General features: G+C 70.1%; 55 protein-coding genes, 2 tRNA genes and 1 riboswitch (2 of these 58 cut by a window edge). Of the genes, 31 read left to right on the forward strand and 26 right to left on the reverse strand.

Annotation, left to right across the window (positions count from 1 at the left end; genetic code table 11):
* Window positions 1-615, forward strand: partial view of an Fpg/Nei family DNA glycosylase gene (locus ACTWNK_RS02600; protein WP_474301877.1) — the 3' portion only. 261 nt of this gene lie to the left of the window's left edge; the window shows 615 of its 876 coding nt (coding positions 262-876); its start codon lies beyond the left edge, outside the window; its stop codon occupies window positions 613-615.
* Window positions 616-619: 4 nt separating this feature from the next.
* Here ACTWNK_RS02600 and ACTWNK_RS02605 read toward each other — a convergent pair whose 3' ends face one another.
* Together ACTWNK_RS02605 and ACTWNK_RS02610 are read right to left on the reverse strand one after the other, a co-directional pair.
* A complete protein-coding gene (locus ACTWNK_RS02605; protein ID WP_474301878.1) occupies window positions 620-952 on the reverse strand; it encodes a rhodanese-like domain-containing protein in 333 nt (110 codons plus the stop codon).
* Entirely contained in the window at window positions 930-2,132 is a 1,203-nt protein-coding gene (locus tag ACTWNK_RS02610; RefSeq protein ID WP_474301879.1) for an aminotransferase-like domain-containing protein, read from the reverse strand. Before ACTWNK_RS02610 ends, ACTWNK_RS02605 begins: the two co-directional genes overlap by 23 nt.
* A gap of 88 nt (window positions 2,133-2,220) precedes the next feature.
* Window positions 2,221-2,333, forward strand: a riboswitch (TPP riboswitch).
* Between ACTWNK_RS02610 and ACTWNK_RS02615 the strand changes: the two genes are divergently transcribed.
* Window positions 2,324-3,670: a purine-cytosine permease family protein gene (locus ACTWNK_RS02615; protein WP_474301880.1), complete on the forward strand. Its 1,347-nt coding sequence runs from the start codon at window positions 2,324-2,326 to the stop codon at window positions 3,668-3,670. (Overlaps the previous riboswitch by 10 nt.)
* 67 nt (window positions 3,671-3,737) lie before the next feature.
* On the opposite strand, the gene ACTWNK_RS02620 is transcribed toward ACTWNK_RS02615, so the two are convergent.
* Window positions 3,738-4,310, reverse strand: a complete 573-nt coding sequence (locus tag ACTWNK_RS02620) for a methylated-DNA--[protein]-cysteine S-methyltransferase (RefSeq protein WP_474301881.1) — start codon at window positions 4,308-4,310, stop codon at window positions 3,738-3,740.
* Between the two features lie 92 nt (window positions 4,311-4,402).
* Here ACTWNK_RS02620 and ACTWNK_RS02625 point away from each other — a divergent pair, with 92 nt between their 5' ends.
* Together ACTWNK_RS02625 and ACTWNK_RS02630 are read left to right on the forward strand one after the other, a co-directional pair.
* Window positions 4,403-6,283, forward strand: a complete 1,881-nt coding sequence (locus ACTWNK_RS02625) for a PAS domain S-box protein (protein WP_474301882.1) — start codon at window positions 4,403-4,405, stop codon at window positions 6,281-6,283.
* Between the two features lie 141 nt (window positions 6,284-6,424).
* Window positions 6,425-6,856: an ATP-binding protein gene (locus ACTWNK_RS02630; protein WP_474301883.1), complete on the forward strand. Its 432-nt coding sequence runs from the start codon at window positions 6,425-6,427 to the stop codon at window positions 6,854-6,856.
* On the opposite strand, the gene ACTWNK_RS02635 is transcribed toward ACTWNK_RS02630, so the two are convergent.
* The 3 genes from ACTWNK_RS02635 to ACTWNK_RS02645 form a co-directional block, all read right to left on the reverse strand.
* Window positions 6,832-7,461, reverse strand: a complete 630-nt coding sequence (locus ACTWNK_RS02635) for a YidC/Oxa1 family membrane protein insertase (protein ID WP_474301884.1) — start codon at window positions 7,459-7,461, stop codon at window positions 6,832-6,834. The genes ACTWNK_RS02630 and ACTWNK_RS02635 overlap by 25 nt on opposite strands.
* Before the next feature lie 61 nt (window positions 7,462-7,522).
* Complete coding sequence (locus ACTWNK_RS02640; RefSeq protein WP_474301885.1) at window positions 7,523-7,744, reverse strand: DUF6412 domain-containing protein; 222 nt, start codon at window positions 7,742-7,744, stop codon at window positions 7,523-7,525.
* Window positions 7,745-7,748: 4 nt separating this feature from the next.
* Window positions 7,749-8,042 (reverse strand): hypothetical protein, encoded by a 294-nt coding sequence (locus ACTWNK_RS02645; protein WP_474301886.1) that lies wholly within the window; start codon window positions 8,040-8,042, stop codon window positions 7,749-7,751.
* On the opposite strand from ACTWNK_RS02645, the gene ACTWNK_RS02650 reads away from it, so the two are divergent.
* Together ACTWNK_RS02650 and ACTWNK_RS02655 are read left to right on the forward strand one after the other, a co-directional pair.
* Window positions 8,035-8,724, forward strand: coding sequence for a response regulator transcription factor (locus tag ACTWNK_RS02650; RefSeq protein WP_474301887.1), 690 nt, complete (start codon window positions 8,035-8,037; stop codon window positions 8,722-8,724). The two genes, ACTWNK_RS02645 and ACTWNK_RS02650, sit on opposite strands and share 8 nt — an antisense overlap.
* Window positions 8,721-9,842, forward strand: coding sequence for a sensor histidine kinase (locus tag ACTWNK_RS02655; protein ID WP_474301888.1), 1,122 nt, complete (start codon window positions 8,721-8,723; stop codon window positions 9,840-9,842). The genes ACTWNK_RS02650 and ACTWNK_RS02655 overlap by 4 nt, the downstream gene beginning before the upstream one ends.
* Window positions 9,843-9,857: 15 nt before the next feature.
* Here ACTWNK_RS02655 and ACTWNK_RS02660 read toward each other — a convergent pair whose 3' ends face one another.
* The gene (locus ACTWNK_RS02660; RefSeq protein WP_474301889.1) at window positions 9,858-10,340 is read right to left on the reverse strand and encodes a hypothetical protein; all 483 of its coding nucleotides are present in this window, start codon (window positions 10,338-10,340) and stop codon (window positions 9,858-9,860) included.
* A 211-nt stretch (window positions 10,341-10,551) separates the two neighbouring features.
* Here ACTWNK_RS02660 and ACTWNK_RS02665 point away from each other — a divergent pair, with 211 nt between their 5' ends.
* Window positions 10,552-10,896, forward strand: a complete 345-nt coding sequence (locus tag ACTWNK_RS02665) for an STAS domain-containing protein (protein WP_474301890.1) — start codon at window positions 10,552-10,554, stop codon at window positions 10,894-10,896.
* Window positions 10,889-11,611: a glycosyltransferase gene (locus ACTWNK_RS02670; protein ID WP_474301891.1), complete on the forward strand. Its 723-nt coding sequence runs from the start codon at window positions 10,889-10,891 to the stop codon at window positions 11,609-11,611. Before ACTWNK_RS02665 ends, ACTWNK_RS02670 begins: the two co-directional genes overlap by 8 nt.
* Window positions 11,612-11,617: 6 nt before the next feature.
* Here ACTWNK_RS02670 and ACTWNK_RS02675 read toward each other — a convergent pair whose 3' ends face one another.
* The 3 genes from ACTWNK_RS02675 to ACTWNK_RS02685 are packed head-to-tail and all read right to left on the reverse strand — an operon-like array spanning window position 11,618 to window position 16,201.
* Window positions 11,618-14,782, reverse strand: a complete 3,165-nt coding sequence (locus ACTWNK_RS02675) for a S8 family serine peptidase (RefSeq protein ID WP_474301892.1) — start codon at window positions 14,780-14,782, stop codon at window positions 11,618-11,620.
* Window positions 14,779-15,636, reverse strand: a complete 858-nt coding sequence (locus ACTWNK_RS02680; RefSeq protein ID WP_474301893.1) for a CU044_5270 family protein — start codon at window positions 15,634-15,636, stop codon at window positions 14,779-14,781. Before ACTWNK_RS02680 ends, ACTWNK_RS02675 begins: the two co-directional genes overlap by 4 nt.
* Window positions 15,629-16,201, reverse strand: coding sequence for an RNA polymerase sigma factor (locus tag ACTWNK_RS02685; RefSeq protein ID WP_474301894.1), 573 nt, complete (start codon window positions 16,199-16,201; stop codon window positions 15,629-15,631). The genes ACTWNK_RS02680 and ACTWNK_RS02685 overlap by 8 nt, the downstream gene beginning before the upstream one ends.
* 125 nt (window positions 16,202-16,326) lie before the next feature.
* Here ACTWNK_RS02685 and mptB point away from each other — a divergent pair, with 125 nt between their 5' ends.
* A complete protein-coding gene (gene mptB, locus ACTWNK_RS02690) occupies window positions 16,327-17,778 on the forward strand; it encodes a polyprenol phosphomannose-dependent alpha 1,6 mannosyltransferase MptB (protein WP_474301895.1) in 1,452 nt (483 codons plus the stop codon).
* Here the strand turns inward: mptB and ACTWNK_RS02695 are convergent.
* Window positions 17,660-19,873: a hypothetical protein gene (locus ACTWNK_RS02695; protein ID WP_474301896.1), complete on the reverse strand. Its 2,214-nt coding sequence runs from the start codon at window positions 19,871-19,873 to the stop codon at window positions 17,660-17,662. The two genes, mptB and ACTWNK_RS02695, sit on opposite strands and share 119 nt — an antisense overlap.
* A gap of 89 nt (window positions 19,874-19,962) precedes the next feature.
* Between ACTWNK_RS02695 and ACTWNK_RS02700 the strand changes: the two genes are divergently transcribed.
* From ACTWNK_RS02700 to serS, 4 genes are all read left to right on the forward strand, one after another.
* Window positions 19,963-21,201, forward strand: a complete 1,239-nt coding sequence (locus ACTWNK_RS02700; protein WP_474301897.1) for a glycosyltransferase 87 family protein — start codon at window positions 19,963-19,965, stop codon at window positions 21,199-21,201.
* 34 nt (window positions 21,202-21,235) lie between these two features.
* Entirely contained in the window at window positions 21,236-21,640 is a 405-nt protein-coding gene (locus ACTWNK_RS02705; RefSeq protein ID WP_474301898.1) for a DUF4446 family protein, read from the forward strand.
* Between the two features lie 78 nt (window positions 21,641-21,718).
* Window positions 21,719-22,639 carry a prephenate dehydratase gene (pheA, locus tag ACTWNK_RS02710; protein WP_474301899.1) on the forward strand — a complete coding sequence of 307 codons (921 nt, stop codon included), beginning with the start codon at window positions 21,719-21,721 and terminating at the stop codon, window positions 22,637-22,639.
* Window positions 22,640-22,725: 86 nt separating this feature from the next.
* Window positions 22,726-23,991 (forward strand): serine--tRNA ligase, encoded by a 1,266-nt coding sequence (gene serS / locus ACTWNK_RS02715; protein ID WP_474301900.1) that lies wholly within the window; start codon window positions 22,726-22,728, stop codon window positions 23,989-23,991.
* Window positions 23,992-24,397: 406 nt separating this feature from the next.
* Here the strand turns inward: serS and ACTWNK_RS02720 are convergent, their stop codons facing one another.
* Window positions 24,398-24,601 (reverse strand): cold-shock protein, encoded by a 204-nt coding sequence (locus ACTWNK_RS02720; protein ID WP_474301901.1) that lies wholly within the window; start codon window positions 24,599-24,601, stop codon window positions 24,398-24,400.
* 222 nt (window positions 24,602-24,823) lie between these two features.
* Between ACTWNK_RS02720 and ACTWNK_RS02725 the strand changes: the two genes are divergently transcribed.
* On the forward strand, window positions 24,824-25,666 hold the full coding sequence (locus ACTWNK_RS02725) for an HAD family hydrolase (protein WP_474301902.1): 843 nt from the start codon (window positions 24,824-24,826) through the stop codon (window positions 25,664-25,666).
* Between the two features lie 13 nt (window positions 25,667-25,679).
* On the opposite strand, the gene ACTWNK_RS02730 is transcribed toward ACTWNK_RS02725, so the two are convergent.
* Together ACTWNK_RS02730 and ACTWNK_RS02735 are read right to left on the reverse strand one after the other, a co-directional pair.
* Complete coding sequence (locus ACTWNK_RS02730; RefSeq protein WP_474301903.1) at window positions 25,680-26,186, reverse strand: bacterial proteasome activator family protein; 507 nt, start codon at window positions 26,184-26,186, stop codon at window positions 25,680-25,682.
* Window positions 26,187-26,191: 5 nt separating this feature from the next.
* Window positions 26,192-27,148, reverse strand: a complete 957-nt coding sequence (locus ACTWNK_RS02735) for an NAD(P)H-quinone oxidoreductase (protein ID WP_474301904.1) — start codon at window positions 27,146-27,148, stop codon at window positions 26,192-26,194.
* A 115-nt stretch (window positions 27,149-27,263) separates the two neighbouring features.
* Between ACTWNK_RS02735 and ACTWNK_RS02740 the strand changes: the two genes are divergently transcribed.
* Window positions 27,264-29,024 (forward strand): MinD/ParA family ATP-binding protein, encoded by a 1,761-nt coding sequence (locus ACTWNK_RS02740; protein ID WP_474301905.1) that lies wholly within the window; start codon window positions 27,264-27,266, stop codon window positions 29,022-29,024.
* A gap of 64 nt (window positions 29,025-29,088) precedes the next feature.
* Here the strand turns inward: ACTWNK_RS02740 and ACTWNK_RS02745 are convergent.
* Window positions 29,089-29,178, reverse strand: a tRNA-Ser gene (locus ACTWNK_RS02745).
* Between the two features lie 81 nt (window positions 29,179-29,259).
* Here ACTWNK_RS02745 and ACTWNK_RS02750 point away from each other — a divergent pair.
* Complete coding sequence (locus ACTWNK_RS02750) at window positions 29,260-29,625, forward strand: STAS domain-containing protein (RefSeq protein ID WP_474301906.1); 366 nt, start codon at window positions 29,260-29,262, stop codon at window positions 29,623-29,625.
* Between the two features lie 148 nt (window positions 29,626-29,773).
* The gene (locus ACTWNK_RS02755; RefSeq protein WP_474301907.1) at window positions 29,774-30,967 is read left to right on the forward strand and encodes a BtrH N-terminal domain-containing protein; all 1,194 of its coding nucleotides are present in this window, start codon (window positions 29,774-29,776) and stop codon (window positions 30,965-30,967) included.
* Here the strand turns inward: ACTWNK_RS02755 and ACTWNK_RS02760 are convergent.
* A complete protein-coding gene (locus ACTWNK_RS02760) occupies window positions 30,912-31,796 on the reverse strand; it encodes an NUDIX hydrolase (RefSeq protein ID WP_474301908.1) in 885 nt (294 codons plus the stop codon). The genes ACTWNK_RS02755 and ACTWNK_RS02760 overlap by 56 nt on opposite strands.
* 34 nt (window positions 31,797-31,830) lie before the next feature.
* Window positions 31,831-32,556, reverse strand: coding sequence for a M15 family metallopeptidase (locus ACTWNK_RS02765; protein WP_474301909.1), 726 nt, complete (start codon window positions 32,554-32,556; stop codon window positions 31,831-31,833).
* Between the two features lie 124 nt (window positions 32,557-32,680).
* Here ACTWNK_RS02765 and ACTWNK_RS02770 point away from each other — a divergent pair, with 124 nt between their 5' ends.
* The 5 genes from ACTWNK_RS02770 (at window position 32,681) to ACTWNK_RS02790 (ending at window position 38,308) form a co-directional block, all read left to right on the forward strand.
* Entirely contained in the window at window positions 32,681-33,283 is a 603-nt protein-coding gene (locus ACTWNK_RS02770) for a lysoplasmalogenase (protein WP_474301910.1), read from the forward strand.
* Between the two features lie 394 nt (window positions 33,284-33,677).
* Window positions 33,678-35,285, forward strand: coding sequence for an RICIN domain-containing protein (locus tag ACTWNK_RS02775; protein WP_474301911.1), 1,608 nt, complete (start codon window positions 33,678-33,680; stop codon window positions 35,283-35,285).
* 114 nt (window positions 35,286-35,399) lie between these two features.
* Window positions 35,400-36,500: a sensor histidine kinase gene (locus ACTWNK_RS02780; RefSeq protein WP_474301912.1), complete on the forward strand. Its 1,101-nt coding sequence runs from the start codon at window positions 35,400-35,402 to the stop codon at window positions 36,498-36,500.
* Window positions 36,488-37,132, forward strand: coding sequence for a response regulator (locus ACTWNK_RS02785; RefSeq protein WP_474301913.1), 645 nt, complete (start codon window positions 36,488-36,490; stop codon window positions 37,130-37,132). Before ACTWNK_RS02780 ends, ACTWNK_RS02785 begins: the two co-directional genes overlap by 13 nt.
* Window positions 37,133-37,264: 132 nt before the next feature.
* Window positions 37,265-38,308 (forward strand): serine hydrolase domain-containing protein, encoded by a 1,044-nt coding sequence (locus ACTWNK_RS02790; RefSeq protein ID WP_474301914.1) that lies wholly within the window; start codon window positions 37,265-37,267, stop codon window positions 38,306-38,308.
* 16 nt (window positions 38,309-38,324) lie between these two features.
* Here ACTWNK_RS02790 and ACTWNK_RS02795 read toward each other — a convergent pair whose 3' ends face one another.
* On the reverse strand, window positions 38,325-39,668 hold the full coding sequence (locus tag ACTWNK_RS02795) for an IS4 family transposase (RefSeq protein ID WP_474301915.1): 1,344 nt from the start codon (window positions 39,666-39,668) through the stop codon (window positions 38,325-38,327).
* Window positions 39,669-39,842: 174 nt separating this feature from the next.
* The gene (locus ACTWNK_RS02800; RefSeq protein WP_474301916.1) at window positions 39,843-40,145 is read right to left on the reverse strand and encodes a hypothetical protein; all 303 of its coding nucleotides are present in this window, start codon (window positions 40,143-40,145) and stop codon (window positions 39,843-39,845) included.
* 199 nt (window positions 40,146-40,344) lie between these two features.
* Between ACTWNK_RS02800 and ACTWNK_RS02805 the strand changes: the two genes are divergently transcribed.
* Entirely contained in the window at window positions 40,345-41,205 is an 861-nt protein-coding gene (locus ACTWNK_RS02805; protein WP_474301917.1) for a choice-of-anchor K domain-containing protein, read from the forward strand.
* A 66-nt stretch (window positions 41,206-41,271) separates the two neighbouring features.
* On the opposite strand, the gene ACTWNK_RS02810 is transcribed toward ACTWNK_RS02805, so the two are convergent.
* Both ACTWNK_RS02810 and ACTWNK_RS02815 read right to left on the reverse strand, forming a co-directional pair.
* Window positions 41,272-41,541, reverse strand: coding sequence for a hypothetical protein (locus ACTWNK_RS02810; protein WP_474301918.1), 270 nt, complete (start codon window positions 41,539-41,541; stop codon window positions 41,272-41,274).
* A gap of 63 nt (window positions 41,542-41,604) precedes the next feature.
* A complete protein-coding gene (locus ACTWNK_RS02815) occupies window positions 41,605-42,591 on the reverse strand; it encodes a BtrH N-terminal domain-containing protein (RefSeq protein ID WP_474301919.1) in 987 nt (328 codons plus the stop codon).
* A gap of 114 nt (window positions 42,592-42,705) precedes the next feature.
* Here ACTWNK_RS02815 and ACTWNK_RS02820 point away from each other — a divergent pair, with 114 nt between their 5' ends.
* The 3 genes from ACTWNK_RS02820 to ACTWNK_RS02830 all read left to right on the forward strand — a co-directional run bounded on the left by ACTWNK_RS02820 (window position 42,706) and on the right by ACTWNK_RS02830 (window position 44,555).
* A complete protein-coding gene (locus ACTWNK_RS02820) occupies window positions 42,706-43,671 on the forward strand; it encodes a protein phosphatase 2C domain-containing protein (RefSeq protein WP_474301920.1) in 966 nt (321 codons plus the stop codon).
* Between the two features lie 250 nt (window positions 43,672-43,921).
* Window positions 43,922-44,251 carry a type II toxin-antitoxin system RelE/ParE family toxin gene (locus ACTWNK_RS02825; protein WP_474301921.1) on the forward strand — a complete coding sequence of 110 codons (330 nt, stop codon included), beginning with the start codon at window positions 43,922-43,924 and terminating at the stop codon, window positions 44,249-44,251.
* A 4-nt stretch (window positions 44,252-44,255) separates the two neighbouring features.
* Window positions 44,256-44,555, forward strand: a complete 300-nt coding sequence (locus ACTWNK_RS02830) for a helix-turn-helix domain-containing protein (protein ID WP_474301922.1) — start codon at window positions 44,256-44,258, stop codon at window positions 44,553-44,555.
* A 306-nt stretch (window positions 44,556-44,861) separates the two neighbouring features.
* Here ACTWNK_RS02830 and ACTWNK_RS02835 read toward each other — a convergent pair.
* Both ACTWNK_RS02835 and ACTWNK_RS02840 read right to left on the reverse strand, forming a co-directional pair.
* A tRNA-Ser gene (locus ACTWNK_RS02835) sits at window positions 44,862-44,950 on the reverse strand.
* A 180-nt stretch (window positions 44,951-45,130) separates the two neighbouring features.
* On the reverse strand, window positions 45,131-45,691 hold the full coding sequence (locus ACTWNK_RS02840; protein WP_474301923.1) for a YceI family protein: 561 nt from the start codon (window positions 45,689-45,691) through the stop codon (window positions 45,131-45,133).
* A 170-nt stretch (window positions 45,692-45,861) separates the two neighbouring features.
* Here ACTWNK_RS02840 and ACTWNK_RS02845 point away from each other — a divergent pair, with 170 nt between their 5' ends.
* Entirely contained in the window at window positions 45,862-46,365 is a 504-nt protein-coding gene (locus ACTWNK_RS02845) for a MarR family winged helix-turn-helix transcriptional regulator (protein WP_474301924.1), read from the forward strand.
* A gap of 12 nt (window positions 46,366-46,377) precedes the next feature.
* On the opposite strand, the gene ACTWNK_RS02850 is transcribed toward ACTWNK_RS02845, so the two are convergent.
* Window positions 46,378-46,947, reverse strand: a complete 570-nt coding sequence (locus ACTWNK_RS02850; protein ID WP_474301925.1) for a SigE family RNA polymerase sigma factor — start codon at window positions 46,945-46,947, stop codon at window positions 46,378-46,380.
* A gap of 219 nt (window positions 46,948-47,166) precedes the next feature.
* Between ACTWNK_RS02850 and ACTWNK_RS02855 the strand changes: the two genes are divergently transcribed.
* On the forward strand, window positions 47,167-48,141 hold the full coding sequence (locus tag ACTWNK_RS02855; protein WP_474301926.1) for a hypothetical protein: 975 nt from the start codon (window positions 47,167-47,169) through the stop codon (window positions 48,139-48,141).
* 30 nt (window positions 48,142-48,171) lie between these two features.
* Window positions 48,172-49,392, forward strand: a complete 1,221-nt coding sequence (locus ACTWNK_RS02860; RefSeq protein ID WP_474301927.1) for a MauE/DoxX family redox-associated membrane protein — start codon at window positions 48,172-48,174, stop codon at window positions 49,390-49,392.
* Window positions 49,393-49,490: 98 nt separating this feature from the next.
* Here ACTWNK_RS02860 and ACTWNK_RS02865 read toward each other — a convergent pair whose 3' ends face one another.
* Window positions 49,491-50,663 carry an AAA family ATPase gene (locus tag ACTWNK_RS02865; RefSeq protein ID WP_474301928.1) on the reverse strand — a complete coding sequence of 391 codons (1,173 nt, stop codon included), beginning with the start codon at window positions 50,661-50,663 and terminating at the stop codon, window positions 49,491-49,493.
* A gap of 580 nt (window positions 50,664-51,243) precedes the next feature.
* Here ACTWNK_RS02865 and ACTWNK_RS02870 point away from each other — a divergent pair.
* Both ACTWNK_RS02870 and ACTWNK_RS02875 read left to right on the forward strand, forming a co-directional pair.
* Complete coding sequence (locus ACTWNK_RS02870) at window positions 51,244-52,272, forward strand: phosphotriesterase family protein (protein ID WP_474301929.1); 1,029 nt, start codon at window positions 51,244-51,246, stop codon at window positions 52,270-52,272.
* Window positions 52,269-53,339: a phosphotriesterase family protein gene (locus ACTWNK_RS02875; protein WP_474301930.1), complete on the forward strand. Its 1,071-nt coding sequence runs from the start codon at window positions 52,269-52,271 to the stop codon at window positions 53,337-53,339. Before ACTWNK_RS02870 ends, ACTWNK_RS02875 begins: the two co-directional genes overlap by 4 nt.
* Window positions 53,340-53,413: 74 nt before the next feature.
* Here ACTWNK_RS02875 and ACTWNK_RS02880 read toward each other — a convergent pair whose 3' ends face one another.
* Window positions 53,414-54,538: the 3' portion of an MDR family MFS transporter gene (locus ACTWNK_RS02880; protein WP_474301931.1), read on the reverse strand. 333 nt of this gene lie beyond the right edge of the window; 1,125 of the gene's 1,458 nt are visible here — the last part of the coding sequence; its start codon lies off the right edge, out of view — the gene reads right to left on this strand; its stop codon occupies window positions 53,414-53,416.

Below are 54,538 nucleotides of genomic sequence, written 5' to 3' on the forward strand. Positions count from 1 at the left end.
AAGCCGGTGCGTCCGGGCAAGGGGCCGCTCGCGGTGCGCGTCAGGCTGTCGGGCGACGACGGGCGCGAGCCGGGGTTCGAGCTGACCGAGGCGGGCACGCAGAAGCGCCTGGCGGTCTACGTCACGAAGAACCCGGCCGAGATACCGGGCATCGCGGCACTCGGGCCGGACCCGCTCGCTCCCGACTTCACCGTCGACACGCTGAAGGCCATCGTGGGCGGCAACCGCACCCAGATCAAGGGCCTGCTGCGCGACCAGAAGATCATCGCGGGCATCGGCAACGCCTACTCGGACGAGGTGCTGCACGCCGCCCGCATGTCGCCCTTCAAGATCGCCGCAAGCCTGACGGACGAGCAGGTCGCCGATCTGTACGAGGCCATGGTGACGACCCTGCGCGACGCCGTCGAGCGGGCCAGGGGGGTCGCGGCCAAGGACCTCAAGACCGAGAAGAAGTCGGGCCTGCGCGTGCACAACAGGGCGGGCCTGCCCTGCGACGTGTGCGGCGACACGATCCGCGAGGTGTCGTTCGCCGACTCCTCGCTTCAGTACTGCCCGACGTGTCAGACCGGCGGCAAGCCCCTGGCCGACCGCCGGATGTCGAAGCTGCTCAAATGACGGCTCAGGCGACGTAGGGGTCCTGGCCGCCCTCGCTGACCATGGGCTTCTGCGCCCACGCCCACGCCTGCATGCCGCCCTCGACATTGATCGCGTCGCGGCCGATGTGGTTGAGCCACGCGGCGGCCTGGGCCGAACGCCCTCCGGCCCTGCAGATCACGTAGACGGGCTGGTCGGCGGGCACGCCGTCGACCTCGGCCTGGAGCCGGCCGAGCGGGATGTGCACTGCCTTGGGCGCGTGGCCCGCCTGCCACTCGTCGGGCTCGCGGACATCCAGCAGAAAACCGTCTTCCGGCACGTCGCGGGCTGAGACCTCAGGAACCGTCATGCGATCCATTCTCCCAGATCACCTCACCGAGGCGCCGCATTCCTTCGCCGATCTCCGCGGGCGTGTACGTCGTGTACGAGAGGCGGAGGGTCGCGGCGTCGGGTTCGGCGATGTAGAAGGCCGGTCCCGGCACGAAGGCGACGTCGCGCGTGAGGGCCTTCGGCAGCAGGTCGACGGTGTCGTGGCCGTGCGGCAGCCGTACCCAGACGAACATGCCGCCGTCCGGGGTGTTCCACGTGGTGCCCGGCGGGGTGGCGGCGGGCAGTGCGGACAGCATGGCGTCGCGGCGCTCGCGGTAGCCGGTGCGGATGCGCTCCAGGTGCGCGTCGAGGTCGTTGGCCGCGAGGAACTCCACGGCAGCGGCCTGGTTGATCGTCGAGGTGTGCAGGTCGGCGGCCTGCTTGACCAGCACGAGCGAGCCGAGCACACCCTGCGGGGCGCGCGCCCAGCCCAGCCTGAGCCCGGGCGCCAGCACCTTGGAGAAGCTGCCGAGGTAGATCACCCGATCGGCCGATGCGGCCTGCGCGGCCAGAGGGGGCTGCGGCTCACCGGAGAAGCGCAGTTCGCCGTACGGGTCGTCCTCGACGATCCAGAAGTCGTGCTCGGCGGCCAGCGCGGCGACGGCGGCCCTGCGGGCGGGCGAGAGCGTGCCTCCGGTGGGGTTGGCGAACGTCGGCACCAGGTACAGCAGCGCGGGCCGCTCCCTGCGCACCGCCTCTTCGAGCGCCTCGGGGTCGATGCCGTCCGCGTCGCCCCTGACCGGCACCACCCTGGCTCCGGCCAGCTGGAAGCACTGCAGGGCGGCGAGGTAGGTGGGCTCCTCGACCAGCACGACCGAGCCGGGGTCGATCAGCGCGGTGGCCACCAGGTTCAGCGCCTGCTGCGACCCCGCCGTCACGAGCACCTCCGACGCCGCCGTCCGCAGCCCCTTGCGGGTCAGCCGCCCGGCGATGAGGGCCCGCAGGGCGGGGTCGCCCTCGGTCGGCGAGTACTGCAGCGCGCGCTGGGCCGCGGGACCGGTGAGCACCCTGTCGTATGCGGCGTTGAGCCCGTCGGTGTCGAAGAACTCAGGGGCGGGCAGGCCTCCGGCGAACGAGATCACACCGGGCCGTGCGGTCAGGGCGAGCAGGTCGCGCACGATGGAGCTGGACACACCGGCCAGTCGGGAGGCAAGAGCAAGGTCGGGCATACGATCACAGTACCGCCCAAAGTTGGGGCACTTTCTGACCCCGGCGTCTTGTCAGAATGCCGCGAGATGACATACTTCGGGCGAAAATTAAAGAACCCGCGGGAGCTTGGGGCAACCAGGCTGAGAGGGCGTCTACCGCTGGCGCCGACCGCATGAACCTGTCCGGGTAATGCCGGCGTAGGGAGCGCGTGATGACGCCTGTCGTCGATGATCTCAAGCATGCCGAAGCCCCGCTGACCCTCGACGAGGCGGCGCCCAAGACGCTGGGCGCGCTCGACCAGGGGGCCTTCTGGGCCAATCTCGGCGTCAGCCTGCTCGGCTTCTCCATGGCGTTGTACCTCATCGACCCGCTGGGCTCGGGCAACGGCCTCACCGTGCCAGCCGCGATCACCGCGACCGTCGTCGGCAGCCTGATCGGCACCGCGATGGTCGGCCTGGCCGCGGTGATCGGCGCGCGGACCGGTCAGCCAGCGATGGTGCTGCTCAGAGGGCTGTTCGGGGCCAGGCTCTCGGCCGTCCCCTCGGTGCTCAACGTCGTGCAGATGGTCGGCTGGGGCGCCTTCGAGCTCTGGGTGATCTCGATGGGCGCCCAGGCGATCTTCCCGGGCGTGGTGCCGTACGCGGTGTGGGTGGTGCTGGCGGGGGTGCTGACCACGGCGCTCACGTTGTACCCGCTGGGGGCGATCAGGCTGATCAGGCGGGTGGTGACGGCGGGGGTGATCGTCGCGACCGTGTGGTTCGCCGTGGTCTTCGTCGGGCAGGCGCCGCCGCAGACCGGCGGGTCGTGGGAGGCCTTCATCCCGGCCGTCGACCTGGTGATCGCCCTGTCGATCTCGTGGGTGCCGGTCGCCGCCGACTTCGCCAGGCACTCGCGCACCGGCAGGGGCGCGTTCGCCGGAGTGGTCGGCGGGTACACGATCGCGCAGGTCGCCTGTCTGGCACTCGGGGTCTACGCGGTGGCCATCGCCGGGCCCGCGGCCGTCGCGGCCGACGCGACCGCGGTGTTCGCGCCGTTCGTTGCCGCTCCGCTGGGCGCGCTCTTCTTCGGCGTCCTCGTGCTGCGTGAGACCGACCAGTCGTTCGCCAACGTGTACTCGACCGCGATGTCGCTGCAGAACCTCATGCCGAAGGTGGACCGCCGGGTGTTCTCGGTGGCGATCGGCGTGGTGACGGTGCTGGTGGCGCTCGTGGTCGACGTGAAGTCCTACGGCGCGTTCCTGGGGATCATCGGCGCGGTGTTCGTGCCCATGCTCGGGGCGCTCGTCGTCGACTACTTCCTGCTGGGCGGGGGCGTCCGGTGGAACACCGCGTACGACGCGCCCTCGCGCTGGCTCATGGTGGTGCCGTGGGCGCTCGGCTTCGTCACGTGGTGGATGCTGGCCGCGCCGTCCGAGATCGGCTGGTGGGCCGCGATCTGGAAGGGCGCGCGCTCGGCGATCGGCTTCACGCCCGCTCCGTGGATGAGTGCGGCGCTCGGCGCGTTCGTGGTCTCCGCCCTGGTCACCCTGGCCGTCGGGGGCCTCGCCCGCCGCAGGTGAGGCCCGCCGCTTGTACTTGTACGGCAGGCGCGTGGCTTTGGGGGGCGCGCGCCTGCCGTACGAGAGGTCAGCGGGTGGGCAGGTTGGCGCCTTCGAGGCGGAGCAGGCTCTGCTTGGCCACGGGGCCGCCCGCGTAACCGCCGAGCGCGCCGTCGCGCTGGACGACCCGGTGACAGGCGACGATCACGCACACGGGATTGGCGCCGACCGCGTTGCCGACGGCGCGCAGGGCCTGCGGTCTGCCGATGCGCTCGGCCAGATCGGCGTAGGTGGTGGTGCCGCCGTAGGGCACGGCCGAGGTCATCTGCAGCACGGTACGCGCGAACGGCGTGGCGAGCTGCAGGTCGACCGGCGTGGTGAAGGCACGCAGACGGCCCTCGAAGTAGGCGTCGAGCTCACGGCGTACCGGGTCGAGCCTGCGCGCGTCTGGCCCGATCGAGCGACCGACCCTGGCCGAGACGCGCTCGAACACGGTGTGCTCGTCCTCGAAGCTGCACGCGACCACACCCCGCGCGGTGACGGCCAGAACGAGGGCGCCGATGGGACTTTCGGCGGTGCCGAACGCAATATCCGGCGGCCCCTCGCCCCGATATGTCGGAGAGGTAACCCGCAGCAGGGCATCGAGGTCGCCAGCCGACATAACCTCACCCTTTTCGCGTACAGGAGCCTATGCCTGCAGCGTATCGGACGGATCGCCCCCCGTACCTGCCACGCCACAGGCACTATGGAGACGTGGGTGACGACAGGGCCGGCAGTGACGCCCTCGCCGACGACGGCATCGCCGATGCCGTCCTGGCGAGTTCCCCCAATGCCGTCGTCGTCCTCGACCGCGACCAGACCGTCCTGGTGTGGAACCGCGCGGCCGAGCGCCTGTTCGGGTGGAGCGCCGCCGAGATGGTCGGGCGCAGGGCGCCGATCGTGCCCAGCGAGCTGACCGCCGAGCACAACGCCGTGCTGGAGCGCGTGCGCACCGGTGGCCTGGTCACCCTGCGCACCAAGCGCTTCCGCCGTGACGGCACGCTGCTCGACGTGCGCGCCGACACCAGTGCGCTGGTGCAGGGCGTGTCGGTGACCGGGTTCATCAGCGTCTACCACCTCACCAAGGACGACCAGACCGCCAAGGACCGCGGCGCGCGCCGGGCCAGGCTCGTGCGCAGGCTCACCGACGTGGTCGGCGACATCAACGCCGAGCTCGAACTCCCCTCGGTCCTCGACCGGATCGCGGCCAGCCTCACCGAGCTGACCGGCGCCGACGCGGGCGGCTTCGCGGTCATCGACGGCGAGCGGCTCAAGCTCGTCGCCTCGCACCGGCTGCCCGAGTCGTTGCGAGGGGCGAGCGCCGACCTGCGTTCCAGCCTGGTCGGCAAGCTGCTGCGCACGGGCAAGACCGTCATGTTGGAGTCCGGCGGGCTCGGCGACCTGATCTGGGCCGAGCTGCCCGGCCTGCACACGATCGCACTCGGCCTGACCTCGGTCGGCGGCAGGCCGTACGGCGCGCTCTATGCGCTCTTCGCCCAGGGCAAACCCGGGCATGTCGAGCTGGAGCTGCTGGAGTTGCTGGCCGGGCACGCGGGCATCGCCGCGGGCAACGCCCTGGCCTACCAGGACGCCCTTCGCCAGCGGGCGCACGAGCGTGCCGTGTTCGACGCCAGCGCCGACGGCATCGCCGTGCTCGACAGCGGCGGCAGGGTCATCCAGTGGAACCCGGCGGCGGGCGAGCTCACCGGTTTCTCCATCGAGCAGGTGCTGGGCAGGCGCATGCCGTTCCCGCTGCCGAGGCCGGGCGAGAAGCTCACCCTCCAGCTGGAGACCGGCCGCTGGCTCGACGTGCTGTGCGCGCGGATCGTGGAGACGGGCGAGACGGTGGTCGACTTCCGCGACGTCACCAGGGCCAAGGAGCTCGAAGAGGCCAAGGACCTGTTCCTGGCTACGACGAGTCACGAGTTACGCACCCCGATCACCGTCGTGCGAGGCTTCGCCAGCACGCTCGACGCCCGCTGGGACAAGCTGAGCGACGGTGAGCGCCGCTCGGCCGTGCACACGATCGCCGAGCGGGCGAGGGCGCTGGGTCAGCTCATGGACCATCTGTTACTCGGGGCCAGAGCGGGCGCCGACGAGTTGGCGGTGCGCGCCGAGGCCTTCGATTTCGGGGCGCGGATCAGGGCCGCGACCCTTGGATTTCCGGACTTATCTGACAAACATCGGGTCGAAGTGGTCATACCCGAAACCCTGCCCCTCGTCAGAGGCGACGCCCTGGCCACGGACATCGTGCTCGGCCAGCTTCTGGAGAACGCTTTCAAGTATTCGCCCGACGGCGGACTGATCGCCGTCGAGGCCTGGGAGGAACACGACGGAGTCGTCGTGGTGGTCGACGACGAAGGGGTGGGCATCGCCCCCGCCGACCGCGATCGGGTCTTCGAGAGATTTGTGCAGGTGGACAGTGGTGACAGACGCAGATTCGGTGGCGTCGGCCTCGGCCTCTACATCGTCAGAAGCCTCGCCAGGGCCCAGGGCGGCGATGTCAGCGCCCATCCCAGGCCTGGCGGAGGCACCCGGATGAGGCTCATACTGCGACGAGCTTCCACTATCGAATACGACACACCGGTGTGGTAACGAGGAGGTCACGGATGCGCTGAACTATCGTCCAATGTGCACAAGCTGTGATCGAGGGGCGGTTTCTGCGACCGGGGAACGGGGCATTTCGGTCGTACTGGGGTGTGTCCCTCAGGGGGATTCGGGAGCGGGGAGGTGAGCGTGTCGAGTGTCGTGATGCTGCCGTACGCACCGTCGAGTGTCGCCATCGCACGCCAGCGCCTCAGCACTGACCTGGAGCAATGCGGGGTGTTCGCCACTGCCATCGACGATGCCGTCCTGGTGGTCAGCGAGCTGTTGAGCAACGCGTTGAGACACGCTCATCCGTTGCCGTCGGGCCAGATCAGAGTGGGGTGGATCTGGAGCGACGACCATGTCGAGGTGGCGGTGAGTGACGGAGGCGCGGCGACGGAGCCGCGCGCCGGACGCCCGACGCTGTCCTCGCTCGGTGGTCGCGGTCTCGGCATCGTCGAGTTCGTCGCCGATAGCTGGGGAGTCCGGCACGAGGGGGAGATGACGACCGTGTGGGCCGTCCTCTCCGCCCCGCATCGAGTGGCCAACGGCCAGGTTCACGCGCTGAGAGAGGCTGGATAGAGCACACGCCGCTCGGCGGCCGTCCAGGCCGTCGAGACGAGCAGGTACACACCCGCCGCCAGCGGCATGACCGCGGCGGCCAGGAGCGTGCCGTACGGCAGGAGCCTGAGCAGCTTCGGCTGGGCCGGCATCCGCCGTGAGGTGTACCAGGCGACGAGTGCGATCAGCGCGAACAGCACGGCGAACACCACGAGCGACCCCACACCACCGGCGACCAGACCGGCGGGCGCGCTGAGCACGGCGGCCAGGTTGTGCCCGAGCGGAGCGCCGAACAGCGTGTGCCCGACGAGCGCCGTCGGGTGGGTGGCCACATGGAACAGCACCCAGAAGAACGGCAACTGGGCCAGCGAGGCCAGGATCCCGGCGAACGGGCTGGTGCCCTCGCCCGCGTAGAGCGCGGTGAGCTCCGTGCTCAGGCGCTGCGGATCGCTCTTGTGCTTCTCCCGCAACGCGGTCATCCGAGGCAGCAGCGCGGTCCTGACCCGCGCCGCCCGCGCGGCCTTGACGCTCAACGGCAACAGCAGCAGCCGTACGGCCAGCGTGAACACGACGATCGCGAGTGCGAACGAGTCGAATGGATTGAGCGCGACAATGGCGTCGATCATGCGAAAAAGACCCCTTCAGGGCATGGGACAACACGAAGGGGCTACCGGTGAGCAGCCCCGCTTATCGGAAAGCGGGGCGAAGCGACGGCGCTCTGGGCCGTGGGCGTCCGGCGGCGCCGGGGTCGCGCTGCCGCAGGAACGCCGTGCGCAGGGAGTAGGCCCTGCGCGAGACGGGCACGCCGGAAGGCTGGACGGTCGTGCTGTGACTCGCCCAGGCCAGAAGCACGAAGACGAACCCGATCATGGTCATCACCAGGAACGGGTCCGCCAGTGCGGTGATCATCTCGCTACTTGGCCGACGAGGACGACGTCTTGCCGACCAGGGTGACGGCCACGAAGACCACGACGGCGATGACGCCGAGGATCAGGGCGAACTTCAGAATGCCGAAGACCAGCGGAATGATAAAAGCAAACAAGACATATAGCGCCAAAGCGGCGCCAGCGACCATCATCACAATACGACCCATGGGCCCAAGGTACGTCGTGCGCGTATCCCGCGCGAGATTTCTTACGATGCCGTGACCGATGACCGCCGTCCCGCGATCGGCCGCGCGCTCGCCGTACGGTGGGCTGGTGAGCACCAGGATCCTGGTCGTCGAGGACGATCCCACCGTGGCCGAGGTCGTCGCGCGCTACCTGGAACGTGACGGGCACCAGGTGGAATGCGTCGGCGACGGGGCCGAGGCGCTGCGCAGGGCGCTGGCCGATCCGCCCGACCTCATGGTGCTCGACCTGATGCTGCCCAAGCTCGACGGCCTCGAGGTGTGCCGGAAACTACGCGAACGCCGGCCGGTGCCTGTGATCATGCTCACCGCGCTCGGCGAGGAGATCGACAGGGTCGTCGGCCTGGAGACCGGCGCCGACGACTACGTGACCAAGCCGTTCAGCCCCCGCGAGTTGGCCCTGCGCGTGCAGTCGGTCCTGCGCAGGGCGCGCGGCGCCTCGGTCACCGGCGGCACCGGCATCCTGCGCGACGCCGACCTCGTCCTCGACGTCGGAGCACACGAGGTACGGCTCGGCGGCGTCGAACTGCTGCTCACCGCGCGCGAGTTCGACCTGCTGGCCTACCTCATGCGCAATCCGCGCCAGGCCTTCAGTCGCACCGCGCTGCTCGAACAGGTGTGGGGCTGGTCGTTCGGCGACTCCTCGACGGTGACCGTGCACGTCAGAAGGCTGCGCGAGAAGGTCGAGCCCGATCCCACGACGCCGCGCAGGATCGTCACCGTGTGGGGCGTCGGCTATCGCTATGAGCCGCTGCCGTGACGCTGCTGCGGATCGTCGCGGTCACGGCCGGGCTCGGCGTGCTGGTCGCCGTGGCCGGTCTGGCCGTCATGCGCATGCTGCGCGAGCGGTCGATCGGCGTCATGCTGGCCGTCGTCGCGGTGGTCGCCGTGCTGGCCACCCTGGCGGGCGTCGTCGCGATCACCCTGCGCATGCTCATCGAGGGAGGCGCGCGCGACCTCGTGCTCAGCGTCGTGGCCGTGGGCGGGCTCGTCGGGCTCGGCGTGGCGTTCGTCCTGGCCCGCAGGGTGGTGGCGGCGAGCAGGCGGCTGGTCGACGCGGTGCGGGCCGTGCCTCCGACGGGTGAGTTCACCGCGCCCAAGGGGCTGCCCGCCGAGCTCCAGACGATCGCGGGCACGCTGGAGGAGGCCTACGAGGGCCTGCGCCTGGGGCAGGAGCGCGAACGCGCCCTCGAAGGGTCCAGGCGCGAACTGGTGGCCTGGGTGAGCCACGACCTGCGCACGCCGCTGGCCGGGATGCGGGCGATGGCCGAGGCCCTTGAGGACGGCGTCGCGGCCGACCCCGAGACGGTGGCGAGGTACCACACCCAGATCCGCGTCGAGGTCGAACGGCTCTCCGGCATGGTCGACGACCTGTTCGAGCTCTCCCGCATCCACGCGGGCGCCCTGCGCCTGAGCATGGCCAGGATCGGCCTGGCCGACCTCGTCGCCGACACCATGGCCCTGGCCGAGCCGCTGGCCAGGGCCCGAGGTGTGGGCCTGGCCGCCGACGTCGAGCCCGTGCCGGTCGAGGGTGACGGCAACGCCCTGGCCAGGGCGCTGCGCAACCTCGTCGTCAATGCCATCAGGCACACGCCCACGGGCGGCGACGTCGTCGTGCGGGCATCGGCCGAAGGCGAGAGCGCCTGCCTGTCGGTGGCCGACGGCTGCGGCGGCATCCCGGGCGAGGACCTGCCCAGGGTCTTCGACGTGGCCTTCCGCGGCGAGTCGGCCCGTACCCCGCAGGGCGACGGCGGCGCCGGGCTCGGCCTGGCGATCGCCAAGGGCATCGTCGAGGCGCACCAGGGCGCCATCGCGGTGGCCAACGAGGGGGCGGGCTGCCGCTTCGAGATCAGACTGCGCCGCGCCCAGCCGGGCTGAGCGGCCTGCCTGGGGTCAGCCCGGGTGATGTGCGGCCTGGGCCCACGGACGGTCGGTCGGAGGGTCGCTCGACTCGATGTGCGTCACCTGGGCGATCTCGGTGACCTCGACCGTGGTCTCGCGGTGGGCATGGCCGAACGACTCGGCCATCGCCCTCGACGTCGGGCACGGCCAGCGCCACATGCAGCTGCGGCAGCGCTGGATCGGATGGGCGGCGTCCGAGCTGATGCCGCCCGCGTCGCGCGGTTGGTGCAGGTCGAGCAGGCGCAGGCCGAGCTCGCTGAACGCCAGCAGGTCGTCTCGCGCCCCTGCCAGGAAGTCGAGGTCGGCCACGGCCAGGCGGGTGCGCACGGGGACGTAACCCTCGTGGTTGACGAGCCCGCGCAGCCGTCCCGCCTCCTCGCGCCAGGACGCGGCCTTCTCGGTGCGGGCTTGGACGGCCTCCAGACGCTCGCGCAGACGGCGGCGCTGGGGATCTTCAGGTTGGTCTCTGGTCATTGGTCACCATGGCCCGTGTCTCGCAAGTCCCAACATGGAGGTGGACGCGAAGGACCCCCGGGCCGCCCCCTCTCCGGCTGTGCCGGTGTCACAGTGTCAAGCTTCGCGTACTCACGGTTTCCGTGGAGCCCAAACGGGGGACAAAAACCTGACGGCCCTCTATCGGCGTGACAACGTGACCGGAGGCGCTCTCGGCGCTAGCCTGCCCTCTGTGGAGCTTAAGGTCTCGACTCGATCACATGCCGGGCACGCCCTCGTGGCCGTCGCCGGCGAAATCGACCTCTACACGGCGCCCCGTCTGCAAGCCGAGTTCACCCGGTTGCTGCAGGACGGGCCGAGCCGTGTGGTCATCGACATGTCCGGTGTGGACTTCTGCGACTCGACCGGCATGAACGTGCTGCTGTCGGCGCTCAAGCGGCTCAAGGAACGCGGTGGCGCCCTTGAGGTCGCCTCGCCGCGCCCGGCCGTGCGCAAGATCCTTCAGGTCACCGGTCTCGACTCGGTCTTCACCGTGCACGAGGCCGTGCCAGAGGAGCTCCTCGCCGCCGATGTCTGACACCGCGGTCATCATCCCGGCCAAGGACGAGGCCGACCGGATCGGCGCGACCGTGACGGCCGCCCTGGCGCTGCCCGGCGTCGACCTCGTCGTGGTCGTCGACGACGGCTCCGTCGACCAGACCGGCAGGGTCGCGAGAGCCGCGGGCGCCCGGGTCGTACGGCACAGCCGCAACCGGGGCAAGGCCGCGGCCATGGAGAGCGGCGCCGAGGCCGTCCGTCTGCTGCAGGAGACGGCGAACCTGCTGTTCCTCGACGCCGATCTCGGCCAGACGGCCGCCGCGGCGCTCCCGCTCGTGGAGCCGGTGCGCGCCGGGGCGGCCGACATGACGATCGCGGTGTTCGCGACCAGGGTGAAGCTCGGCGGTCACGGCATCGTCGTCCGCGTCGCGCGCGACGGCATCCGCCGCTGCACCGGCTTCGAGGCCACTCAGCCGCTCAACGGCCAGCGATGCCTGACCCGCGCCGCCTTCGAGGCCGCACGCCCCCTCGCACACGGGTTCGGCGTGGAGACCGCCCTCACGATCGACCTGCTGCGCAAGGGCTTCAGGGTGCGCGAGGTCGAGGTCGAGATGGCGCACCGGGCCACGGGCACCGACTGGCACGCCCAACTCCACCGTGCCAAGCAGTTGCGCGACGTCGGGCTCGCCCTGGCCGCCCGCGACCCTCTCGTGCGCGACAACCTGGCCAAGCTGAAGGGCGGCCGCCGGGCCTGAGGCGTTTCAGCCGACCGCATAGGCGCGCATGACCGTCTGCGTCACGGCGCCGCCCGCCGTGTCGGTCACCGTCGCCCGCAGCGAGACGAACCCGGGCGTGAGCGGGTTGACCACCAAGGCGCTCCACCCGGCCCCGGTGCGCACGACCGGCACGCGCCTCCAGTGGCCGCCGTCGTCGCCCGACGCCTCCACCGCGATCGACGCCACCGCGACCTGCGCCGAACCGCCGTTGAACTCGACGCTCACCGGCACCCGAATGCCGGCGCCCGGCCTGCCCCGGTTGGCGGCGTCGAGCCCTTCGGGCCGGTAGCGCACCGCCGCCAGCGGCAACGGCCGCTCCCCGGTCGTGCGCGCCGAGCTGAACGTCCACACCGACCGCACCTCGCCCGACAGCGCGGGCTCCTCGCCCTGGCGTCGCATCAAGGCGCTCAGCGTGTAGGTCGTACGCGCGGCAGGCAGGACGGCGTCGAGGCGGCACAGCTCGGGCTCGTAGCCCGAACACCCCGCGAGGTCGGCCTCGGCCAGCACCCGCCCTCCGGCGGCCAGCGTCACCCTGCCCGCGGCGCCCTCGTCCCACCCGGTTCGCCCCGCCCCCGCGTCGGCGAACAGGCCCGTGGGCGAGAAGGCGAACGCGTCACCCGTACGCGATCCGGCCCGCCTGGCGAACGACGGCCCGGTGACGGCGGCGTTCCACACCTCCTGGACATGGCCGCGCGCCACCGCGTCACCGTCGTCGGCGAGCACGGCCGAGCCGATCCTCAGCCCGCTCGCGTACCTCACCCCGGGCGTCCGGTAGTGCACCAGCCGACCGGGCAGCGCGATCTCACCCACCAGATCCGACAGGTACGGCCGGGCCTCGCCCATCAGCGGAGCCGCGACCGGCGTGCCCCTCCCGGCGGCCCCCGACGCCAGGTAGGTGGAGGTGACCTTCGCCATGGCCTTGGTCCTGACGTGCTGGGCGGGGTCGTCGGGAAGCCCCCCGGTGCGCCGATCCAGCAGGCTGTAGACGTACGGGCTCGGCGAGACGTCCTTGTGGACGAGCGTGGTCGCCAGCTCGTACGTCATGCCGGGCACCCGGGCGGGCACGACGAAGAAGTCGGTGCCGACCACACCGGTCGACGACACGCGGAAGTCCAGGACGCCGTGTGTCACGACATAGGCGTAGGAGTCGGCGAGCACGGCGCTCGGCTCGTCCACCGAGACCGTGGCCGCCCGGCCCGCACGCGCGTCCAGGGTCAGCCGCCGGTCGCCGTCGATCCTCAGATCGGCCGCGGTGATCGTCGTGGTGAACCTGCCCTGGAGGCTTTCGAGCGTCTCGGCGAACAGGGTCCAGTCGCCCTTCGGTACTCTGACCTTGGCCTGCATGCCCCAGAAGGGCAGCAGGTGCGACTGTCCCGTCCTGGCGTCGTAGAGCTGGCCGAAGACGTCGTCCGTCGGCCTGCCCTGCCGGTCGAGCGCGTCGACCGTGACGGTGTAGGACTCGGGCTCGACATACGCCCCGGCCAGGGTCCTGATCAGCGTGTCGCCCGACCTGGCGCTCACCACGCCCGGGTACTCGCCCGGCGCCCTGCCCCTCACGTCGACGGTGACGGCGATCGAGGCCTCGCCGTGCGCGGGCACCACGACCCGATCGGGCGACACGGCAAGCACCTCGCCCTCGGCCTTCACCTCAAGCGTGACGGGCGCGTCGCCGTCGTTGGCGTAGGTGATCTCCTCGGTGACCGGCCGCGCGCCCGAGGCGTCCCAGGCGACGGCCGTCCACACCGTGTCCTGCAAGGCCGTGACCCGCTGCCGCAGCGCCCGCGTCAGGTCCACGAGCCCGGCGCCCTGCTGGTACGGCGTGGCGCCGGCCGCAGGGGCCGCGGAGCCGATCAGCGCGGCCTTGATCCGGGCGCCGGTCCAGTCCGGGTGGCGCTGGGCCAGGATCGCCGCCGCGCCCGTCACGTGCGGCGCCGCCATCGAGGTGCCGCTCATGGCCACGTGGGAGCCGTCGGCCGTGCCCGCAGCCGCCGCGGCCACGATGCCGACGCCTGGCGCGGTCACCTCGGGCTTGACGGCGTGGTCGCCCGCGCGGGGTCCCGGGCTGGAGAAGTCGGCCATGCGGCCCGCCCTGTCCACCGCGCCCACCGCCAGTGCGGCGTCGGCGCTGGCCGGGCTGAGCACACGCTCGGTGGGGCCGTCGTTGCCCGCGCTCGCCACGAACAGGGTGCCCGTCCGCTCCGACAGGGTGTTCACGGCATGCTCCACGGGGTCGAGCACCATGCTGTCGGCCGCGCCGAAGCTCAGATTGACGACCTTGGCCCCGACATCGAGGGCCGCCCACTCGATCCCGGCCAGGATGGTGGAGTCGCTCATGCCGCTGAGCCCGCCCACCTTGCCGACGGCCAGCCTGGCCTCGGGCGCCACCCCTCGGTAGTGCGTACCGCGTCCCGCCACGATCGAGGCGACATGGGTGCCGTGCCCGAAGGCGTCGCTCATGTCGGGATCCTTGGTGAAGTTGCGCGAGAGGGCGACCGCGTCCTTCAGATCGGGATGGTCGGCGTCGTATCCGGTGTCGAGCACCGCGACCGTGACGCCCTTGCCGGTCAGGCCCTGCGCCCAGGCCTGCGGCGCGCCGATCTGCCTGACGCTCTCGTCCAGCGTCGGCGTGCGCCGCCCGTCGAGCCACAGCAGCGTACGGCCGGAGGTCAGCGAGCGGGAGCCGCCGTTCGTCAGGTCCTGCCACGTCCGGGCGGCGTCCGTCTTCGGCACGGTCGAGGCGCTCATGCCGAGGCCGGACAGCGCCCTGACCTGCTGGGCGCCCGGCGGGGCGAGGGAGCGGCGGGTGTCGGCGCTCCAGGAGATCACCGGGATGCCCGGCGTGTCGGCGTCGCCGTACCTCCAGGCCAGGAGTTGGGTGACGTCGAACAGCCGCTCGTCCAGCAGGCCGCGGGCGAGCAGGGGCACGGCGTCGGAGGGGACCACGTGCAGGTGCCCGCCGCGCGTGTGGCTGGTGAAGCGCACCCGCCTGCCGGGGCCCGCCTGCACCCGGTGCCCGCCGCCCTCCAGCACGACGCGGTCGCCGGTGATCAGGGTCACGACGTTCCCGGCCGGAGCGGGAGGCGCGGGCGGTGGTGTCACGCCGATCGCCGCGGTCAGCAGGATGGCGGCCAGCGCCTTGGTCCAGGTCATGGGCGTGTCTCCAGACGGGGAGGCAGATCGGTCCAGCCGACGCTGACGACGAGATAGCCGAGCGGATCGGTCGTGACGGTTCCGTCGGCGCTGTAGACGGTGTCGGAACGGCTCACGCGTGAGGTTCGAGGGTCGACGACCAGGCGCACGGCGAGGGGCGGGGCGGGGAACAGCAGCTCCTGGCCGCCTTCGACCGGCCCGAGGCTCTCGACCTGGGGCAGCGCGGCCAGCGCGCGGAAGGCGGCGGCGCGCACTCCGGGCGGGGCGGGCAGCTGCGAGATCAGCATGGCCAGCGGGATGAGCGGTTCATGGCTGCGGTGGGGTGGCGCGGAGGCGCCGTCGGCCCGCTGGGTGGCGACGATCCACGCCGTCAGCGCCTCGGGCTCGGTCGGCAGCCCCTCGATGTCCTCGACGCTCAGCTCCGCCCCGTCGGGACCGAGCATGTAGGAGCCGGACGAGGCGCGTTCGATGACGTCGGGGCCGTTCTTCAGGATCCTGTTCCAGCGCCTGCCCTGCCTGTCGGTCCAGGTCTCCTCCAGCAGCTCGCCCTCTTCGGTCTCGATGCGGCTGTGCCAGTACGTGCCGGAGGGGTGGGGGCCGTTCCCGGCGCCCGCGGCGCTCACGAGCAGGATCTGCTCGGCCGTACCCGGCTGCGTGGGGGCCGGTGCGCTCAGGGCGACGGTGACGGCGACGGCGGTCGCCGCGGCCAGACCGGCGCTCAGCACCAGGGCCACCCGCCCGCGCAGGCTCCTCCTGCGCGCCCTGCGGGCGAGCAGTCGCCTGCTGCGGGCCTGCGCCTCGGGTGACGGCTCCGGGGGGCTCAGCAGGAGCGCCAGCGTGTTCAGGTCATCCATGGACGGTCTCCTTGCCGACAAGAGAGTGGATCTTCGCGCGGGCCCGGCTGAGCCTGGACCCGACCGTGCCGATCGAGATGCCGAGCGCCTGGGCCACCTCGTCGTAGGTCAGCTCGCCCAGTGCCACGAGCAGGAGCACGTCGCGCTCGCCGCCCGACAGCGAGGCGAGCGCCTTGGCCAGGCCGGGGCGCAGCCGTTCGGCGGCGACCGAGGTGAGGACGCGGTTCTCGTGGCTCTCCACCACCGACTCCACGCTCACCCTGGCCAGCGCCCGGTAGTGGCGCGCCTCCTTGCGCCGGTGCCTGGCCACGAGATTGGTGGCGACGCCGAACAGCCAGGGCCGCAGCCCGCCGCGCTCGGGGTCGAAGCGATGGCGCAGGTCGAAGGCCACCAGGAACGTCTCGGCCGTGATGTCCTCGGCGATCTGCGCGTCCAGCCGACCGGCCACGTAGAGGTAGATGTCGCGGTAGTACCTGTCGTGCACGGCGGTGAACAGTTCGGGGTCACGCCGGTACAGGGCGACGAGTTCGGCGTCGGTCGCCTGCTCGGCCAGATGGGCGGTCACAAGGGGCTTGCCTTCCTGCTGGTGTCGGTTGTCACCCGCTCTTCGCCGATGGCGGTGTTCCTCTTCCCTGGGCAGTTGTAGCGGGCCCGGTCCGAGTGGCCGCGGCCGTGTGCTGGAATTTGCGGGTGACGTCCCAGCCGCGAGACCCCGCCACCGGGCCGACGCCTCTCGCGGTCGTGTCGTGGGCGGCTGTGGGCCTGTCGATCCTGCTCACGGTGGTCGTCGGGCTGCTCGGCCCCTCGGCCGTCGTGCCCGCGCTCGCCGGGCCCTCCTGGCAGCCGCCGTACTCGCTGTCCTTGAGTCCCGGGCCGCATCTGGTGATCGCGCTGATGGCGTCGTCGGCCGTGCTCGGAGGGCTGGGGCTGCTCGGGGCGCTCAGGTGGCCGCTGCTGCCGGCCCGTGTGCTCGTCGTGGCCGGGTGCGTGGTCGCGATGGTCCTCGCGTTCCTGCCGCCTTCGGGGTCGGCCGACCATCTCAACTACGCGGCGTACGGGCGCATGGTGACGCTCGGGCTCGACCCCTACTCCACGGGCGCGGTCGCACTGCCGGGTGATCCGATCGCCGACGCCGTCGAACGGCCGTGGCGGGAGGAGGCCAGCGTCTACGGGCCGGTGGCGACCGCGTTGCAGGCGCTGGCCAGCCTCGTGGGGGGCGACTCGGTCCGGCTGACGATCTTCGTGCTCGCGGTGTTCAACGCGGCGGCGTTCGTCGCGACCGGGCTGCTGCTCGACCGCTGCACACGCCACGACGCCGGGCTGCGCGTGCGGGCCGCGCTGCTGTGGACGGCCAATCCGCTGGTGCTGGCCCAGCTCGTCGCGGGGCTGCACGTCGACACGCTGGCGATCGCGTTCATGGTCGCCGCCCTCGTCCTGCGGGCCAGGCCGGTCGCGGGGGGCGTGCTGCTCGGGCTCGGGGTGGCGGTCAAGCTCAATGTCGGGCTCGTCGCGCTCGGCCCGGCGTGGGAGCTGCGCCGCAGGCCCGCCAGGCTGGCCCTGGTCGCGGGCGTCGCGCTCGCCGTCGTGGCCGCGGGCTACGCGCTGGCGGGGCCCGCCGCCTTCGACCAGGTGAGCCGGACGAGCAAGTCGATCTCGTTCGCCTCGTTCTGGAAGCTCGTGCAGGGCTGGCTGCAGGCGCTCGTGGGGGAGGGAAGCGCCTATCGGGGGGAGATCCAGGCCGGGGCGCTGGCGCTGGCCGCCGTGCTGGCCTGGCTGCTGTGGCGGGCGCGCCACGGCGAGCGTGACGCCCCCTCGGTGGCCGCCGTGCTGGTGCTCGCCTATCTGTTCGCCACGCCGTACATCCTGCCCTGGTACGACGGGCTGGCGTTCGCGTTGCTGGCCATGGTGGCCGCTTCGGCCGCCGATCGGTTCCTGGTGGGGCACATGGCGGTGCTGTGCCTGGCCTATCTGCCCGCCAGGCAGGACGAGCAGCCCGCCGATCTCGGCTGGCTGGTGAGCGTCGTCAGGGGACAGGTGGCGCCGTGGGCGTTGCTGCTGCTGACGGCGGCGCTGGCGTGGTGGGCCTGGCGAGCCGCAGGGCGCGCACCGATGCGGCCAGAGCCAGTGGCACCGCGACGGTGAGCGCCATCGCCGGGATCGCGATGCCCGAGTCGTTGACCAGGAACCCGGCGAAAGCACACGTCAACGCGCCGAACAGCCCGGCCCTGAGCGAAGGGGCGTGCGCGTAGGCCTGGCTGAGCGCGGAGGCGCCCCAGCGTGACGGCCTGGCCAGCACCAGGAACAGGAAGGCCAGGGCGCCGATCGACAGCGGTGTGAGCTGCCAGTTGCCGAGCGTGCCCAGCATGGCCCCGACCTTCCTGCCGACGACGGTCAGCGCCTCCCCGTTGAGCACCTGCTCCACGAAACCACCCAGATGCGTGCGCTGCTCGGCCGGACGCGTCCAGTCGACGAAGGCGATCAGGGTGATGAGAGCGGCTCCAGCCCCGGCGACGAGGGCCAGTTTCGCCACCGAGACCCTGCTGCCCGACACCATCAGCATGAAGACCGCGAATCCCAGGACGAACGCGGGCACCCCGCCGAAGTCGGCGCCCCAGCCGGGCCAGCCGTCGGCGAAGATCGCCAGCCCGCCGTACCCGAGGCAGACCAGCAGGGCGAGGGTGCGCCTGCCGCTCGCCATGAGCCAGTGCGCGACCCCGGACAGCGCCAGGACGGTGCCGGTCGCGAACACGGCGAAGGCGATGTTGCCGAACCCGTAGAAGCGCCCGCCGGTCACGGGTTCGTAGCCGGTGACCGCGTTGACCTGCAGATGCGAGCCGGTCATGACGTCGAGCAGCAGGGCCAGCGAGGTGACGGCCGACACGACGGTCAGCGGGCCGACCACGTGCGCGCGCCACGGCCCGGCGAAGGCCACGCCCGCGATGGCGCAGGCGAAGGCCAGGATCGTCACGATGAGCGCCGCCATCGGCCGCGCCAGGCTCCACCAGGGCACCAGCTGGGCCAGGAAGGTCGACACCGCCACCGCCCCGCTCACCACGGCCACGACCTGCGTCGCCACCAGCACCCTCGACCTGCGCGCGCCCTGGGCCGGACGGCGGCGCAGCGCCAGCGCGGCGAACGCGTAGAAGAGCAGCTGCACGGCCACGAACACCACGAAGAACGGCTGCCGCACCTCCTTGAGCACCTGGCTGGCCAGATCCGCGTCGGCCAGCTCGGCGACCCGGTCGGCGGTCGAGGCGGGCGAGGCCGCGCCGCCCTGCCACGCCCGGCCGACCACGCCCTTGGGCGGCGCGATCCCGAGCAGGGCGAGCGCGGTCGTCGTCAGGTCGGTGTTGGTGACCAGCGCGCCTTGACGGGTGGAGGAGGCGGTGAGGAACCCGGAGTACGGCCTGCCGTCAGGAGCGGTGCCGACGGCGACGGCGACATGCAGGTGAGCGCCTCTCGACACGTCGGACAGGCCGCCCACCAGGACGGTCGCCTCCTTCGGCAGGCGTTCGAGCAGGGCCGCGACCTTCCTGTCGGCCTGCGCGGCCGCCTCGCGCCTGGCCTCGGGCGTCAGGTCGCCGGGAACGCCTTCGGCGTCGGCGCCCTGGGCTATCCAGGCACGGGCCAGGTCGTCGGCCTCCATGACGACGAGCGGGTAGCCGCCCAGGTCGCCCGCCGACTCGACGTCCGGCGCGTAGGACGCGACCGCGCCCGACGCGTCCGCGCCGCCGAGCGCGGCGCCCGGGCCGATCGCCGCCACCTTGCCGCCCGACGCCGTCACGGCCTGGCCGAGCAGGCCGATCGACGCCTGGTACGACGTGGCCGCGTTGAAGGCGGCCAGGCCTCGCCAGTCGGGCACGGCTGCGCCCTGGGGCGCCTGCGGCAGCACGCAGTCCTGGCCGGGCGAGCCCGCGCGCTGACCTGCCGACACGGTGAGCCATCCGGCGACGGGACAGGTGATGCTGCGGTCGGGCGGCGGGACCGCCCTGGTGGACATCGAGGCCGAACCGCCCGAGCCGGTCAGCCGCCACAACGCGGGCGTGTTGCCCTCGTCGACGTCGCTCCACTGCAGGCCGGGCACGCCGACGATCGCGACCTGCCTGACGAGGGCGGGCAGCGAGGCGGCCCACGCGGCGGAACCGGTCACCGGAAGCGGCAGCACGAGAGCGAACACGAGGGCGAGCACGACGCGGAGCGCGGCGCGCGCGCCGAGGCGTCGGCTGGTGTGTGGCATGGCTGAACCCCCGGCGTGAGCACCCTCGATCAACACAAGCCAAGGTAACGTGCCACAACGTGACTGGTGGCGACGTGACTGGTGGTGACGTGACTGGTGGCGACGTGCGCTCGTGGGCGCGAGGCTGGTGGGCGTGGGCGCTCGCGGTGGTGCTCATCGCCCTTGCGGTGTGGCCGCTGGTGGAGCACTGGCTGACCAATCCCGACGACCAGCGCCTGGTCGACCTCGACGTCTACCGCACGGGCGGGCAGATGGTGCTGGAGGGGCGGCCCGTCTACGACTTCTTCACCCCGGCGCCGCAACTGCTGCCCTTCACCTACCCGCCGATCGCCGCGCTGCTGGCCGCGCCGCTGGCGATGATGTCGTGGGAGAGCGCCCAGTGGGTGTGGACGGCCGGGGTGTTCGCCGCGCTCGCCGTGACGGTCGGCTTCGCCTTCGGCAAGGCGCTCGGCCGCGTGCGGGAGGCGTCGGCGGTGTGGTGGCCGATGGCGTTCGCCCTGCTCATGGTGATGTGCACGTACCTCATGCCGATCAGGGACCAGGTGCGCTTCGGCCAGGTCGACATCCTGCTGGTGGCGTTGTGCCTGGCCGACTGCGTGGCGAAGCGGCCGTGGTGGCCGCGCGGCTTCCTGATCGGCCTGGCGACCGCGGTCAAGCTCACGCCCGGCGTCTTTCTCATCTACCTGCTGATCACCGCCAAGGACGACGGCGAGCACCGCAAGGCCTTCCTCATGGCCGTGTTCACCGCCGCGCTGCTGACGCTGCTGCCGTTCGCGCTGATCCCGCAGGACGCCGCCCAGTTCTGGTTCTCGGCCCTGCTCGACCCCGAAAGGCTCGGCTCCAACGCGGCGACGACGAACCAGTCGATGCGCGGCATGCTGATCAGGCTCTACCTGCCCGGTGTGGTCGAGACCGGCCTGTGGCTGGCCCTGGTCGCCGTCGTCGGCTGGTACGGCTTCCGCTTCGCCCGCGGCGCGTTCCTGGAGGGCGACAAGCTGACCGGCGTCGCGCTCGTCGGGCTGATGGCCGTCCTGCTCTCGCCCGTGGCGTGGATCCACCACCTGGCCTGGATCGTCGTGGTGCTCGGCGCGCTGGCCGGGCGCGGGGCCGACTTCAGGCGGGTCTGCGTGGCGCTCGGCGTGTGGCTGTACTACGTGCTGCCGATCCCTTGGTGGGGGGTGTCGATCAGGGCGGCCGACATCCCGGTGCTCAGTCCGGTGGTCGGGCGCATCGTGCAGGACGCCTACGGGCTCGGGGCGATCGGGCTGGTGTGGGTGCTCGGGGTCTGGCTGCCCGCCCGTCGTCGGGAATCGGCCACGATTTCCTGACCGATTGATTACTCTCGGTCCTGTGCTGGTTACCGTGTGGGTCATTGTCGGAGTCGTCGCGGGTGTCAGCGGCGTCGTGATCGGCTATCTCGCGCTCAGGGAGGCCAGGTCGGCCGTCGACGACTGTCAGCAGATGCTGGCCAGGCAGACGAGCGAGGGCAAGGGCGACCTGAAGGCCCTGCGCGACGTGGCCGTCTACCGCTACGACGCGCTGGAGGAGATGACCGGGCGGCTGTCGTTCTCGGTCGCACTGATCAACGGGCTCGGTGACGGCGTGGTGCTGACCTCGATCAACGGCAGGTCGGAGACGCGTACCTACATCAGGCCCGTGGTGGGCGGCCGGGGCGAGACGCAGCTGTCGCCCGAGGAGGAGGAGGTCGTCCGCGCCGCCAGGCTCGGCCAGGGCCCGGAGGTCGAGCCCGACCGGCTGCGCCGCTGAGGCGATCGGCGCGGCCGTCGGTCCGCGGGTGCGGGAAAAGGCGAGCGCGCCTTCATCACCTGCGGATACTCTGTAAGCATGCCCAGAATCGCCTATCTCGGACCGGAGGCCACCTTCACCGAAGAGGCCCTGCGGATCCTCGAGCCCGACGCCGAGCGTCTTCCTTACCCCACGGTCGGCGCCGCGCTCAACGCCGCCAGGAGTGGCGAGGCCGACGGCGCCGTCGTCCCGCTGGAGAACTCCCTTGAGGGCGCGATCACCTCGACGCTCGACGAGTTCGCATGGGGCGAGCCGCTGCTGATCACCGGTGAGCTGCTGCTCCCCGTCGAGTTCTCGCTGCTGGCCAGGCCCGGCACCGAGCTGCCGCACATCAAGCGGGTCTTCACCCATCCCGCGGCGATCACCCAGTGCCGCGCCTTCATCGCGCGCGAGCTGCCCGACGCCGTCGTGGTCGCCGCCTCCTCCACCGCGGGGGCCGCGCAGGAGGTGGCGCTGCCCGGCTCGCCCTACGACGCGGCCATCGCCGCGCGCATCGCCGGTGAGACCTACGGGCTGGTCGAGCTGGCCTCGAAGATCGGCGACAGGTCCGACACCGTGACCAGGTTCGTCAGGGTCGCACGTCCGGGCCCGCTGCCCGAGCCGACCGGGTCCGACCGCACGACGCTGGTGGTCTTCCTGTCCGACGACCATCCGGGCGCGCTGCTGGAGATGCTGACGGAGTTCTCCGTACGCGGGGTCAACCTGACGCGCATCGAGTCCAGGCCGACGGGCGACGGCATCGGCCGGTATTTCTTCCATTTCGACTTCGAGGGGCACGTGGCCGAGGCCAGGGTCGGCGAGGCGGTCGCCGGGCTGCACCGCATCTGCGCCGACGTGCGTTTCCTCGGCAGCTACCGTCGCGCCGACGGGGTGGCGCCGCAGATCAGGCGCGGCATGGGCGACGGCGACTTCGACGAGGCCGGCCAGTGGCTCGACCGCATCCGCAAGGGCGCGGTCTGACCCGGAGCGCGCCTCCCGCCCGCGCCGCGATGTCCGGGGCGACAATCCGCGCGCGGGCGGTCGTCCGGCTTCTGTAGCCTTGACGGGTGATTGACCTGCGTACCCTTCGTGAGGATCCCGACCGGCTTCGGGCGTCGCAGCGCGCCCGCGGAGCAGACGACTCCGTCGTCGACCTGCTGCTCGCGCTCGACGAGCGCCGCAGAAGCGCCCTGACCTCGTTCGAGTCGCTGCGCGCCGAGCAGAAGAGCATGGGCAAGTCGGTGTCCAAGGCGTCGGGCGAGGAGAAGAGCGCCCTGCTCGACCGGGCCAAGGAGCTCTCCTCGCAGGTGAAGTCCGCCGAGTCCGAGGCCGAGAAGCTCGGCAAGGAGCTCGACGACCTGCTCTACACCGTGCCCAACATCGTCGAGGACGGCGCCCCGCACGGCGGCGAGGACGACTACGTCGTGCTGGAGGAGGTCGGCGTCAAGCCGGTCTTCGACTTCGAGCCCAAGGACCACCTGGAGCTCGGCGAGCTGCTCGGCGCCATCGACACCGAGCGCGGCGCCAAGGTGTCGGGCTCGCGGTTCTTCTTCCTCAGGGGCGTCGGCGCCCGTCTGCAGCTCGGCCTGTTCAACATGGCCCTGCAGCAGGCGATGGAGGCCGGGTTCGTGCCGATGATCACTCCGGCGCTGGTCAAGCCGGAGGCCATGGCGGGCACCGGGTTCCTCGGCGCGCACTCCAGCGAGGTCTACCGCCTGGAGGAGGACGACCTCTACCTGGTGGGCACCAGCGAGGTGCCGCTGGCCGCCTACCACTCCGACGAGATCCTCGACGGCTCGGAGCTGCCGCTGCGCTACGCGGGCTGGTCCTCCTGCTTCCGCCGGGAGGCGGGCTCCTACGGCAAGGACACCAGGGGCATCATCCGCGTGCACCAGTTCGACAAGATCGAGATGTTCTCCTACGCCCGTCCCGAGGAGGCGCAGGCCGAGCACCAGAGGCTGCTCGGCTGGGAGAAGGAGATGCTGGCCAAGTGCGAGCTGCCCTACCGGGTGATCGACACGGCGGCCGGAGACCTGGGCTCGTCGGCCGCGCGCAAGTTCGACTGCGAGGCGTGGGTGCCGACCCAGGGCCGTTACCGCGAGCTCACCTCGACCTCCAACTGCACCGACTTCCAGGCCCGCAGGCTGGCCGTGCGCTTCCGTGACAAGGAGGGCAAGCCGCAGCACGTGGCGACGCTCAACGGCACGCTGGCCACGACCAGGTGGCTGGTGGCGATCCTGGAGAACCACCAGCAGGCCGACGGCTCGGTCGTCGTGCCCGCCGCGTTGCGCCCGTTCGTCGGGCTCGACGTTCTCGAACCGCTCAAGAAGTAACGCCCGCGCCCGGCCCGCCGCTGTGCGGGCCGGAAAGGCCGTCAGGCCGTCGGGATCGGCTCCCGTGACTTCCTCGACCGGCGAAGGCGTTCCACGCCTGTGAGGCGATCTCAGAGCCCGCTGGGACGATCGTGAAGGGTGTGCCGCGCTTTTCCCGCCCGTGCGCCCGGCTCGGCTTTCCCGCCCGTGCGCCCGGCTCCGCAGACAATGGCGACCGGCAATGCGTGGGCCAATCGCGGCCGTGCGTCCTTGGGCGTCGAGCCATTGACCGGCGCGAGCGGCTTGACGACGGCCATGACATGAGCCCGAATCAAGTTCGACTTGACCGGTCCGGGAAACGTCTCCGGAAAACACGAAAGGGCGGGGTCCACTGGAGGTGGACCACGCCCTATCTCGTTGCTACAGGTCAGATAGCGTGGACCTGGGAGGCCTGCGGCCCCTTCTGGCCCTGCGTGATCTCGAACTCGACCCGCTGGCCGTCTTCAAGGCTGCGGTAGCCGTTGCCGACGATCTCGGAGAAGTGCACGAACACGTCCGGCGCACCGCCGTCCGGGGCGATGAAGCCGAAGCCCTTCTCAGCGTTGAACCACTTGACGGTTCCCTGAGCCATAAAAGCTCTCCCTCAGGATGTGAATCTATGGGACCCGCACCTCGCGAATCCCGGTGTGTCGTACCGCGGGCCCCGGGGTGGCTCAGACAAAGTCATGCTGGTTTTCACTACGGGAACGCCTAATACAACGCCATCACATCTAACACCATTCCGCCGCGTTGGTGTTCCCGTCCCTAGGAAGATTTCTGTACACGGCCATCAGCATGCAAACTGGAACCTGTTATGTCAGCGCTCCAGCAGGCACCCAGACTTGTCGCCACCGACCTCGACGGCACGGCACTGCGATCGGACGGCACGGTCTCGGCGCGCACCGCCGCCGCCTTCGCCATGGTCGAGGACGCGGGCGCCACGCTGGTGTTCGTCACCGGCCGCCCACCGCGATGGATGCACACGGTGGCGGGAGCCGTACGGCATCGGGGGCTGGCGATCTGCGCCAACGGGGCGCTGGTCTACGACCTGCACGGCGAGCGGATCGTGGAGTCGCACCTGATCGAGCCCGGCGTCCTGGGCGAGGTGGTCGCCCGGCTGCGGGCGGAGGTGCCGGATCTGGCGTTCTCGGTGGAGTACGAAGGCGGCTTCGCGCACGAGCCCGCGTACCGGCCGGGCGGGTGGGACCGGCAGGACGTCAGAGGGGTGAGCGTGGGCACCGAGGCGCTCGTCTCGCGCCCGTGCGCCAAGCTGCTGGCCCTGCATCCGCACATGGACCCCGACCTGCTGCAGGCGGCCGTGCACGGCCTGGTGGGCCATCTGGTGACCGCGACGCACTCCAGCGGCAGGGCGCTGATCGAGATGAGCGCGCACGGCGTGACCAAGGCCACGGCGCTGGCGGCGCTCGCCGGCCGCGGGCGGATCGGGCCGGGAGAGGTCGTGGCGTTCGGCGACATGCCCAACGACCTGCCGATGTTGCGCTGGGCGGGCCGTTCCTACGCGGTCGCCAACGCCCACCCCGACGTGCTGGCCGCCGTCGACCATGTGACGGCGGGCAACAACGACGACGGAGTGGCGGTCGTGCTCGAAACCCTGTTCCTCGACGAGAACGTGTTCTCTGGCCGGAGGCGGGACTAGGGGGTCGAGGGGCCTACAGATAGGGGCCTGAGGCGCCGCTCTGGCCCTCGGCGCTGCCGCCGGGAAGCGCCCTGCGCATCTGCTCGAGCTGCGCCCTGGCCGCCATCTGCTGGGCGAACAGCGTGGTCTGGATGCCGTGGAAAAGGCCTTCGAGCCAGCCGACGAGCTGGGCGTGCGCGATGCGGAGCTCGGCCTCGCTCGGCGGCTCGCCGTTGTCGTTGGTGAACGGCAGCGACAGCCGTTCGAGCTCGTCGACGAGTTCGGGTGCGAGACCGTCCTCGAGCTCCTTGATCGAGCTCTGGTGGATCTCCTTCAGCCGCTTGCGGCTGGCCTCGTCGAGAGGCGCGGCACGTACCTCCTCGAGCAGTTGCCTGATCATGCTGCCGATGCGCATGACCTTGGCAGGCTGCTCGACGAGGTTGGTGATCGGCCGCTCCTCGTGCTCGTCGCTATCGCCCTGGGCGCTGATGCCCTCGGGGCCGACCACCACGATGTGGGGAGTGTTCTCCTCAGCGTTCATAGCTTTCAACCTACTAGCAGGATCTTTCCGATGTGCTCACCGGATTCGAGCAGCTCGTGTGCCCCGGCGGCGTCGGCCATCGGCACCCGCGCGTGCACGACCGGCCTGATCGCCCCGGCCTCGACCAGGGGCCAGACGTTCTGCACGACCCCGCGCACGATCACGCCCTTCTCGTCGACCGGCCGGGAGCGTAGCGTGGTGCCGTGCACGGAGGCCCTCTTGACCAGCAGCGCGCCGAGGTCGAGTTCGCCCTTGGCGCCGCCCTGCAGGCCGATGACGACGAGCCTGCCGCCGCTCTTCAGCGCCCGCACGTTGCCCGCGAGATACGCCCCGCCCATGATGTCGAGGATCACGTCGGCGGCGACCCGCTCGGCGAAGTCCTCCTCGCGGTAGTTGATCAGCTCGTCCGCCCCGAGCTCGGCGCAGCGCTCCAGCTTGGCCGCCGACCCCGCCGTCACCGCCACCCGCGAGCCCAGGGCCTTGGCCAGCTGGATCGCCATCGTGCCGATGCCGCTCGCGCCGCCGTGCACGAGCAGCGTCTCGCCCTTGCGCAGCCTTCCGGTCATGAAGACGTTGGCCCAGACCGTGCACGCCACCTCGGGCAGCCCGGCGGCGTCGGCGAGTGTGACACCCTCAGGCGCGGGCAGCACCTGCTGCCATGGCACCGAAACCCGTTGCGCGTAGCCGCCACCCGCCAGCAGCGCGCACACCCTGTCCCCGACGGCGAACCCCACGACGTCCGCACCCACCTCGGAGATCACGCCGGAGCACTCAAGACCCGGATACGGCGAAGCGCCCGCGGGCGGGTCGTAGAATCCTCGACGCTGCATGACGTCGGCCCTGTTGACAGCGGACGCGGCGACGTCGATGACGACTTCTCCCCGTTCAGGACGGGGATCAGGCACCTCACGCCACTCCAGGACCTCTGGTCCGCCGGGCTCTGTGATCACGATGGCACGCATGTGACCCACGGTAACCCGGTGACGAAGTTATGGGTTGGCTGCATTCATCGGAACACGGGGCGTTAATCTGCAATGTGTTTGCTGCCCCTTTACACCCATCCCGAGGGGGAACACGGTGGCAAGACACGATCGTGAGGAATCTCTCGAGGAACAGCTGGCCTGGCTTGACGCGATCAAGGAGAGCGACGAGGCGCCCGTCACGGTGAGCGCGACCGGCGTCTCCGCGGACGAGCAGGTCGCTTCGCCATATCCGAAGGACCCCTGGCTGCTGGTGCCGTCCGAGCAGGACGCGCCGCTGTTCCGCACCGCCGTCGACTCCGGTTTCGGCACGGCGGACGAGACGAAGGAGCGCACCCACGAGGAGGCCGACGCCGCCGAGTGGATCGACGCCGCCGACCAGGCCACCTCGTTCGTCTCGCCGCCGTCGGGCGGCAAGGAGCCCGCTAAGGACGACTCCTTCCTCTCCCCGCTCAAGCCGCTGCCCAGGCCGGACGACACCGACTCCTACTCGCTCGGCGCCTTCTCCGACACCGAGAAGGAGCGCGGCCTGTTCGTCGAGCCGCAGCGCCCCGAGGCCGAGGCCAAGCCCGAGGTCGCCGAGCCAGGCTGGCCGCACAACGAGCCCGAGCCGCAGGCCGCCGAGCCCGACCGCAGGCCGGTCGAGGCCGAGCACAGCGCTCCCGGCTGGCCGCAGCCCGCGCCGCACGAGGAGCACGAGTCCACCTCGCCCGCATGGCCGCAGCCCGCCACGCTCCCGCCCACCGTCCAGGAGGCCCAGGCCGCCGGTCGCGACCGGGGAGGCGCCTTCCAGGACGTCCAGGAGCCGAGGCGGCAGGCCGAGACGCTCGAACCGGCCAGGCCCGAGCCCGTGCGGGAGCCGTACCAGGCCAGGAGGCGGCAGGCGCCTACGCCCGCGTTCGCGGTGCCGGCCAAGCCGTTGCAGGGGGCGCCGCCCACCGCCGACAGCCTCGACCCCGAGTCGCTGCTGCGCGGGCGGCGCAACGCGCCCTCCGGCGGGTGGCGCAAGCTCGTCTACAAGGCGTCGGCCGGTTGGATCAAGCCGGGCGAGTCGCCCGAGGTGCGTCGGCGCAGGGAGTTGCTCGCCCGTGCGCGTACCCCTGTCGCCACCGGGCATCACCGCGTGGCCGTGCTCAGCCTCAAGGGCGGCGTCGGCAAGACGACCACCACGGTGGGGCTCGGCGCGACGCTGGCCCAGGTGCGCGGCGACCGGGTGATCGCGGTCGACGCCAACCCGGACCGGGGCACGCTGTCGGACAAGCTGGAGCTGGAGACGTCCGCGACCGTGCGCGACCTGCTCAACGAGCGCGAGCAGGTCAAGAGGTACGTCGACATCAGGGCGTTCACCTCGCAGGCCTCCTCACGCCTCGAGGTGCTCGCCTCCGACCGCGACCCTTCGGTGTCCGAGGCGTTCAGCGCCGACGACTACCAGGCCGTCTCGCAGGTGCTGGAGAACTTCTACTCCATCTGCATCACCGACTGCGGCACCGGCCTGCTGCACTCGGCGATGGGCGGCGTGCTGGGCCTGGCCGACCAGATCGTCCTGGTCAGCTCGCCCTCGGTCGACGGCGCGCGCGCCGCATCGGCAACCCTGGACTGGCTGGAGGCACACCACTACGGCGACCTCGTACGGCAGGCCACGGTCGTGCTGTGCAGCGTGCGGCCCAGGTCGCGTTCGGCCGTCGACATCAACAAGCTGGAGGCGCACTTCGCCGCCCGATGCCGTCTGGTGGTCAGGGTGCCCTACGACCCGCACCTGGAGGAGGGCGCGGAGATCGACCTCGACCGGCTGAACGAGTCGACGAGGGACGCCTACCTGCAGCTCGCGGCCGCGATCGGCGACGGTTTCGGCGCCTGACACCGGAGCAAGGGCTCGGGGGCCCTTCTCCCGTCGGCCACCGTGCCGACCGGTGGGAAACGGATGGCGGAGGGTGTGGGATTCGAACCCACGAGGCCATCGCTGACCTGGCCGCTTTCAAGGCGGCTGCACTCGTCCACTATGCGAACCCTCCCGTGCGGACACCACGATAGCGGCTAACGCGCGATGCGGCAGAGGTGTACCTTCTGGAGAAAGATCTACGGGAGGCGACGAGTTGTCGGACCTCAGCGTCGAGGTGCAGCGCACCGCACCGGATTCGGCCGTGCTCCTGCTGCGGGGCGATCTCGACAAGCTGACCGCCTCCACCCTGCAACGTTCGTTCACCGGCCTGTTCGACGAGGGCGTGACGACGTTCGTGCTGGAGGTTTCGGCGCTCGGGTTCTGCGATTCCAGCGGGCTGTGGGTGCTCATCGAGAACCAGCGCCGCTCCAGGCGCGCCGGTGGCGGCCTGAGCCTGGCCGGGGTACGCGGGGTGTTGCGCAGGGTCCTGGACGTGACCGGACTGAGCGCCGCCTTCCCCGAAGAAGAGCCGGATTCGGGTAATGTCGATCCCGGCGCCGTCCCGCGCCGTACCCCCTGACCGCACACCCACGCCGTGCGGCGCTCGCGGGGGCAGAGGGGATCGATGTCCTCGGGGCGCAGCCGGATCTCGTGTCGATCGGCCTGTCGACGGCGGCCGTGCAGCGGAGCGTGGGTCCTCGCACGGCGCCGCCGTGGAGAGCGCGATCATGACCGAGCACAAACACCTCAAGCGCCGGGTACGCGAGCGCATGGCCAGGACCGGCGAGTCCTACATGACCGCCCTGCGACACACCCTGCCCGCCGGCGCGCACGCCGGGCACCACGACGCCGGACTGCTGGCCCGCGCACTGCCCGGCCGTTCGGAGGCGATGTGGCTGGGGCTCGGGGGCGGGATCGGCTTCATGTACTTCGTCTTCGAGTACGCCGGGCACGCGCCGATGACGACGATCGTCACCCAGGCCCATCCCGACCCGATCGTGCCCAAGGCGCTGACGCGTGCGGCCGTGCCGTACGAGGTGACGACGACCGGGTCGGCCAAGGTCGCCGAGCGGCGGTTGCGTGAGGCGCTGGAGGAGGCGGCGGGGCCGGTGATCTGCCGGGTCGGGCGGCACACGCTGCCCTGGCGGCCGGGCCTGCCGTACCCCGATCCGCTGGAGGTCGCGGTCGTCGGCGTCGAGGGCGACACGGTCGCGGTCGACGACGAACGGGTGGCCGAGGTGCCGATGGCGGTGTTCATGGCGGCCTGGTCTGCTCCGAAGAAGGAACGCCACCACCTGCTCAGGGTGACGGGTGAGCCCGGTGAGCCCGGCGCGGCCGACGTGGCCGCCGCCGTCGCCGACACCGCGGCGAAGCTCGGCGGGCCGGTCCTGGGCAACGCCTTCGACGTGAACTTCGGCCTGTCCGGCATGCGCAAACTCGCCGCCCAGCTCGCCGACACCCGGAGCCGGACCGGCTGGACCCGGCGTTTCGCCGATCCCGCCGCGTTCTGCACCGCGATGACCCGGCTGTATGACTGCCTGGAGTCGGAGTACGGCTCGCCGGGCGGCACCCGGCCGCTGTATGCCGAGTTCCTGGCCGAGGCCGGGCTGCCGGAGGCGTCCGCCGCCTATCGCGCGGCCGGGCGGGCCTGGTCGGGCATCGCGTCCGCCGCCGTGCCCGAGGGGTACGCCGAGCTCGCCGCCGAACGGTCGCGCGCCTTGCGCACGGGACAGGGCGGCGAGGGGCTGGTCGAAAGGGCGCTGGCGATGCCCTCGGCCCACCGGGCCGACGAGCGGCAGCGCGCCGCCCTGCTGGCCGACCTGGCCGAACGCGCGGCCGACGCCGTACACCTCGAGGAGCACGCGCTCACCCTGCTGGCCGCGTCCGGTCGAGCTGGGACAGCAGCCAGCGAGGACCGGTGACCTCCGCGCCCAGCGCGGTGACGCGCTCGCGCAGCCCCCGGTCGGCGCTCACCACCAGCACCTGCTCCCACGGCCTGGCGAACCGCACGGCCGCCACGATCGCGTCGTCGCCGCTGCCCTCGGCCGCCACCACCTCGACACCCGGCGCGGCGGGAGCACGCCTGGCCTGACCTTCGACCACCACGACCACGCGGGGGAAGGTCTCGGCCAGTGCGGGCAGCCCGTCGGGCAGCGTGCGCAGCCCACGCCCGGCCAGCGCGCCCACCTCGGCGATCAACCGGGTCGTCGCGCCGAGCCGGTCCTTCCACCAGCCGTGCTCGGCCCTGGCCCCGATGATGTTGGCCGCGTCGAGCACGACCGTGAACGGCCGCAACGAGCGCTGGACCTGCGGCCAGGTCTCGGCGAACCCCGGATGCAGCGTCAGCCTGCCGATCTCGGGCAGCCCGAGCCACCGCAGGTCCGCACTCTCACTGTTACCGGGTACGGCGGGCAGCAGCGTGTCGGCCTCGGCGATCACCGTCTGGAAGGACCAGCCGCCGTGGTCGTCGAGGTAGACCCCCTGCACCCGCAGCCCCTCACCCGACAGCGCCGCCTCCTCGCCGGCCTCGCGCAACGCACTGGTGATCGCATCCTCGTGGCTGTCCATCGCACCGCCCGGCAGCCCCCACGTGCCGCCGTGATGGCTCCACCACGACCGCTTCTGCATCAGGACACGCGCGTCCCCCCGCTCGTCATGATGAACAGCCAGCAACCCGGAGGCCCCGAACACCCCCCAATGCCGATGCCCTCGCCCACACTCGGTCCACCCGTCCCCGTCCTTGGCCGCCATGCGTCAATCTTGGCTCATCGGCCCGGACCACGGCTCAGCCGCCGCCCTTGGAGAAGTGCTGGTAGTCCTTTGTGCCTGACCAGTAGCCGCCCCATTCCCAGCCGAGCTTCTCGAAGGCCTTCACCACGCGGTCGCCGCCGTTGATCACGCCGGGCTCCTTGAGGGGGCGGTCGGCGAACTTGCGTGCGTTCTTGTGTGCGACCGAGCCGCTTGCCGTGACGTACGGGTTCTCCCTGGGGTTGAGGTCGATGGCCTCGCCGTAGGCGTGCTTGGACCAGTTGCTCGAACCGGTGGCCGCCCTGCAGTTGAACGCCGAGGTGTTGTCGGCCTCGATGGAGTCGAAGTCGTCGCCCTTGTAGGCGTCGACGAGTTCCATCTTGGTGATGGGGAAGCGCCAGTCGTACAGCCGGCCGAACACGGTGACGACGTCGTCGGCGACGCGTGAGCGCACGACGAGTTCGCCGGTGTGCGCCTTGTCGTCGAAGCCCCAGTAGGTCATCGTGATCAGCCGCAGGTCCTTGACCGGAACGGGACAGCCGGGACGCCAGGAGTACGGCATCTGCTCCCGGGTCACCTTGGAGATCTTGGCCTCGAACTCGGGCGGCCCGCTCTCCGAAGGCGTGGGCGTCGGTGTGGCGGACGGCGGCTGGGACTGCTCGTCCGATGCCGAGGCGCTCGGCGTCGAGCCGGTGACGGGATCGTTCCCGCCGCAGGCGCTGACGCCCATGAGCAGGACGAGGGCGGCGGCTACACGCTTCATCAGGCCACACTACGAGGACTGGTTCGGCGAACTGACCGTTCCTCCCTAATATCCCCTCATGCGTGATTTCCCTTCACCGGCCCATGACTCCGCCTTGGCATCGGGTCGGCGTTGGGCGCCCCGGATGCTGGCCGCCTTCGTCGTGTGCGCGGCCGTCCACCTGGCCGTGAACGCCGCCGGCCTGCAGCCCTACGCGTCGGTGTCCAAGGGGCTGCTGATGCCGTTGCTCGCCGGGTGGGTGCTGGCGCTCGGCGGGCCGAGGCTGCTGGTGGCGGGGCTGCTGCTGTCGGCGCTGGGCGACATCGCGCTGGAGGTGCCGGGTGCGTTCCTGGCCGGGATGGGCTTCTTCGCCGCCGCGCACGTGTGTTACGTCGTGCTGTTCCTGCCGCGCTGGCGTCGTCTCGGCTCGGCTGTGCGGTGGTGGGGGGTGGGCGGGTATCTCGTCGTCTGGGGGGTGCTGGTGGTGCTGTTGTGGCCCGGCCTCGGGGCGTTGCAGGTTCCCGTCGCCTGCTATTCGCTGCTGCTGACCGCGACCGCGCTGCTGTCCATGGGGTACGGCGTGCGGGCCGGGATCGGCGGGGCGCTGTTCCTGGTGTCGGACGCTTTGATCGCTTTCGGAATCGCGGGGCTGCCCAGACCGGCAATGGCGGGGCTGCTGGTGATGGTGACGTACATCGCGGCCCAGTGGCTGCTCGCCTTCGGTGTCGTGCGGGACGGCGTCGAATAGGGTGGTCGTTTTCCCGGGCGTCTCGGTATTCGTGAGGATCCGGCCAAACATCGTTTCATTTCTGCCATTCTTTGGCGTTCGCGCGCCTGCCGTACCCCTTCTCATCAGGCATGGAGCATGACTGTGCTGCTCTAAGGCAGAAATAAATTCTCTTGACAGAGTCGAGCCGGCGTGAGCTCGAATTCGTCTGTAAAGTTTCTTTTCTGTTATCGTCAGGCTGTTCCCAGGTCATTCGGGCCCGGTTATCGTATGGGATTGACACGCCAACGGGGCGAAATCCACCACCACGAAACGCGACCAGCTATTCCGGCACCAATTCATGCTGGTTCATTTGGCGTGCCGGAAAACCGCTGGAAATCGCGGGGGAGGTTAGTTTCCGATGACATCCACAGGTGTGAAACGAGGATTCTGGGCACGGCTGCTCACCGTCGCCGTACCGGCTCTTCTCCTGGTCGGCCTGCTGCCGGCCGCACCGGCAGCCGCCAGCGGCGGAATCAGCACCGTTCCGCAGGTGCACTGTGTCGGTGACGGCGTCAGCGGTCACCGCGTCAAGCTGATCTACGCCTACGAAGGCACGAAGAACTACTACGCCGACAAGGAAGCGCGCATCAGGCACGCCGCCTGGGTCCTGCAGGAGAATGTCAACGACAGCGCCAGGCGTGACGGCAAGGAGCGCTGGGTCCGGTTCGAGACCACCAGCTCCACCGGCTGCGACCTGGACATCGACGTCGTCCAGGTGCCCAACGGCACCTCCACCGTCGGCTGGGTCGGAGCGCTGCAGGGGCTCGGCTACACCGACACCGATCACATCTACATCGGCTACTTCGAGTCCGCCACCGGCTGTGGCGGCGCGGTCGGCGACACGCCGATCGCCGAGGACAACACCCCGGGCACCGGCAACAGGTACAACCAGTACACGACCTGGATCAACCTCGCGCCCAACTGTGCCAGCGGGCACGAGATGACCCACGAGTTCGCCCACGCGGTCGGCGGCATCCTGCCCAACGCGCCGAACTTCGTCAGCGGCTATCACTGCAGCGACTCCAACGACACCCTGTGCCAGGGCGGTGCGACCCCCGCCTGCCCGGACCCGCTGGCCATGCGCCTGCTCGACTGCAACAAGGACGACTACTTCGGCGTCACGCCGGTCGGCAGCTACCTCAACAACTACTTCAACGCCGCCAAGGACAGCCTCTACCTGGAGCACGGCGGCACGGTGTCGGCGATGACGACGATCCCGCTGCTGGCGCCACAGCTGAAGGTCGCCGACGTGGAGGGCAGCGAGATCGTCTTCTCCGTCAACCCGCTCACGAAGGTCGAGACCTCGCCGGTCAACCGTGACGTCCAGCTCCTGCGCAACGGCACCGTCGTGGCCACCGTGCCGATCTGGCAGAACTCCATCAGGATCACCGGCCTCACCACCAACACCAGCGCCGGGTACCAGGTCAGGGAGCGCCTCACGTACGGCGGCGTCACGCGCGTCTCGCCCGACTCCGACCAGATCATCGTGCTGACCAACACCAGCACCAACACCGCGGGCGTCGTGGCCGACGACACCACCACGATCTTCACCAACGACGTCGTCGACCCCGCGGGCCCGAACCTGGCCCTCGACCTGTACGGCTACGACCCCAACGACAATGCCGCCATCAAGCAGTGGCCGCAGCAGAACAACGAGGTGAACCAGCGCTGGACGCTCGCCGACGCGGGCAGCGGCGCGTACACGATCGCCAGCGAGTACAGCAGGAAGTGCCTGAGCCCGCTGGGCGGCAGCGGCACCGCGGGCACGGCCATCGTCCAGGTGACCTGCACCGGGGCCACCGCCCAGAAGTGGACGTTCCCCGTGATCTCCGGTCTCACGTACCAGATCAAGGCGAGCGTCGGCACCAACCAGTGCATCCAGTCGAGCGGCGGCGCGACCGGCGGCGGCACCGCCCTGGTTCTCGCCACCTGCAACACCTCCGCCCAGACCCAGCGCTGGACCAACAACCAGGTCGCCTGACCCCAGGCGTTCTGTCCACATAGACGCCCCTGCCCGGCGGTTCCCGGGCAGGGGCGTCAATGGTGGAGTGCGCTGTAGTGACCGGCGAACGCCCCTGGCGGAAGACTGGCCTGCATGGACAAGGGAAGAGCAGCCGTCCGGCGAGGCTGCGGATACCTGGTGGCAGGCCTGGGCGGCGCGCTCGTGACGCTGTTGCTGCTGCCTCTCGCGGCGGTACGGCCGGGCCCGCTGAACCGGTGGACGGCCTGGCACCGCCGCCGTGCCGCCGCCCTCGCCGGACTGCCCGCCGCGCCGGCCGTACGCCCCGGCAGGTGGTGGTCGGCCGTGGAGTACGCCGTGGTCGGCACGCTGCTCGGCTCGCTCACCCTGCTGGCCGTGGCCCGGGTCGCGGTCGTGCCGTTCTGGTGGCTGTACCCGGCCGATCGGCCGATCGTGCTGGGCGCGCCCGTGACCGGGTGGGGGTCGGCCATCGGGTACGGCGTGCTCGCGCTGGCGTTCCTGGTGTGGGGCGTGCCGCCGCTGGCCCGATGGCAGGCTCGCCGCATGCTCGGCGGGCACAGCACCGAGGACTGGGACAGCCTCACCGAACGCGTCGCCCACCTGGGCGAGACCCGTGCCGCCGTGCTCGACGCACACGGGGCCGAGCTGCGCCGCATCGAACGCGATCTGCACGACGGCGCCCAGGCCAGGCTGGTCGCGCTGGCCATCAGGCTGGGGGTGGCCAGGGAGGCGCTCGGCGACAGCGGGCCCGTCGCCGACCTGCTGCGGGAGGCGCACGAAGGGGCCGAGGCGGCGATGGTGGAGCTGCGCGGGGTGATCCGCACGATGTACCCGCCGATCCTGGCCGACCGAGGGCTCGACGGCGCGCTCGCGGCGCTCGGCGCGCACTGCGAGGTGCCCGTGGAGCTGCGGCTCGACGACGTCGGCGAGCTTCCCGCCGCACTGGAGGCGGCGGCGTACTTCATCGTCGCCGAAGCCCTCACCAATGTCGCCAAGCACAGCCGGGCCGGCCGCGCCGCCGTACGCGTGGCCCGACGGGACGGCACGCTCCTGGTCGAGGTGGACGACGACGGCGTCGGCGGGGTGCAGGAGACGCGTGGCACCGGCGTGGTCGGCATCCGGCGTCGCGCCGCCGCGCTGGACGGCGTCCTGCGCGTCGAGAGCCCGCCGGGCGGACCGACGCGCCTGAGGGTGGAGCTGCCGTGCGCGTCGTGATCGCCGAGGACAACGTGCTGCTGTCGTCCGGGATCGAGCTCCTGCTGGCGGGCAAGGGCATCGAGGTCGTCGAGGTCGCCACCGACGGCCCCGCCTTCGTCGCCGCCGTACGCAGGCACCGCCCCGACGCCACGATCGTGGACGTACGGCTGCCGCCCGGCTTCCGGGACGAGGGCGTCAGGGCCGCCATCGAGGCCCGCCGCGATCGGCCCGGCCTGCCGGTGCTGGTGCTGTCGCAGTACGTCGAACGCGTCTACGCCCGCGAGCTGCTGGCCGACGGGGGCGGCGCGGTTGGGTACCTGCTCAAGGACCGGGTCGCCCGGGTGGGGGAGTTCGTCGCGGCGCTGCGTTCGGTGGCGTCGGGGGCGACCGTGATGGATCCCGAGGTGGTCGCCCAGCTGATGTCCGGGCGCGAGCATCTGGTCGACGGGCTCACGGCGCGTGAGCTCGAGGTGCTCACCCTGATGGCGCAGGGGCGCGACAACACCGACATCGGACGACATCTGGTGATCACTGCGCATGCGGTGCACAAGCACATCGGCAACATCTTCACCAAGCTCGGACTACCACCGGACGAGGCCGGACACCGACGCGTCCTCGCCGTCCTCGCCTTCCTCAGCACTGACCGCTGAGCCTGCATCGTTACCCAGCACTGACCGCTGAGCTTTCACGGTTCCTCAGCACTGATCGCTGAGCCTTCATCTCCCACATTCCGCAGCACTGATCGCTGACCTCTTTGTCACTTACATCGAAGGAGATTTCGCATGCCCATCGTCAGGTCCCTCATCGTCGCGGCCCTCGTCGCGACCCCCGCTCACGCCGCCGAACTGCGTAGCTATCTCCAGGACGCGGCCGACGACGGCTCGGTCGCCGTGCTCGCCGAGGTGCGCGCCGCCGGACGTACCCACCGGCTGGCCGTCGGCAGGACCGAGTACGGCAGGCCGCGTCCCGCGCCGGTCGGCGGCCGGTTCCGGATCGGCAGTGTCACCAAGGCGTTCACCGCCGTCGTCGTGCTGCAACTGGCCGCCGAAGGGCGCCTCGCGCTCGACGATCGGCTGAGCCGCTGGCTGCCCGGTGTCGTACGTGCGGCCGATCGCATCACACTGAAGAGCCTGCTGCAGCACACCAGCGGCATTCCCGACTATTACCCCACCCTCCTGGACGCCTCGGGAGTGCCCCGGGAGCCGTCGCGCGACTGGCGGGAGGAGGAGCTGGTCGCCCTGGCCGAGACGCTGCCGCGCACGTCAGGGGATTTCGCCTACTCGAACACGAACTACGTGCTGCTCGGCATGGTGATCCGCGCCGTCACCGGGCACGACTACGGCACGGAGATCGCCCGAAGGGTCATCCGGAGGGCCGGGCTGGCGCAGACCTCGGTCCCCGGCTCGCTGCCGTCGATCAAGGGACCGCATCCGCATGCCTATGTCGTACGGGACGGCGTTGTCACCGATGTCACGGCGCTCCATCCGAGTGTGCTCGGGGCGGCCGGTGGGATGGTGTCGAGCACGGCCGATCTGAATCGGTTCATGCGCGCTCTGCTCGGCGGGCGGTTGCTGGGGGCGCGCTGGCTCGGCCTGATGAAGACGACCCTGCCAGGGGGCGGGTACGGGCTCGGCCTGGCGACGGTGCGGACGCCGTGCGGCACGTTCTACGGGCAGGGCGGAGGCGTCGCCGGGTACTCGGCCGTGGTGTTCCACAGCGAGGACGGCAGGCGAGAGGTCAGCTTCGCCGCCACGCCGTACAAGGGGGATCCAGGGCGGGCGCTGAACACGCTGCTGGTACGGGCGGCGTGCGAGGCGGTGGGTTAGCGGCAATGCCAGTTAGTTAAGGGTCTTCGGTGGTCGTCAACATGGCTTCGGTGAGGATGTCGATGTTGATGGTCGTGCGGTGATTGGTGCGGTCTATCTGGCCTTTCGCGCGATGTTTGGAGATCGCTCGTTTCACGACGCGGGGACTGGATCGGCTCCGGCGCTTGGGGAGCAGGCTGGCCAGGACAGCCCGTCCGATCCGGCCTGGCAGGCCGGCGGGCTCGGTGATGATCCCGGCGGCTGCGGTGATCTGGTCGCGGGCGGCGTACAAAGCGACGGTGAAGCTGGCCCGGTCGTCCAGGACGGCCGGGTCGGGACCGGTGGCGCCGGCCATCGCGGTCCGCAGCACCTGATAGCCGACCAGCAGGGCGTACATCTCCTGTTCGACGCCCTGAGGAGTACGGGACCGCAAAACCCTGCCGCCCAGGAGGGCCGATTTCAGCTCCCGGTATGCCGTCTCGATCTCCCACCGCCGGTGATACAGATCCACGACGTCGGGCGCCGGGTAACGCCGATGGTCGAGCAGGGTGGTGATCAGCCGGTAACGACCGCTCCGGCAGCCGCCACCCGAGAGGCCAAGAGTGATCTGCGCATCGATCACCCGGACCGTGACCCCGCCCAGTACCGAGATCCACGACCCGTCCGGCAGGGCCGCCAGCCGGGGCAGCGGCCGGCTGTTCTTGCAGCGGATCAGCAGGCCGCCGCCGGTCGCGGCGATCTGGGTGATGAGGTCCTTGACCGCGAAGTTCCGGTCGGCCAGCAGCAGCATTCCCGGCCGCAGGCAGCCGAACAGGTCCGGCGCATAGGTGCTCTCACCGGTTTTGAACTGCCCGAACCTCGCCCCCAGCACAGTGCGGGTACCACAGGCGACCACCGCCAGCAACCGGACCAGCGGAAACCCCGATCCGCCATGAGATCCGCTCTGACGCCCGTAACAGGCCAGGTTCTGCGGGCTGTCCGGCACGCTCATCGTCGTCCCGTCGATCGCGCACACCAGCAGCCCCCTCCACCGCGCCGCCCCCGCAGGTGGCCCCGCCAGCAATTCGAACAACGCCTTCAACGGCGCCACCCCCACCCGCCTGCGGGCCTGGGCCAGCGCCGACGATGACGGCACCGGCCCGCCCTCCTCCAGCCCCGCCACCAACCGCGACCAGACCTGCCGATACCCCAGCTCGGCGAACAACCCCGCCGCCACCAGCAGGTACACCACCACACGCGAGGGCAACTCCCGCACCCGCCGCTCGGTCGCACCGGTCTCGGCCAGCACCTCATCGACCATCTCGAACGGCACGATCTGTGTCAGCTCGCCCAGATGACCGGGCGCGAACACCCCCATACCCACCCGAACCGTGTGCGTCACCGAACAGATAGCGGAGGCCAGGGCAGACCTGGCAGACTGACGAGCCAACGGAGATCCAGTCTGTGCGGGCGGTGGTAGAAGATCACCCGTTCTACTGGATCTCCGTTCTCATGTCCGGACTTCAGCCGAAACCCTCACCACCAGCAGCCAGACCTTAACTAACCGGCATTGGGGTTAGCGGTCCTTGCGGGTGAACTTCCGCGTCTTGGTCGTGGTGAACGCCTGGGTCTTGGCCGCGGCGTACTTCTGCGTCCTGGCCAGGTCGGCGGCGCGCGACGAGCGGAGGAGGCGGCGCACCCCCCAGTACCCGAGCAGGCCCAGGCGGGCCAGGAAGCCGATCGCGAACACCACCTCGCCGAGGGTGAAGAAGGCGCGTCCGAAGCCGTCGCCGCCGACCCATTGGCCGATGAGGGTCATGGAGACCATGCCCACCAGGTAGCCGAGCAGAATCAGTGCCTCGCGTAGTCCGGTGCGCATGTCTGTGATCCTAAATCGCTTCGGAGGGGGAGGAGGGAGCTTGTGACTCTTGGGGCGGCTGTTATCGGTTTGACGGCATGGCGTCAATGATCACGAGCAGTCCGGTTATGTAGCGGCTTCTATCGTCTCTGTAGTCTTCTGCGTGACATTGCGTACTCATAGGGTTACGACGGAAAGGTTCGCTGACTAAGGGAGTCCGATGAGCAACGCCAGCACCTCGGGAGTATGGCCGTCCCTCAGCACCACCCCGCCGAATCTCAACGGCCTCGGCACCGGGCATGTCCAGTGGGGACAGCCCGCCGGAGGAGGCCAGAGCGGATATGTGTTCCAGGGAGGCACGGTCCCGGTCAAGACGGACGGCACCGAGTTCACCCTGGGCACCTTCACCCATGAGAACTTCCCCATCACGGGAATGCCCCAGCAGCAGTTCGACGTCGACCTGACCGTACGCGTGAGCTTCGAGGACGGCACCACCGCCGACTTCGCCTTCCGCTTCCACCACAACGAGACGCCCAACAACGGGCCCGCGCCCGACGACATCGTGGACCTGCCCACGTTCGTCTCGCCGCAGACCGTGACGATCGACGGCGAGGAGTACGGCGTCGTCATCAGCGGGTTCAAGCAGAACGGCCAGGTCGTCCGTACCTTCATCAGCCCCGAGAACGGTGCCAACAGCGCCGATGTCGTCGCGTTGTTCGCCAAGGCCGGGCGCCCGGACGTGCACATCACCACCGTGCGCTCCAAGGGCGGGGTGAAGTACACGCAGGCCGACGAGTACGTCGAAATCATCAACCGCGGCACCGTGGCCGCCAACATATCCGGCTGGACACTCGGCGCCGACGACGCCGGGCAGGACTTCGTCTTCCCGCCCGGCACCGTGCTGCAACCCGGCCAGAAGCTCCGTATCTACACCAACGAGGTCCACCCCGAGTGGGGCGGATTCAGCTACGGCAGCGGCCGCCCCATCTGGAACGACAAGGGCGACGAGGCCAAACTCCGCGACACCACCGGAAACACCGTGTCCACGTACGGGTACGGCAGCAAGGCGCCCACTCCCTGAGGCTTCCTGAGGCTCGGCGTCGCGGGCTCCCGGCCGTGGTGGCGGCCGGGGGTCTGCGGGGCGGGGTCAGTTCGTGCCCGGCCGCTGCCAGGTGTCGAACACCGGGGGCGGTGGATCCAGGAGGCGGCCGAGCTCGGTGATCCTGGCGACGCAGGCCGGACAGACATGCTCCTCGACCGCCCTGGCCACCTCCTCCGGCGTCGGCTCCCTGCGAGCGCCCGCCATGGTCATGCCGAGCGGCATGTTCGTCTCGGGGTCCATCGTGACGGAGAAGACGTCCGAAGGCTCGAAGGCGAAGATGTTCCCGCACACGTGACATCTGCCGATCGTGGTCATCCATTCATCCTGCATCGAGCGGTGCGCCCCTGGAAAGCCGTCGTCGGGAGGCGTCGGCGCGGCTCACAGCCTGCGTAGTGCCTCCATGGCCTCCTGCTCGATGCGGGAGAGGTCCTTGAGTACGGCTCCCGCCTGGTCGAGGTGGCCCGCTTCGCCGCTCTCGCCGGCCTTGGCCACCAGGCCGGAGACGTCGCTCCACAGGGCGGCTGCCTCGGCGTACAGCCTGTGCCCGGTCTCCAGCCTGCTGTCGTCGACGTACTGCCCGCTTTCGGCGAGGAAGTCGCGATACATCACACGGAACAGCCCGCCGCCGGTGCCGCCCCTCTCCATGAGCAGTGCGGCCAGCGCCAGATCCCGTTGCGGCTCCTCGGTGCGTTCCAGCCACTGGGGCACCAGCTTGCCCGCCTTCGCGATGCCCCGGTACCCCAGGTTCGCGATCGGGGCGGCGAGGAAGGCGTCGGCGCACGCCCTGATGGCCGGGACGATCTGCTCCTGCCAAGTGGTGTGCCGATCGGCCGGAACGGTGATCGTGAACGATCGGCTCTTGGCGGTCATCGGCCCGCGCTCGGCCCGCGCGAGGGCGAGATTGGCCCGGCTCGTGCGTACGGCCGATCCCTGCTGCTCGGTGTCCACCAGGTAGGCGTCGTTGTCGTCGTATCCGTACATGGCGACGACATGTCCGCCGAAGTGCACCTTCGAGGAGAAGTAGTCCAGGTGGTAGGAGTCGAGCTGCAGCCCGACGGGCCGCCCGGCGTCGATGTCGCGCGCCACGTTCTCCCAGGCCTTGCCCGCCGACCCCGTCTCCACGGCGTTCAGCCGCAACCCCAGGCGGGCGGTCAGGTTCCTGGTGAGCTCGAACGGCTTGACCCGCCCGCCGAGGAAGGGGAACGGCATCCCCTTGCTGTCCCAGTACACGAAGGACAGCCCTGCCCCCAGCCCGAACATCATGGGCTCGGACAACTCCAGCCCCTCGTGCCGCAGCAACACCCCCACCGCCGACGTCTCACAGTGCTGCAGCCCTCGCCCGTCGACACCCTGGATGACACCCATGCGCCCCACTCCTCCCACATCCACGACCAGGCCTCCAGCCTGGCGTCTCCCCCCATGGGAGAGTCCAGCGCCGCACCGCCGAGTACGGCCCGCATTCCGGGGAACCGGGTAGTCATGCGTGTCACGCTCGCCACCGAACCCGCACCGGGCCGCGCGAACGAGGACTTCGTCGGGGCGACCCCCGACGCCTTGGTCCTGCTCGACGGCGCCGGGACGCCCGCCGGGTCGGAGTCCGGATGCACACACGGCGTGCCGTGGTTCGTGCGTTCGCTCGGCTCCACATTGCTCGCCGGGATGAGCCAGAGCGACGGACCCCTGGCCGAGGTACTGGCGGACGCGATCAAGGCTGTGTCATCGATGCACGACTTCGTCTGCGACCTGGGACATCCCGGGTCGCCGTCTTCGACCGTGGTGATGGTGCGACGGGAAGGGGATCGGCTGGGCTGGCTGGTATTGGGCGATTCGGTACTGGTGCTGGATGTGGTGGGCTCGATAGAGCCGATGGTCATCGTCGACGATCGGGTGGCGCGAGTCGGGCGGGGGGTGCGCCAGGCAATGGACCCGGGGCTTGGCGGAAGCGCCGTGCCGGGCGGAAGTGCTGTGTCTGACGGGAACGTCGTTCCGGGCGGAAGTGCCGTGTCGGGCGGAATCGCTGTGTCTGGTGGAAGCCTGGTGCCTGGCGGAAGCGCTGCGCCTGGCGGAAGCCTGGTGCCTGGCGGAAGCGCCGAGCGCGTCGCCGCGCATCGCGCGTACATCGAGGCGTTACGCGATCACCGCAACCGGGACGGCGGATTCTGGGTAGCAGCAGTCGACCCCCTCGCCGCCGACCAGGCCCTGACCGGCACCCTCCCCACCAACCGCATCAAGGCCGTAGCCCTACTAAGCGACGGCGCCTCCCGCCTGGTAGACCGCTTCAACCTGACTGACTGGCGCCAGGCCCTCGACCTACTCGACACCTCAGGCCCCCAAGAACTCATCCGCCGAGTCCGACAAGCCGAATCCACCGACCCCCACACCACCCGCTGGCCCCGCCCCAAACCCTCCGACGACGCCACAGCCGCCCACTGGGTGTTCTCCTAAGCCCAAGCACGACAAAGTCGGGTCCAGCACGCCCTCCCTCGACCAAGCCAATCCATCCCGCAAGACCAAAATCAACGCCGAAACGCGCTCGGACCTGACGTGCTGTCCCAAGGCCCAAGACTCTTGATTGCGGCATGGACTCTCTCGCGTTGATCGACGCTTCCGACCTGGTTGGCGAACTGGGGGATGCATCATTCACAGGAGGTCACTCTTGCCCGACGTATAACGTCCATGTTATGAACATGGAGAGGTGGAGCTGGAGCCCGAGGTCGACAAGTGGTTCGACTCGCTCAGTCAGGACGATCAGGAGACGGCCGTCTTCTATGTTGACCTCCTGGCGGAGCGAGGTGTGCTGCTCGGCGAGCCGTACACCAGGCAGTTGCACGGCAAACTCCGGGAACTTCGATTTCATCTCCCTCGCGAGGCTGTGCGCATCACATATTGGATCGCCTCGGGTAGGAGGATCGTCCTGCTCACAAAGTTCAGGAAGCAGCGGATGCGCGAGACCAGCGAGATCGAGCGAGCGGTGTGGGCCATGGAGCGCTGTATCGCCGAGGCGCACACCGCAGATGAGGAGTGAGGGCATGGGGGAGCGCAAGGCGTGGGCCGACAAGCGCGCCGAGATCATGGGCCGTCCTGGGGCCGGTGCCGCCTACGAGGCCGCCCGCCTTCGGTTCGAGCTGGGGGAAGCCGTACGGCGTCGCCGTGAGGAACTCGGGCTCACCCAAACCGAACTTGCAGAGCGGGCCGGCCTGAAACAGCCCGCGGTCGCTCGTTTCGAGGCGGGAGGCACAATGCCCACCATCCCCATGCTGGAACGCCTCGCCGAGGCCCTCGAAGTACGCCTCGACGTTCAGTTTCAGCCCCTCCAGCGAGCTGGGTAACCCGTTCTGGGCTCATGGCGAGACTGATTGCCGTATCCAACGCCTGTAGGTGATCGGTTGAGTGCGCCCCCGCAGCGCTGCCCCTGCGGGGTGGCGAGGAGTGCAATCAGCGCGCCGCGCTGAACGTCGATGTGCTCACGGGTCAGCCAGCGCCGACCCTTCGGGGTCAGTGAGGATTGCATTGGGGCGATGTCGTCACAGTCGTGGGATGGCCGACCTCGGTGCTCTGGGGCTACCTGCAACCAGAACCGCGACCGGCACGCAAAAGGCCCCCACCCCAACAATCGGGTGAGGGCCTCTGACCTGCGGAGGATCGGGGATTTGAACCCCGGATGGTGTTGCCACCAAACCGCATTAGCAGTGCGGCGCCATAGACCTGACTAGGCGAATCCTCCTGGAGCCGTGTGGCTCAGGACAGAGTACCGGCCTTACGGCGAGGCGGCAAAGCGGATCCCTGAGGAGTCGTCGTTCAAGTTATCCACTGCCTGTGGGTAACGTCATCCACATCTGTGGATAACCCACCCGTCCAGCCCGTCCCACCTGCGGAACGGGCTGTGGATGAAGGCGGTGACAGCCTACGCGCGCTGCGCCTCGCCCTCGATCTCGACCTTGATCTTCTTGCCGACGAGGACGCCGCCGGTCTCCAGGGCCTGGTTCCAGGTGAGGCCGAACTCCTCGCGGTCGAACTCGGTGGCGATCGAGAAGCCCCACAGCTCCTGGCCCCACGGGTTCGTGCCGAGGCCGCCGTACTCGACGGTCAGGGTGACCTCGCGGGTCACGTCGCGTACGGTGAGGTCGCCTGCGACGGTGAACTCGTCGCCGGAGTGGCTGACCACGCGGGTGCTGCGGAAGGTGATCTCGGGGAACTTCTCGACGGAGAGGAAGTCGTCGCTGCGCAGGTGGCCGTCGCGGTCGGGCTGGCCGGTGTTGATGCTCTCGGTCTTGATCGTGAGCTCGGCGCTCGACTCCAGGGGGTTGTCGGCGATCGTGACGGAGCCGGTGAACTCGCCGAAGTTGCCGCGTACCTTGCTGACCATCATGTGCTTGACCACGAACCCGATGCGGGTGTGCGCGGTGTCCAGCGTGAAGGTGCCGGCGGTGGGGATGTTCAGGCCTTCCCAGGTACGGGTGCTCATGATGTGTCTCCCTCGACAGAGATGCCCGCTGTGCGGGACGTTTTCGATGTGGTGGGCAGTCCGGGGGCCGTGAGCCGCCTGGCCTGCCTCGATAGTTGCGGTGCGGATGTTTGCTGCAACAGATATCTACACGAGGAATATTCCCCGCGTCAACTAATGTCGTCTAAGGTATGAACGTGAGCACCTTTGACGACCCCCGGCTGACCGCGATCGGCCTGCTTTTCGAGGTTCAGGCCGGTATGCATGCGCGGATGCAGCCGGTGTTCGCCGAAGCCGGGCTCTCCGAGATCGACTTCGAGACGCTGATGCGGCTGGCCCGCTCGCCCGAGCACCGGCTGCGGATGAGTGTGCTCGCCGCCCAGACGGGCCTGTCGACCAGCGGTGTGACGCGCGTCGTCGACCGCCTCGAACGCGAGGATCTGGTCGCGAGGCAGGCGTGTTCCACCGATCGGCGTGCTTCCTACGCCGTGCTCACGCCGAAGGGCGAGGAGCGCATGCTCGCGGTGCTGCCCAAGCATCTGGGCGACATCGAGTCCTCGTTCACCGGCCTGCTGGCGCCCGCCGAGCTGGAGGCGTTCCTGGCCACGTTGCGTGTCCTGCGTGCCGTGGTACGGCCGTGCGCCAACGCGGGGGCGGAGGGCGATCGGCCGTGCCCGGAGGCGATCACTCCATGATCGTGGCACGGCTCAGCCCGGCTGCTGGGGGATCTCGCCCCTGAGCTTGGCCATCGCCCGCGAGACGGTGCTCTTGACCGTGCCCACACTGATGCCGAGGGCGTTGGCGACCTCCGTTTCGGACATGTCCTCGTAGTACCTGAGGACGATCGCCGCCCGCATCCGGCTCGGCAGCCGGTCGAGTGCCTGTTCGAGCACCTCGGTCAGATCGCCCGCGCCGCTGTCCCTGGCGAAACTCACCGGGATCTCGGGCAGTTCCTCGGCGGGGTACTCCTCCAGCTTGCGCCGCCGCCACTGCGAGATGTTGATATTGACCATCGCTCGCCGTACATACCCGTCAAGCGCTGCTCTGTCGTGGATGCGGCCCCAGGCGAGGTAGGTCTTGGTCAGCGCCGACTGCAGCAGGTCCTCGGCGTCGGCCGGGTGGCCGGTGAGCTGGTGCGCGGCCCTGAGCAGAGCCGGACCCCGGGCCTGGACGTACACGCGGAACTCCTCGGCGGCCTGGTCGTCGGCCGCGCCCTGAGGTACGGCGGGCCCGGGAGGCTCGCCGCTCTCGTGGAGGAGCTCGCTGAGAGTCTGCATCGTCGTCAGAATCGCAGCCGTCGCCCCAGTTCCGGCTGAACTGGAACCCATGATTCATGCTGTCACTGACAAAGAAAGGTCAAGATCGGTGGCAGGTTTGCCCACCGGTGGTTGTCTACACGTTCCACCAGGGATGGGTATTTTGCTCTCTTCCGGGGTGAACTGTGTAGCGTGCGGCCTTCTCATGTGAGGCTGTATCCGACAACAGAGGAGGGCCCGATGGCGTACCCGAACATCGAGCGCCGTCGCCTGCTGGCGGCTGCCGCGCTGGGACGTGAGGCCGGCCATCCCGGGCCCGAGCCCCGCCCGGCCGATCCGAATCAGGACAGTACGCCCCCTGACCCGCCGAAGGCCGTGATCGGCCAGATCCTCGACATCAGCCCCCATCTGATCACGATCGAGAATGTCGAAGGCGTCCAGGAGCGGCTCGTCATCGCCCCCTGGGCCGAGGCCTGGCGCGACGGCGCCCTGCCTCCCGCCGATCTTCCCGCGGGCTCCCGCGTGACCATGCGTACGCTGCGCGGCGGCAAGGTCGTCGAACGCATCTGGGCGGACATCACCCGGGTCACCGGGGTCATCCTCGCCGTCAGCGGCAGGCGCGATCTGACCGTCGAGCTTGACTGCGGCCCCCATCGAGGCCGCCGCTCGGTCGTGATTCCGTATCGCGCCACGGGCCGGATCAGGGTACGGCATCCGCAGTTCGAACCTGGGTTCCTGTTCGATGCGATCGGCCTCAGGTACGACGGCGGCACGATGGCGCTGCTGCCCGCCGCCTCCCAGCCCGCCCACCCGGCTCGCGCCGTGCCCGTGCCGCCTCCGGCCTACAGCGGGATGCAGTCCCGCATCTCGGGCACGGCGACCTGGTCGGACGCCTTCGACGAGGGCGAGCGTGGCGCCGCCTATCCGATGGTGGAGCGTTCCGATTCGGGTTGCCCCGATGGCGAGACGTCGTGTGTCGGCCTGCCGTACCTGTCTCTCGGGTCGTTGCTCAATGTTCGCAATGTCTGCTCCGACCAGGGGAGCAATGTGGCGATCGTCGAATGTGGATGTATGGCCGGGCGCTTCTGCGACCGGTGTGTGGAGTGTGGCACGTCACCGCGGGGACGGATTCTTGAGCTGTCGCCCGCTTCCTTCGTCGAATTAGGTGGGGAACTGACCAAGGGGTGTTTCAATGCCCGGGTCGGAATGGGGTGAATGGCGTTGCTCGGATCGCAGCTTCCCGTCGTGATCGCGCTGTTGGTCATGGGCGCCGTCGCCAAGGTGGCGACCGCCCACATGGATGTGGAGCCAGGCGGCCTGACCCGCCTCGGGCCTGCCGTGCTGGTGCCGGACAGGTTCAGGACGGCGGCCATGTACGCGTGTGCGGTCGGCGAGCTCGTCATCGCCGCCGGACTGCTGTTCGGCGAGCTCGAACTCTTCCGCTGGGGAGCGGTCGCGTTCTTCTCGATGTCCACCTATGTCCTGCTTGAGCTGCGGAGGCGGCGGCCGGACGTCGGGTGCGGCTGCTTCGGCGAGGTCAGCGCGGCTCCCATCGGGCTGCGCTCGATCGGCAGGGCGGTCGTCCTGGCCGCCATGTCGCTGCTGTCGGTCTGGTCGGCCGGGCCGACCCTGTCATGGCTCACGGCGCTCGGCGTCCTGGCGATCGCCGTACTCTCTCCCGAACTCGAGGAGGGCATCGATCGCATCCGCTACCGGGCACCGTGCGAGCACCGCTCCGCCTCCCCGGGTGTCGCCCTCACCCGGCTCCGCGCCAGCACGACGTGGCGCTCGCATGCCGCCCTGTTGAGTACGGCCGAGCCGTATGACAGCTGGCGTGAGCTGTGCTGGCGGTTCTTCGTCTATGACGGGGTATCGGCCGAGGGGGAGAAGGTCGACGTGGTGTTCGCGGTGTACTTGAGCGGGAGACGCCCGGCTGTTCGGGTGTCGTTGGTCCCGCAGGTGTCGGAGGCGCTGGAGCCGCAGCCGGTCGAGGAGTCGTCGCTGCCCGAGACTCCCGCACTGCCCGCGGCGGCCTCGTTGAACGAGCCGCGACCCGCACGGGGGACCCGGGAACTGCTGGCCGCACCCGTCATGGGCGACCCACCGGCTGCCTCGGCCGGGGAGTCTGAGTCGATGGTGCTGTACGGGGCGCCGAGTTCGCCTGAGTCTCGCGCCCTGGTCACGTCGGTCGCGCTGGCCGCCCTGGAACGCGCCTCCGTCGAAGCGCACACCCCGCCACCCCTGCCGCCAGGCCAGACCATCCTCGGCCCCCCGCTCGACCCCCTCGACCCGCTCGACGGCAACAAGAAGTACGCCCAGCACAGCCCAACCCAGGGGACGCAGGGCGGCACCCCCACCACGGAACACGCCCCGCCGGCAGACATCCCCGCAGCCCCGACGTCACCCCAGGCGGCAGGGGGCAACGACACTCTGCAGAAATCTATCGCCATCTCGGCAAGACGCTAGACAGTCGTAGATTCCTACAGAAGGGCGCGTTGATTTGACTCTATTGGGTTATCTAGCTTCCCCACTAGACAACCCAATAGAGGACTAGGAGTGCCGTCTCAGACGGGCTGAGCACGTAGGAACCTCCCGAAATGCGGCACAGTGAAGGCGATCAGCCCACGCTCGGCGCTGTAGATGAGCCCCTTCTTGATGAGGCTGTCACGGGCGGGCGAGAGGCTGGAGGGCTTGCGGCCGAGTGCGTCGGCCACGTCGGCGGTGGCGACCGGCTCGTCGCCGATCGAGGCCATCGCATGCATGTAGTCACGCTCGGCGGGCGTGGCTCGCTCGTAGCGGCTGCCGAAGAAGCCGACGGCCAGCTCCTCCTCGGCCTCGGGTGCCGAGACCTTGATGTCGTCGACGGTGATCGGGCTGCGCGGTGCGAAGTCCCAGGCGACCTTGCCGTAGGCCTGGACGAAGTAGGGGTAGCCGTCGGCCGCCTCATAGAGGGCGTCGAGCGCCTCGGGGGTGAACTCCACCCCTTCGCTCTCCGCAGGGGCGAGCAGCGCCAGATCGGCGGCATCACGGTCGAGCCGATCGATCCGGGCATAGCGGAAGAGCCGCTCGGAGTAGCTCTTGCTGGCCGACAACACACTGGGCAGATGGGGAAGCCCGGCGCCGACCACGATCAGCGGCCCGCCGGTCTGCGACAGCTCATGGCAGGCGGCACACAGGGCGGAGACGTCAGGCGCCTGCACGTCCTGCATCTCGTCGATGAACAGGGCGATGCCGACGCCCAGATCGGTCGCCACACTCGCGGCGTCGACGAACAACTCGGTCAGGTCGATCTCCAGGTCGCCCGAGTCGGCGCGACCACGGCTGGCGGGCACCTCGATGCCGGGCGACCAGTGCGACGTGCCCTTGGCGGCGGCCGGATCGCGCATCGCGAACGCCTTGAGCACGCCGAGGAACTCCTCGATGCGCTCGGGCGCCCGGTGACGCGGAGCCAGCTCCCTGATCGCCATGTGCAGGGCGGCGGCGACAGGGCGGCGAATCGACTGGTCGGGCCTGGCCTCGATCTTGCCGGTGCCCCATAGCCGCTGCATCGCCATCGACTTGAACGTATTGAGCAGGACGGTCTTGCCCACACCACGCAGGCCGGTGACGACCATGCTCCGCTCGGGGCGGCCACGGGCCACCCGCTCCAGCACGATCTCGAACTGCTGCAGCTCGCGATCGCGCCCGGCGAGCTCAGGGGGACGCTGCCCCGCACCGGGGGCGTAAGGATTGCGCACGGGGTCCACGCTCTCGGACTTTATTGCCGGATATAGCGGCCGTCTTAGATTTCCGAAGAAAGCGCTACGGCGTGTCTGGGGAGGGATGCTCGCCACGGTCGCCAGCGACATGCCGCCCTCCTCACCTGCACAGATGGGTCCGAACCCGTGTTCGATCTGATACCCAGAACTGTAGCGCGGCATCGAACAGGTGCGCGATAGATTCGAGTAAAGATCTTCGTAACCCGGGCGAAGCGCCCCTGCCTGGCCACCTTCAGCCCCTGTGGCCAGGGAAAAGAGGCCTGTGATCCGACGTCGCGAGCGGCCCGCACACGTTCGACATGTGTTCGATCAAGCCGCGGGAGAGGGTGTTCGATCAAGCCGGGAGCGCCGATCCCCAAAAGCCCCTCAAGCCTCCAGAGCCTCTCGCGACCATAGGCGCCCAGCCCCTTGTGGCTCGTAGCCCCAACCCTCTTACGGCCCTAGGCGCCCAGCGCCTCGTAGCCCCCACTCGCCTACAATCACAGGCGCCCAAACCCCGTGAGGCCGCAGCCCCAACCCTCTTGAGGCCAAGCAATCATATATGATCTGCTATGTGCCTATGAGCGAGCCGACCGCAGGAGCGGTACCCCCGCGCGCATCGCGCGAGACAGTAGTCACCGTCACCGGCGAGGTCGCCCCCAGCGCACTCGGCGTCGTCCTTCCCCACGAACACCTCCTGAGCGACTTCACCGCCCCTGACCACGCCCGATCCGAACACCGTCCATCCGAACACCGCCCGCTCGCCATGGCCCACCTCGGCGCCATCACCATGGGCCTGCCGAACCCCGACAACCTGCTCCTCACCGACGAATCCCTCGCGATCGCCGAGGCCACCGCGTACCGGTCGGCGGGTGGCGGCACGCTGGTCGACCTCACGACCCCGGACCTCGGCCGCGACCCGGCGGCCCTGCGGCGCATCGCCGAGGCGAGCGGCCTGCACATCGTCATGGGCACGGGCCGCTACCGCCCCCGGAACGGCGACAAACCGCACGACGAGCTCATCCGCGACCTCACCGAAGGCGTCGACGGCATACGCGCGGGCATCATCGGGGAGATCGCCGCGCTCGACCCGGACGTACCCGAGGAAAAGGCGCTCCTGATCGCCGTGGCCCGGGCGTCGGCCGCCACGGGAGCCGCGATCTCGCTCGACCGCAACGACGACCCGGCCCTGCAGCAGCGCGTACTCGACCTGCTCGCCGCCGAGGGCGCCGACCTCACGCGGGTGGCCGTCGGGCACTGCGACGCGCTGTCACCGTGTGTGGACGACCTCGAACCACTCCTCGAACGCGGGGTGTTCGTCCAGTTCGACCGTCTGAGCAGGCTGCCTTCGGTGCTGAGTGTGTCCGACGACCAGGACGTCGCCGCCGCCGTGCTCGAACTCGCCCGCAGAGGACATACCGATCACCTCCTGCTCTCGCACGACGTCTCGGCCAAGTCGGACCTTCTGGCGTACGGCGGAGGCGGCTACGGATTCGTACTGAAGCAGTTCGTGCCGTACCTGGGGATGTTCGGCGCGGACGAAAGCCTCATCACCGCCATCACCGTACGAAACCCCCAGCGACTCCTCACCCAGAAGGCGGGCTCATGAGCCGATACGCGTTCGAGATTCCGAACATCGCCGGGCAGGCTCTCACCGTCTCCGGCCCGGTCGATCCCTCGACGCTCGGCGAGACGCTCATGCACGAGCACATCTTCGTCGACCTGCGGCGCCCGCCGGGTTTCCGCCGTCCTGGCGAGGACGCCCCCGAGGCCGCGCTGCCGCTCACGCTCGGCGACCTGGCCAGGGTGCGGCACGGCGGTCCGAGCGCGGACAACGACGTGATGGGCGACTTCACGGAGATGCTGGAGGAGGTACGCGCCTTCGCCGAGGCCGGAGGCGGCACGATGGTCGAGGTCTCGCCCATCGGCCTGGGCCGCGACCCCGAGTCGCTACTGCGGCTCTCGCGTGAGAGCGGGCTCAACATCGTCATGGGCGGCGGCTGGTACACCCCCACCTTCCACCCGGCCGACATGGCCGAACGTGACGTCGACCAGCTCACCGACGTCATCGTGCGCGACATCGCGGTCGGCGTCGGCGACACCGGCATCAGGTCGGGGGTGATCGGCGAGGTCGGCGCCGAATCGGCCCCGCTGACGGAGAACGAGCTCAAGGTGGTCCGGGCCAGTGGCCGGGCGAGCCGGATCACCGGCGCCCCCATCACCTTCCACTTCGGCGGTGTCGGCGAGGAGAAGTTTCGCGTTCTGGACATCCTCGACGAGGAGGGCGTCGCCCCGTCGAACATCGTCATGGGCCACGCCATGGACGTGCTCGGCGACGCGTCGTTCGCCGATCGGCTGCTGGCACGCGGGGTGTTCGTGGAGTTCGACTTCCTCGCCTCGCCCGGCAGCCCCTGGGGCCACCTCGTCCTGACCAGCGACCACAAGATCGCCCGCGGAGTCGCCGGCCTCATCGAACGCGGATACGCCGGACAGATCGTCCTCGGTCACGACGTATGCCAGAAAATCCAACTCAAGAGGTACGGCGGGCAGGGCTACGACTACATCCCGCGCTACTTCCTCCCGGCCCTGCGCACCCTCGGCGTGAGCGACAAGGCCATCCACACCATCATGGTCGAGAACCCCGCCAAGGCCCTGACCTTCGCCGAGCCGAACTGACGAGCCGACTGACGAGCCGACTGACGAGCTCTGAACAGCGGAGGGCGCGGACAGCCGGCCGCGCCCTCCACCGCTCAGTGCCCGTGCCCCACGTGCTCGCCCGAGCTCTCCGCCCTGGCCGGGAGCAGCAGTGCGGTGATCACCACCGCGACCGACAGCACGGCGCCGACGATGAAGGCCAGCTGCATGCCGCCGAGGGTGGCGAGCACCTGGGTGGCGCCCTCCGCCTTCAGCGTCTCGGAGCGCACGCTCATCAAGGTGATCACCAGCGCCGTGCCGAAGGCGGCGGCGACCTGCTGAAGCGTGCTCAGGATCGAACTCCCATGGGAGTACAGATGAGGAGGAAGCGCCCCCAGCCCCAGCGTGAACACCGGCGTGAAGGACGCGGCCAGGCTCACCATCAGCAGGGCGTGCAGCCCGAGCAACTGCCAGTACGGCATGGTCATCGTGACCTGGGTGAACCCGGCGAGCGCCAGCGTGATGCCGACGGCGCCGGGAATGACCAGCACCCGCCCGCCGTACTTGTCGAACAGCCGCCCGACGGTCGGACCGAGCAGACCCATCGCGAGACCACCGGGCATCACCAGCAGACCGGTCTCCAGCGCGTTGAGCCCGCGAACGTTCTGCAGGTAGAGCGGCAGCAGGATCATCGATCCCAGCATCGACATGAACGCCACCGACATCAGGATCAGCGACACCGTGAACGTGCGATGCCGCAGCGTGCGCAGGTCCATCAGCGGTGAGTCGCGCTTCTGCAGCGCCAGCTGGCGGAACACGAAGATCGCGATGGTGACCAGTCCGGCCGTCACGATCGCGACGGCGGTCCAGACGTTGCCCTGGCCGAACCGGCTGAGCCCGTAGACGAGGCCACCGAAACCGGCGGCCGCGGTGATCACGCTGAACCAGTCGATCGTGCTGTAGACCGGCTCACCGACGTTCTTGAGCCGCTTCAGACCGCCCCAGGTGATCAAGGCGGCGATGGGCAGCACCACGAGGAACAGCAGCCGCCACGACCCCGCCTGAAGGATGACGCCCGAGATCGCCGGACCCATCGCCGGGGCGACCGACATGGCCAGCGTCACGCTGCCCATGACCCGCCCCCTGTCGCTCTCGGGCACGACCTGCATCAGCGTCGTCATCAGCAAGGGCGCCATGATGGCCGTGCCCGACGCCTGGATGATCCGCGCGGCGAGCAGCAC

Source organism: Nonomuraea sp. IBHARD001 (assembly GCF_056106265.1).

What these genes read in the sequence shown, in the direction of transcription:
- ACTWNK_RS02605 (WP_474301878.1), bottom strand. Translation starts at nt 952, where the DNA reads ATGGATCGCATGACGGTTCCTGAGGTCTCAGCCCGCGACGTGCCGGAA.
- ACTWNK_RS02610 (WP_474301879.1), bottom strand. Translation starts at nt 2,132, where the DNA reads ATGCCCGACCTTGCTCTTGCCTCCCGACTGGCCGGTGTGTCCAGCTCC.
- ACTWNK_RS02615 (WP_474301880.1), top strand. Translation starts at nt 2,324, where the DNA reads ATGACGCCTGTCGTCGATGATCTCAAGCATGCCGAAGCCCCGCTGACC.
- ACTWNK_RS02620 (WP_474301881.1), bottom strand. Translation starts at nt 4,310, where the DNA reads ATGTCGGCTGGCGACCTCGATGCCCTGCTGCGGGTTACCTCTCCGACA.
- ACTWNK_RS02635 (WP_474301884.1), bottom strand. Translation starts at nt 7,461, where the DNA reads ATGATCGACGCCATTGTCGCGCTCAATCCATTCGACTCGTTCGCACTC.
- ACTWNK_RS02640 (WP_474301885.1), bottom strand. Translation starts at nt 7,744, where the DNA reads ATGATCACCGCACTGGCGGACCCGTTCCTGGTGATGACCATGATCGGG.
- ACTWNK_RS02660 (WP_474301889.1), bottom strand. Translation starts at nt 10,340, where the DNA reads ATGACCAGAGACCAACCTGAAGATCCCCAGCGCCGCCGTCTGCGCGAG.
- ACTWNK_RS02670 (WP_474301891.1), top strand. Translation starts at nt 10,889, where the DNA reads ATGTCTGACACCGCGGTCATCATCCCGGCCAAGGACGAGGCCGACCGG.
- ACTWNK_RS02675 (WP_474301892.1), bottom strand. Translation starts at nt 14,782, where the DNA reads ATGACCTGGACCAAGGCGCTGGCCGCCATCCTGCTGACCGCGGCGATC.
- ACTWNK_RS02680 (WP_474301893.1), bottom strand. Translation starts at nt 15,636, where the DNA reads ATGGATGACCTGAACACGCTGGCGCTCCTGCTGAGCCCCCCGGAGCCG.
- ACTWNK_RS02695 (WP_474301896.1), bottom strand. Translation starts at nt 19,873, where the DNA reads ATGCCACACACCAGCCGACGCCTCGGCGCGCGCGCCGCGCTCCGCGTC.
- pheA (WP_474301899.1), top strand. Translation starts at nt 21,719, where the DNA reads ATGCCCAGAATCGCCTATCTCGGACCGGAGGCCACCTTCACCGAAGAG.
- ACTWNK_RS02720 (WP_474301901.1), bottom strand. Translation starts at nt 24,601, where the DNA reads ATGGCTCAGGGAACCGTCAAGTGGTTCAACGCTGAGAAGGGCTTCGGC.
- ACTWNK_RS02725 (WP_474301902.1), top strand. Translation starts at nt 24,824, where the DNA reads ATGTCAGCGCTCCAGCAGGCACCCAGACTTGTCGCCACCGACCTCGAC.
- ACTWNK_RS02730 (WP_474301903.1), bottom strand. Translation starts at nt 26,186, where the DNA reads ATGAACGCTGAGGAGAACACTCCCCACATCGTGGTGGTCGGCCCCGAG.
- ACTWNK_RS02735 (WP_474301904.1), bottom strand. Translation starts at nt 27,148, where the DNA reads ATGCGTGCCATCGTGATCACAGAGCCCGGCGGACCAGAGGTCCTGGAG.
- ACTWNK_RS02755 (WP_474301907.1), top strand. Translation starts at nt 29,774, where the DNA reads ATGACCGAGCACAAACACCTCAAGCGCCGGGTACGCGAGCGCATGGCC.
- ACTWNK_RS02760 (WP_474301908.1), bottom strand. Translation starts at nt 31,796, where the DNA reads ATGGCGGCCAAGGACGGGGACGGGTGGACCGAGTGTGGGCGAGGGCAT.
- ACTWNK_RS02765 (WP_474301909.1), bottom strand. Translation starts at nt 32,556, where the DNA reads ATGAAGCGTGTAGCCGCCGCCCTCGTCCTGCTCATGGGCGTCAGCGCC.
- ACTWNK_RS02770 (WP_474301910.1), top strand. Translation starts at nt 32,681, where the DNA reads ATGCTGGCCGCCTTCGTCGTGTGCGCGGCCGTCCACCTGGCCGTGAAC.
- ACTWNK_RS02780 (WP_474301912.1), top strand. Translation starts at nt 35,400, where the DNA reads ATGGACAAGGGAAGAGCAGCCGTCCGGCGAGGCTGCGGATACCTGGTG.
- ACTWNK_RS02790 (WP_474301914.1), top strand. Translation starts at nt 37,265, where the DNA reads ATGCCCATCGTCAGGTCCCTCATCGTCGCGGCCCTCGTCGCGACCCCC.
- ACTWNK_RS02800 (WP_474301916.1), bottom strand. Translation starts at nt 40,145, where the DNA reads ATGCGCACCGGACTACGCGAGGCACTGATTCTGCTCGGCTACCTGGTG.
- ACTWNK_RS02805 (WP_474301917.1), top strand. Translation starts at nt 40,345, where the DNA reads ATGAGCAACGCCAGCACCTCGGGAGTATGGCCGTCCCTCAGCACCACC.
- ACTWNK_RS02810 (WP_474301918.1), bottom strand. Translation starts at nt 41,541, where the DNA reads ATGACCACGATCGGCAGATGTCACGTGTGCGGGAACATCTTCGCCTTC.
- ACTWNK_RS02815 (WP_474301919.1), bottom strand. Translation starts at nt 42,591, where the DNA reads ATGGGTGTCATCCAGGGTGTCGACGGGCGAGGGCTGCAGCACTGTGAG.
- ACTWNK_RS02820 (WP_474301920.1), top strand. Translation starts at nt 42,706, where the DNA reads ATGCGTGTCACGCTCGCCACCGAACCCGCACCGGGCCGCGCGAACGAG.
- ACTWNK_RS02830 (WP_474301922.1), top strand. Translation starts at nt 44,256, where the DNA reads ATGGGGGAGCGCAAGGCGTGGGCCGACAAGCGCGCCGAGATCATGGGC.
- ACTWNK_RS02840 (WP_474301923.1), bottom strand. Translation starts at nt 45,691, where the DNA reads ATGAGCACCCGTACCTGGGAAGGCCTGAACATCCCCACCGCCGGCACC.
- ACTWNK_RS02845 (WP_474301924.1), top strand. Translation starts at nt 45,862, where the DNA reads ATGAACGTGAGCACCTTTGACGACCCCCGGCTGACCGCGATCGGCCTG.
- ACTWNK_RS02850 (WP_474301925.1), bottom strand. Translation starts at nt 46,947, where the DNA reads ATGCAGACTCTCAGCGAGCTCCTCCACGAGAGCGGCGAGCCTCCCGGG.
- ACTWNK_RS02855 (WP_474301926.1), top strand. Translation starts at nt 47,167, where the DNA reads ATGGCGTACCCGAACATCGAGCGCCGTCGCCTGCTGGCGGCTGCCGCG.
- ACTWNK_RS02870 (WP_474301929.1), top strand. Translation starts at nt 51,244, where the DNA reads ATGAGCGAGCCGACCGCAGGAGCGGTACCCCCGCGCGCATCGCGCGAG.
- ACTWNK_RS02875 (WP_474301930.1), top strand. Translation starts at nt 52,269, where the DNA reads ATGAGCCGATACGCGTTCGAGATTCCGAACATCGCCGGGCAGGCTCTC.